Source organism: Legionella worsleiensis (genome assembly GCF_001467535.1).
GTDB lineage: Bacteria > Pseudomonadota > Gammaproteobacteria > Legionellales > Legionellaceae > Legionella > Legionella worsleiensis.
In genome coordinates this window covers 253,740-311,410 of sequence record NZ_LNZC01000002.1, presented here as the reverse complement: position 1 = coordinate 311,410, position 57,671 = coordinate 253,740, and the positions used below count along the sequence as shown (strand labels likewise).

The following is a 57,671-nucleotide window of genomic DNA, read 5'->3' as shown; positions in this document are numbered from 1 at the left end:
GAATCCTGTGGCATGCAATACCGTGAACTTCTTTTAGTGAGCTCAGATGTTTGATGATACTGAAATTAAGAGTGAGTCCGGCATAGTCACCTATACCCCAAAATTGAGTGGCAGGATCGCTTAATAACAGTTGAGCAAGGGAACTCTTTGTCGTTTCGTCAAGAGTTTTTAAATCTGTAATGTCTACCATTTATTTTGTTCCAGACTCAAATCATAGAACATTGATCATACTTTTTTATCAAGAAATTCTCAAATGGGAGTTTCAGAGCATATTGATAACTTTTAGTGGTTCAGCAAACAAATGATTATTACAGCTCATCTAAAGCACGACAGATCAATTCTTTGCAGTAGATGAGCCAAATGGTCAAAGTGCTTTTTTCAAGCCCATATTAATCAGCAATCTTGCGCCATGTGGTTCCTTTTTCACCATCTTCCAGCTCTATACCCTTAGCAAGAAGCTGGGCGCGAATCTGATCAGCTCTTGGCCAATTTCGTTCTGTTCTTGCTTGCAATCGTTCCGCAATCAATTGCTCAATCAATTCCTTGTCATCAGATTCAAGGCCTGACTGTAAAAATACAGCCGGTTCTTCTTGTACTATCCCAAGAATTCCTGCCAAATGCTTTAAAGTCGCAACAAGCTTCGATGATGGATTTTTATTGATTTCACGGCTTAGCTGAAACAAAACCGATAATGCCTCAGGAGTATTAAAATCATCATTCATGGCCTGATTAAATTGCGCTACCCAATGATTATCAAGCCCTGCCTCTTCTTCAGTCTTTGCAGAATCTTTGATGGCTTGATACATACGATTTAGCGCTTTTTTTGCATTAAGCAAATTATCTTCTGAATAATTTAAAGGACTACGGTAATGACTGCTTAGAAGAAAATAACGTATCACCTCGGGATGGTGGTGCTTTAAGACATCAGCAATGGTAAAAAAATTACCGGTTGATTTTGCCATTTTTTCACCATTAACCTGGAGCATTCCCACATGAAGCCAATAGTTGGCAAAAGGTTTACCCGAGACTGCCTCGCTTTGGGCTATCTCATTTTCATGATGAGGAAACTGCAAATCAGACCCACCACCATGAATATCAAACTGATCGCCAAGCTCATGCATGGCCATTGCTGAACATTCAATATGCCAGCCAGGTCGTCCATCCCCCCAGGGCGACTGCCAACTTGGTTCACCAGCTTTAGCTTTTTTCCACAAAACAAAGTCGAGAGGCGAACGCTTTTCTTTTACAATCTCTACCCGAGAGCCCGAAACCAGCCCCTCAATATCTTTATGAGATAATTTGCCATAGTCTGGAAAAGAATCCACTTGATAACAGACATCACCATTATCACTAAGGTAAGCATTACCTTTATCCAGCAAGCGTTGGATTAAGCGAATGATGGTATCTACATGACCTGTTGCTCTTGGTTCAATATCAGGTGGCAGTATGTTCAAAGACTTGGCGTCCTGGGACATTGCCTCTATATAATGATCGGTTAGTTCACCTATGCTTATGCCCCGCTCGTTTGCTCTGACTATAATTTTGTCATCTATATCAGTGATATTACGAACATAAGTTACCGCAAAACCTTGAGAGCGCAAAAAACGCACAATGACATCAAAAGAAACCATGGAACGGGCATGGCCAAGATGACAATGATCGTATACGGTATTTCCACACACGTAGATTCCAATTTTACCCGGTGTTAATGGAACAAAAACCTCTTTTGTTCGGGTTAAGGAATTGTATAAATGTAACATGTAAGTCCCCTAGCTTGTTTTGCCCCAAGTATCTTTTAAATCTACTACCCGATGAAATGCCTTAACTTCACCATCAGCAACCTGATTGACGCAGTAATAACCCAAGCGTTCAAATTGAAACACGTCGCCCTGAATCCCAGTAGCAAGCGCAGGCTCACAAAAGGCTTGTTGCGTTTTTAAAGAATCATGATTTAAAAACTGAAGGAAATCATCTTCACGGGCGGGATTGGCATCATGAAACAATCTGTCGTATTGATAAATAGTCACAGGATGAGCATGAGCGCAAGATACCCAATGGATAACCCCTTTAACTTTGCGATCTACTGGATTTTTTCCCAAAGTTTCAGGATCATAGGTACACCGTAATTCGACAATATTCCCCTTTTCATCTCGGATTACACGCTCACACTTGATGACATAAGCATGTCGCAAACGAACTTCTGCACCAGGAGAAAGACGGAAATACTTTTTCGGAGGATCTTCCATAAAATCAGAACGCTCTATGTATACTTCTCTTGCAAAAGGTAAATCCCTGCTCTTTGCATTGGGATCTTGTGGATTGTAACTGGACTGAATCAATTCAACCTTGTCTTGTGGGTAATTTTCAATCACTACTTTGACGGGATCCATAACGCATAATGCACGCTTGGCTGATTTATTAAATTCAGCACGTACACACTCTTCAAGTAAAGACATATCAATCACAGAGTCACTGCGTGAAATACCAATCATTTCACAAAATTGTCTGATTGCAGCGGGTGGATAACCTCGTTTACGCATGCCTCTTAAAGTAGGCAGACGTGGATCATCCCAACCGGTGACAATATTTTTCTCAACCAATTCGCGCAGCTTACGCTTTGAAGTAACCGTATGAGATAAATTTAAACGAGCAAACTCTGTTTGCACAGGTCGAGCAGGTAAAGGTAAATTATCGACCAACCAATCATAAAGTGGCCGGTGATCCTGAAATTCCAAAGTACACAGAGAGTGAGTGATTTTCTCAAGAGCATCGGATATTGGATGAGCGTAATCATACATTGGATAAATACACCATTCGTCACCAGTGCGCTGATGGGAAGCATGGCGAATACGATAAAGAACCGGATCACGCATGTTCACATTCCCTGATGTCATATCAATCTTGGCTCGAAGAACATGGGCGCCATCAGGAAATTCTCCTGCCTTCATACGGGCGAACAAATCAAGACTTTCAGCAATTGGCCTCGTTCTGTATGGGCTCTCTCGCCCCGGCTCTTGCAGCGTTCCTCGGTAGGCACGAATTTCTTCCATGCTGAGACTATCTACATAAGCCATGTCTTTTTTTATTAAATACACTGCAAAATCATACAGCTCTTGATAATAATCAGAAGAATGGGTCATATCACACCATTCAAACCCTAACCAGCGAACATCATCTATTATTGCGTTTACGTACTCCTCTTCCTCTTTCATTGGATTGGTGTCATCAAAACGCAAAAAACATCTTCCTTTAAATTCCTCTGCCAAACCAAAATTCAAACAGATCGATTTAGCATGACCTACGTGCAAGTAACCGTTTGGTTCTGGAGGAAATCGGGTAACTATTGCTTGATGCTTCCCACTGGCCAGATCATCGTTAATCAACTGGCGAATAAAATGAGTTCTTTTTTCTGGTAGTTCAGTCATACTTTTTTTCCATTATTGTCAATTGCCTGCCGCATGGAGCTGATGAGATAAGCTCCGGCCACGGCTGTATTATTATTTGATTCATGTGCATTCAAAATCGTAGTGATTAACGCTGCTCCAACGATTACACCATCAGAAAAACGTGAAACATCGGCTGCCATTTCAGGTGTTTTTATACCAAAGCCTACCATTAACGGAAGATGAGTTTGTGCTTTACGCTTTAGGTATTCTGCCTCTAAAGAATCAATATTCAGCGCATCTGAACCAGTTACACCTTTTAAAGAGACATAATAAAGATAACCCTTGGCGTATTGGTTAATCAGAGCCATACGTTGAGCGGAGGTCGTGGGAGAACATAAAAAAATACTATACAAACCTTGTTCTTCCCAAATACTGCAAATAATCCTGGCTTCTTCTGGCGGTAAATCTACAAGAATAGTACCGTCTACACCCGCTTCTACCGAATCCCGAGCAAAGGCATCATATCCGTATTGTTCTATGGGATTTAAATACCCCATAATAATGACCGGGGTAGTTTTATCCTCTTCCCTAAATGTCCTGACCATATCAAGGACATGTTTTGTATTTACGGATTGTGCCAAAGCACGTTCCATTGCCTGTTGAATTACTGTCCCTTCAGCCATAGGGTCTGAAAACGGAATACCCAATTCCAAAATATCAGCCCCTGCCTTAACTAATGCATGCATCAGTTCAACGGTACTTTCAGGATGAGGATCACCAGCTGTAAGATAAGGACTTAACATCTTTTTGCCTTTGGCTTGTAAATCAGCCAGAGTTTTTTCAATTCGGTTCATATTGTACCTAAAAAAGGATCTAACACATCAAACCCAATACTGCTGTTTCATCACTGATGAACAATAACAGGAAAGGGGATTTTTTTGTACCATCACACTGTAATTCCATCTATGGAGGCAATGGTGTGCATGTCTTTGTCGCCACGACCTGATAAATTGACTACAATAGTTTGATTTTTAGCCATATTTTTTGCAAGTTTCATGGCATAAGCAATAGCATGACTGGATTCTAAAGCAGGCATTATCCCTTCAATTCGGGTTAGTGTTCTGAATGCATCCAATGCTTCGTCATCGTTTATTGCAACATAGTTCACTCGTCCAATGTCTTTCAAATAGGCATGTTCAGGGCCAACTCCAGGATAATCAAGCCCTGCAGAAACTGAATGAGTGTCCTTAATTTGTCCGTGTTCATCACAGAGTAAATAAGTTCTGTTCCCGTGTAATACGCCCGGTTTTCCTGCAATTAAAGAGGCTGAATGCTCCCCAGTCTCCAGACCTTTACCCCCCGCTTCAACTCCATAAATTGCTACAGAATCGTCTTTTAAAAAAGGATAAAACAAGCCAATAGCATTAGAACCACCACCAACGCAAGCAACGATTGCATCAGGTAACTGTCCAGTTTTTTCAAGACATTGTTCCCGTGCTTCTCTACCGATGATGGTTTGAAAATCTCTAACCATCTGGGGATAAGGATGAGGTCCTGCAACGGTACCAATAATATAAAAGGTATCATCAACATGACTTACCCAGTCTCTCATGGCTTCGTTTAAAGCATCTTTGAGCGTTCGGGATCCGGAAGTTACTGGAACAACCTGGGCGCCTAATAATTTCATTCGGTACACATTACTTGATTGGCGCTTGATATCATCTGCGCCCATGTAGACCACGCATTCAAATCCCAATTTTGCAGCGACAGTTGCCGATGCCACTCCATGCTGACCAGCACCTGTCTCTGCGATAATTCGAGTTTTACCCATGCGCTTTGCCAGCAATGCCTGACCAACAGTGTTATTTATTTTATGAGCGCCCGTATGATTTAGATCTTCTCTTTTAAGATAAATCTGCGCTCCACCAACCAGATTACTCAAGCGCTCAGCATGATACAACGGGTTAGGGCGTCCAACAAAATCTTTTAATTCAGTGTGTAATTCAGCAAGAAACTCAGGATCATTACGGTATTGGGTGTATGCCGCATCAAGCTGTTTTAAAGCAAACATCAAAGTGTCTGCAACAAATACACCGCCATATGGGCCAAAGTGCCCCTGCTCATCTGGTAATTCTTTAATACTCATTGTTTGCCTCTAATGCCTTTATAAAAAGGCTCATTTTATGATGATCTTTAACTCCGGGCGATGACTCAATACCGCTGCAAACATCTACAGCATAGGGTTTATGTTGCCTGATTGCCTGCCCGATATTTGATTCATTAAGCCCGCCAGCTAAAATATAGGGTTTGGTTAATGTGTCAGGAATAATAGACCAGTCAAAAGTCAGTCCTGTCCCCCCTCTGTAAAGCGGTGATGCAGTATCTAAAAGTAACGCATTTGCACTGTCGAATTGCTCCGCTAAATCAACTATTTGACGAGTTGATGTTGCATGCGTTGCTTTGATAAAAGGAAAATCAAACTCCTGACAAAATTCTGGAGACTCATCGCCATGAAATTGTAATAAATTTACGGGCAACACTTCCAGTATACTGCGCACATAACTCTTTTCGGGGTTAACCAAAACAGCGACAACATCTATAAACGGCGGCAAATTTTTTAACACCAACTCTGCCTGTTGTATGCTTACATTTCTTGGGCTTGGAGAATAAAAAACCAAACCTATAGCATCAACGCCAAGACTTACAGCACGGGATACGTCCTCATTACGTGTCATACCACACATTTTGACTCGTACACGAGTTTGATTCAATTATTTCTCCCAAAGAAATAATGGGCCGGGATTATTCTGCATTACTCCAAACTCTGCCGGATAACCAACCTGCACCAGGTATAAGCCATAAGACGGAGCCGTTTCTGCTCCTAACTTTCGGTCTTTGGCAAGCAACACCTCTTCAACCCAGGAGACCGGGTGTTTGTTTGAACCGACAGAAATCAACACTCCTGCGATATTACGCACCATGTGATGCAAAAAAGCGTTTGCTGTAATATCAATAATGACGAGATCGCCTGACCGAGTCACGTTTATCTGATGAACATTACGCATTGGTGTTTTTGATTGACACTCCACAGAACGAAAGGAAGTAAAATCATTTTCACCAAGTAACTTTTGCGCACCTTCATGCATCAAGCGATGATCCAGCTGTCTGTATTGCCAGGTGACATTGCTACGCAATAAAGCCGGGCGAATAGAACCGTTATAAATGATGTAACGGTATCTCCTGCTGGTCGCAGAATAACGAGCGTGGAAACTATCGTTCATCTCCTTACCCCACTTGACACAAATATCCTTAGGTAAAAAAGAGTTAGCGCCATGAATCCAGGCACGAATAGTACGTTCCTTCTCACAATCAAAATGGATAACCTGGTTTGTTGCATGAACACCGGTGTCTGTTCTACCTGCGCACACAACAGAAATAGTACTGTCAGCGACTTTAGATAAAGCATGCTCCACAGACTGTTGAACAGTATGCAAGCCATTCTGAGCCTGCCAACCATGATATTGGCTACCATCGTATTCGACCACTAAGGCAATACGCATTCAAATTTCCTGATAAAAAGGGTCAATTTATAATACCCTATTTATTTTGTCCATACCTTGTTGTTGGTTTATCCCATATTATGAAAATACTGATTTTATTGTTTTTAAATTGCACAGAATTTGATGATGTTTAATACCCAAAAACTCAATTCTGCTAAAAGGGGGAAGCAATTATCAACACACCTGGTTATTTATGGCAGATTTGAAACACCAGACTCTGCACCGCCTATCTGCCCTTTATCTGCTCAATTAATGTTCTGGCTTCTGCTTTTTGTTCTTCATTACCAAACTCAAGAACCTCTTGAAGTGAATTTCTTGCAGATTCGAAGTCGTCCATTCCTATATAAGTTTTTGCGAGATCCAAAAGTGTAGAGAGTGCTTTTGTACTTTTTAGGGAATGTACCGATTCATCTGCTGTGGTATTGTCTGCTGTAATGGCAGAATTATCAGGCTCATCAGAGATTAATTTTTGTTGACCTGGCTCAACGAAAAAGTCTGTCAGGGATTTATCCAAATCCATTTCAGTTACCCCGCTTTGCGCCGTTTCATTCAAACCATCAACATGTTCTGTGGGTTTTGAGCTGTTCTCTAACGAAGTCTGATGGTCTGTATGATCCTCTTTAACATGTTCGTCCGAAGCAACCGATACTTCAGGTTCGGGGAGTTCTTCTGACGGTAAAACAAAATCAAGTGACATGTCATGATCTGCATCTTCAGGAGTATTTTTTGACGTGACTTGCTGCTTTGCTTGTTCTTTAAGTACTTCATGCAACCCAGGTTCAAACTCCAACACAGCACTATTTGATAATTCAGCTTCAGGAGAGGATGCAACAGGTAATTCCTGATCATTATCTTCAATTGTTTGAGCCTCTTGCGCAGATGAAACGCTTATTAGTGATTGCTCTGGTTGAACACTATTTTCTTTTTGTGGTTCAGAAGACTCATCCTCGACAATAAGTTCAACTGGCTCTTCTATTTCTTCCAGATTTCCAGACTCTGTCTGATTTTGCGAATTAGTGATTTCTTCTGACTTAGTTGGCCTATCCAGTTCAGTTAAACTGCCAAGTTCCGTAATCGTGGTGGATTTATCCTGAGCTACCTGATCAGGAGTTGCTTCATCAAAAGAAATGTCTTGCGATTTTGTTGCATCTTTTTTGATTTCTTTTTGCAAAGACTCTGCGCTTTCAGAGGGGTCTTCAACTGAAGGATGCACCTCACTGGCAGGTTGTTCCACTGACACAATCACAGGTTCAACCAAAGGTATTGAGGTTTTAGGCTCTAAAGGTGGTTCTGTAATGTATGGAGACTCCTTGCTCGTTGGCTTTCGGTGAACAAAGTACCAATAAGCAATACCGCCACAGCCAGCCGCCACCACCATTAGCAATACAAAAGGCCAGAAACTGTGAGTTGAGTTTTTTGCAGGTGATGAACTGGCCTGAGCAGCTACCGCTTGACGTTGTTTTATTAAAACTCGAACCTGAGCTTGTAAACGCTCCAATTCTTTAGTGCGTTTATTCAATTGCTGATGCAAGTTCTTATTTTGATCTTGCAATAAACGCAATTGTTCCATCAATAAAGCATTAGATTCTCTTACTGATTCTATAGCCGCTGTAGTAATGGATAACTCGGCTCTTCTTGTTGCATCCTGGTCTATGCTGTCTTGGTTATTTTTTGCCGGAACACCTTGTTGCTGGTTGTTATTGATCACAGGAAGCTGCGTATCGAGGAAAATAAGTTGATTTGCAGATCCTGATTTTGGTTCAGCCTGTTGCTTTATTTTCGGAATTATTGGAATTTGTGAAGGCTGAGCGGGTACATTGACTGCTGTTATTCCATTCATAAAGGGTGGAGATAAAACATGGTTTATGGGTGTCTTTTCATTCCATGCTTTATCGTGGGCCATGATTTCTTCTGTAGCCAAATCGGCAGGAATTTGTTTTATTTCATCAGTTCCGGGAATTACTAACCGTACACCCGTCTTTAATCCATTTAAATTACCCTTGATGAATGCATCAGGATTAGCACCAACTATTGCAAGAACAACCTGAGGTAAAATGACCTCGGAAGCCTTATACCTTAATGCTATTTGCCACACGTTTTCATGAGCAATCGTAGGACCATAAGTTGCTTTTTTCTTGCTGTCGTTTAAAGATAGCGTGTTGTGTTCGACAGCTGTAGTGATTGTTTTATTAATTACACCCGGTTCATGGCTGTGTTTTTGTACGGTTTTATAATAGGTTGAACCACTTTGTGCCGGGGTAGAAACCAGTTGATAGCCTGGCGGATCCAATAAAACTGTATATGCTTTGTACAACTGCCCTTGAGGCCAGGTTAAATCAACAACCAGTTCCATATAAGGTTCGGTCATACGTTCTTTGGATTGGACAAAAATGATGTATTTTCCCTTGCTGTTTTTTCCAATACTAAAGTTGAGTAACGACAATACCGCAGTGCGTTCTATGCCTATCTCATCAAAATTATGAGGATCTGCCAGACCTGTTTTTATTCCTGCCAAAGGAGTGGAACCAACATCAATTAACTCTATTTCTGCTACAAAAGGCTGATCTAAAGCCGACTTTACTGTCATATTGCCTAAACCAATCGCATCAACAGAAATAGGCATAGCCAGTGCGAATAAAGCCGTATATAGAACAGTTTTTTTCAATCAGAGCTCCATGCACACTGGGATAGAAGAATATTTTATTCATAAAAATTAACACTTTATACCTGTCTATTCAAGAAAATCACACCATATTCTGTTAGACAAAGTAGGATTTGAACCAAATATTACTCAGGCACCGAACGTTCTTCTTCAAAAAAACGTACCTGACCTGTTTTGATGTCATGTATTCCGGCAATGATCCCTACTTTTTTGCTCTTAACCAACTCGCCGATAATAGGACTTTTTTCCTGAATTTCTCTGACAACACGTAAGGCGTTCGCTTGAGCAATAGCATCCACTAGAGAAACATCACTGCAATTTTTTGTACCCAAGGAAAACATACTGGGTTTCACCACAGGTTCAATTTTATCCAGAACATCAGTTAAATGCCCTAATTCAACGCCATTACATGCACCAGCTACAGCACCACAGGAAGTATGTGCCAATACAACGATTAATCGTGAGCCAACTACTGCAGACGCAAACTCCATACTTCCCAGAATGTCATCGTTTAAGACGTTACCCGCTACTCGCAAAGTAAATAGATCGGCCAATCCCTGATCAAAAATCAATTCGGGTACGCTGCGAGAATCCATGCAGTTAAGTACGACCGCAAAAGGATACTGACCGTAAGAAGAAATCTTGGCTTGTTTTAAATAATCCCGAGTAATTTGTTTGTTTTCCAAAAATCGTTGATTTCCTTCTTTCAAGCGTAATAACGCTTGTTTCGGAGACATGTCTTGCTGTTTTTGCTGACTCATGGTCTTACCCAATAGCATTTCTTGCACGGGCGTCGCAAAAGAAATATTATTGGACAACAAGGCAATACCGCAAGCAAATACCACACTTTTTAATCCCATATGATACATTAATAAACTCCCTTTCATTGATTTATGTTTATCCAAGTTTATCATAACGCTAACGAGGCTTGATTTGCAAAAACACAAGATTCACCACGAGTACACCATGAAGATATTGCAATAACGTCTAGGCTACTTCATAATCTCAAGTCTATATATAAGTGGTATTATTATGACTGCGTCGTTACTTGATGGGCGTTTACTCGCCTCATTACGCCGAAATGAACTAAAACTCAAAGTACAAAAACACATCCAAAAAGGTCATCGAGCACCAGGCCTTGCCGTTGTTTTAGTTGGTCATGATCCTGCTTCAACTATCTATGTCAATAATAAAATTAAGGCCTGTCAAGAAGTTGGTATAATATCCCACTCGTACAACTTGCCTACTGAAACAAGCCAAAAAAATGTACTGCAACTGATTACTGAATTAAATGATTCCAGTGATATTGATGGGATTTTAATTCAATTGCCCCTACCCCCACATATCGATCAAGCTGTAATCATAGAACATATAAAACCCGAAAAAGACGTGGATGGATTTCACCCCTATAATCTGGGAAGACTTGCCCAAAAAAATCCTTTATTACGTCCATGTACTCCTATGGGTATTATGAATCTTTTAAATCACTATCATTTGGATGTCAAAGGCAAGCATGCTGTAGTTATTGGCGCTTCCAATATTGTTGGCAGACCTATGAGTCTGGAGTTACTGCTTGCAGGAGCAACGGTAACCATCTGCCATAAACTGACTCATAATTTGCAACAACTTGTCACTATAGCTGATTTGGTCGTTGTGGCAACGGGAAAAATAGATGTTATAGACGCCGCATGGCTTAATGAAAATCAAATCGTTGTAGATGTTGGTATGCACAGACTTGATGATGGCAGCATCAGAGGTGATGTTGACTTTAAAAAAGCAATTAACAAGCTAGCCTGGATAACGCCTGTTCCAGGAGGAGTAGGTCCAATGACTATAGTTTCATTGCTGGAAAATACATATTGGGCAGCTACACACTTGGTGGTGTAAGTGTATTATTTATCTAACTGATCCCAGTCAAATTCGCCACTTAACTCATCAAAATCATCCTTAAATTCATCTTTTAATCGTTTTTTCTCTAATCGGTCTTCCAACATTCTTTTTATTCTTTTTTTGTGAGTTAAATCATCCAGGTCATCATCGTAGTTAAAATCGGAAAACGATTGATCTTCAAATTCCTCATGTAACGCCATGTTAGCCTCCTTTGTATTGCTCTTAATTTGAGTATAGTGCACAATTATCAAATACTGTAATCTCTATCCCATAGATTTTGTATTCAATCCAGGTGATAAAAGACACGTTGCACAAGAGTTACGAGAACCCTTTGCTTTCTGGTATACTTGGCGAAACTCTTCAAACAACAGCTTTAAATATGCTCAGCTATCAACACGGATATCATGCAGGTAATTTTGCCGATGTAATCAAACACGTCACGTTAACCCGACTCCTGAATTATCTAATCCAAAAAGACAAACCATTACTTTATCTCGAAACACACTCAGGCAAGGGTCAATATGATCTGAGAGATAAACAGTCTGAAAAAACCGGGGAATACAAACAAGGGATCCAGTTAATCTGGCCTGATCGAAAAAAATTAGGGCCAGTATTCAAACCCTTTTTTGATACCATCAAAAATATGAATCAGGAAAACGGATTAAGAAACTATCCGGGTTCTCCCTACTTTGCAATTCATACATTACGAAACCAGGACAGGCTGTATCTTTGTGAACTTCATCCCGCAGAATTTGAAGCTCTGGAGCAAATGCCTCATTTAAACAAAAAAGTTCATACCAGTAATTCAGACGGTTTAGCTAGCATGAAGGCATTAGTACCTCCTCCAGAAAAAAGAGGCCTGATTTTCATAGATCCCTCATTTGAGCGTAAAGAAGAATACAAAGAAATACCTGTGGCCATTAAACAAGCCTATGCCAAATTTTCAACAGGAGTTTATTGCCTGTGGTATCCCGTGGTTAATAAAAAATTCATTGAACAGCTGACCAGAGGAATGAAGGACGTTGGGGCAAAAAAAGCATTAAGAATTGAATTTAATCTCACTCTGGCACCCAAAGAAGGAATGACTGGATGTGGTTTATGGATCATCAATCCGCCCTTTACTTTAGCCGATGAAATTAAAATCGCACTCGATTCATTGAGATCCTACTTTAACCCAGGCGTATCATCCTATATTATCGAACAACACGATAACTAGTATGAGAAATAAATGATTCAAGTTACTCCTATACCAGCATTTACTGACAATTATATTTGGGCTATCACGGAAGATAATTCCCATGTTTTTGATTGTGTAGATCCAGGTGAAGCTGAGCCAGTGCTTCATTTTGCCCAAAAAAATCAACTCGAACTGCGTACCATTTTACTGACCCATCATCATAATGACCATATTGGTGGCGTAAGCGACTTAATTCAAGCCTATCCAGATTGCCAGGTGTATGGACCCAATGACTCAAGAATTCCGCATATCACTAAAACAGTTTGCGAACATCAAAAAATACAAATAGGAACATTAAGCTTTCAGGTTTTATTTAATCCAGGACATACTTCTACTCACATCAGCTATTTTGAAACCGAAAAAAAATGGCTTTTTTGCGGTGATACATTATTTTCCGCAGGATGTGGTCGAGTATTTGATGGCACCATAGAACAACTACACGAGTCGCTTAATCTATTTAAAACGTTACCCCCAAATACCCTGGTATTTTGTGCTCACGAATACACGCAACAAAACCTTAAATTCGCCTTAAGTGTAGAACCGCAAAACAAAAGCATAAAAGACAACTTAGACCAGTTTTCATCAAACCCGCCACATTGCTCACTGCCGTCCCCACTAGAACGTGAACTGGCTGTTAATCCGTTTCTGCGTACTGATAAAAAAGAAGTCATTGAGTATGCCCTACAACACGGTGCAGGCTCTGCTGATTCTCTTGAAGTATTTAAAATACTCAGAATGAAAAAAAATTCATTTCAGTAGAAAACCAATAAGAATTAAATAAATACGTAATGGAATCTTAAGAAGCAAAAGGATTTAACCACGCAATTTTTTTTAGTAAACTGACCAACCACTGATATTTATAGGTTAGTTGATTGAAAGGGAAATCAATAATTACTGTCGGTTTATTGTTCTGCGTCTTGCTAGTACCAGGGATTATAAATGGATCCATAACGCAAAAAACGCCTAATGTTTGGGAGGTGCTGCGCCAGGAGTTTACTCTTAGCCATGAACTCAACCGGCCCGAAGTTCAAGAACAAATTCGCTGGTTGGTCAGGCATCCAGGTTACATCAAAAAAGTAAGCAAACAATCAGCCCCCTATATTTATCATGTTCTTCAAGAAATAAAAAAACGTCAATTGCCTGGTGAATTAGCTCTAATCCCAATGGTTGAAAGTGCCTACGATCCCTTTGTTCATTCAGGCGCTGGAGCAGCTGGATTATGGCAGTTGATGCCCAATACGGGCAGTGAATTAGGTTTGAAACAGGACTGGTGGTTTGATGGGCGGCGCAGCATTAGACCCTCAACTGAGGCTGCTCTTGGTTATCTGAGCTATTTAAATAAATTTTTTAAAGGGCACTGGATATTGGCTCTTGCTGCTTATGACTCAGGAGAGGGAACTATTGCTCGAGCGGTAAAAGCCGCTGCGCTACCTAAAGATAAAGCAATAGACTTCTGGAATTTGCCTTTATCCAAAGAAACCAAACTTTATGTACCTCGTTTGCTTGCACTAGCCGAGATTATCAAAAATCCAAACCGCTACAAAGTGACATTACCCAATATTCCTTATGCTCCTTACTTTGCTGAAGTAAACATTGGCAGTCAGATCGATTTAAATCATGCCGCCAAACTCGCAGGCATTAGTTATAAAGAATTAAAAAAACTAAATCCTGGGTATACCCGTTGGACAACAGCACCTTATAAACCCTTTAAATTACTGGTACCCAAAGAATGTGTCGCACGATTTAATCTTAATTTATCCAACATTCCTGTTGATAAACGGGTCAGCTGGCCAAAGCACAAAGTCCAAAAAGGCGATAGCCTGGCTTCTATTGCCGACCGATACAACACTACTGTCACGTTGATAAAACAATTAAATCAGTTAACCAGCAATAAAGTAACCGTTAATCAAGCCATAGCCATTCCAACTAATGCCTCTTTAGCCGGATTTGTTCAAAAAGAAATCGCCTTGTCACCTGATGCCAAAAAACTCTCCAGCACTACGAAAAATCAACGAGCTCATTCTGTACGACCTAAAGATGTCCATCAGCTTGTTGTCTTGAAAAAGAGAAAACAACGCTATTTATATGAGGTTAAGTCAGGGGATTGTTTAAGTATAATCGCTCGTAAACACCATACAAAAGTAACCAGGCTCTTGAAAATCAATCCGAATCTGCACAAAAATAAAACACTTAAACTGGGGCAAAAAATACGTATTGGGTAGCCGTATTGATAAAAATGAGCTACTTTAATATTTTTTTCCGAACTGATTGATTTATTTTCTTTTTCCATTAATTGGTGTGCAGGAGTGAAACAAAATTTGTGTTATACTATTAAGATAACCTTAACAAATAAAAAAATATGAAATTATTGTTTGATTTTTTTCCCATAGTCTTGTTTTTCATAGTCTATAAATTATTTGGCATCTATAACGCAACGGCTGTTGCTATGGTTGCGTCAATTAGCCAGGTTTTTATTTACAGAATAAAATTTCAGCGCTATGAAAAAATGCATGTAATCAGTCTCGCTATTATCATGGTACTTGGCGGCGCTACCTTATTTTTTCATAATCCCTGGTTTATTAAATGGAAACCAACGGGGATTTATTGGCTTTCTGCGCTGGTGTTTTTTAGTTCCAGCTTTATTGGCTCCAAACCTATTATCCAAAAGATGATGGAAGCCAACGTTAAGCTAGCCCCTAAAATCTGGCATAGACTCAATTTCGCCTGGACACTTTTTTTCATTTTGATGGGTGCTTTAAACCTGTACGTTGCTTATTACTATGATACCGATGCCTGGGTTAATTTTAAGTTATTCGGTGGTGTTGGCTTTACTTTACTGTTTGTCTTGATACAAGCTTTTTATCTAACCAAACATATGGACGAAAACGTGCTGGAAAAACAATAATACATAACCAGATTTCATTAAACGTGATGAAACAAAAGTAGGAGCTGCGATGAGATTATTACTTGTTGAAGATGATGAACTACTTGGCGATGCAGTGAAAACTGGACTGACACAATTCGGATATATTGTTGACTGGTTGAAAGATGGTGAAGCGGCACGTGCAGCTTTAAAGTCAGAGTCATTTGAATTAATCATACTTGATTTAGGCTTGCCCAAACTCTCGGGGCTTTCTCTTTTGCAACACACCCGGCACGAGGGAAACACCACACCCATCATTATTTTGACTGCTCGTGAGTCAGTTGAAGATCGTGTCAAGGGTCTTGATAGTGGCGCAGATGATTACTTAATCAAGCCTTTTGATCTCAACGAGTTGAGTGCCCGAATTCGTGCTTTAGTCAGACGCTCCCAAGGTAGAGCTGATTCAGTTCTGCAATACCGTAATATCACTCTTGATCCTGCCGCACACTCCGTCTTTGTTGATGAAGTTCTCATTAACGTACCTCGCAGAGAATTTGCCTTGTTACAAAAGCTGCTGGAAAACAGTGGTCAGGTTTTATCACGAGAACAATTAATGCAAAGCATTTATGGCTGGGATGAGGATGTCGACAGCAACGCTCTTGAAGTTCACATACATAATTTGCGCAAAAAGCTCAATGCAAATTTTATCAGAACAATTAGAGGCGTGGGCTATATGGCTGAAAAAAATGATGGTGCTGTCTTGTCGTGAAATCTTCTATACGAAAGTTTCTCTTAATTAACCTGCTACTGGCCATAACGATCACCACTACGCTTACGGCAATTGGTAACTATTATCTCGATCAAAAGGACATCCAGGATCATCTTTATACATTAATGGCCATTTCTGCTTTATCTTACCAAGCGTTATTAGGGGATGATTTGCATCAACGTCCTTTGATTAAAATTCAGGATGCTCTCGAAACCATACCGCAAAAAATAGACGCCTACTATCAGAAACGATTTTTAAATGAAGAGTCTCCCGAAAACTACATTGATAAATTTAATTTTCAGGTTTGGACTAATGGAGGAAAATTATTGCTTCACTCGTCTACAGCCCCCAAGGTTCCATTAACATCGGAATTAGACGGTTTTAGCGATAAAAAAATTGACAATCAAAATTGGCGAGTATTCACAACCTATAACGACAAAGCAGGTATTCGTACTGTTTTAGCAGAACGCTACGATACACGTAATGAACTTGGCCACAGAATTGCTCAAGATGATCTTTACATTATGCTGCTCACTTTTCCTTTATCTGGATTGTTAATCTGGATTATTATTGGTCGAGGATTAGACAGCCTGGATAAAGTAGCCGAAGAAGTCGCCAACCGTGCTCCTACTCATTTAGAGCCAGTGGATTTACAAGAAGTCCCTGAAGAAATAAAACCAGTTATTGATGAGCTTAATAAATTATTTTATAGACTAAAAGAAGGTTTCGAAAGAGAAAAACGATTTGCAGCTGACGCAGCTCACGAACTAAGAACGCCCCTTGCAGCACTCAAGGCACAAGCTCAGGTTGCTCTCAACTCAAATGATATTGAAGAAAAAAATTTAGCCCTACAAAAATTAATTGGTAGCGTTAATCGCAGCACTCATATCGTGCAACAGTTGTTAACTATGAGTAGACTTGTTCCAGAGGCCACCAGTTTTCATGATGAAGATGATGTCAATTTAAGCAAACTGACTCGTGAAATTTTGGCCATGCTAGCACCATCAGCCGTAGAAAAACAAATTGAATTAGAATTTGAAAGTGACAGGAATTTACCCAAAATTCAAGGCAATCCTACAGCATTGGGCATTCTCATTCGTAATTTAGTAGATAATGCCATTCGTTATTGCGGAGAAAATGGACGGGTTATAGTCCGACTGAGCAAACAAAATAATGAATTAATTCTTGAGGTTGCTGATAATGGCCCTGGAATTCCACCTGAATTACAAGCACGTGTTTTTGAGCGGTTTTTTAGAGTGCTTGGAAATAAAAGCCCAGGAAGTGGTCTTGGTCTTGCTATAGTGCAGCAAATTTGTGAGCTTCATGGAGGACGAGTCATTCTTGATTCGCCACCAACAGGCTCAGGTCTCATTGTTAAAGTATTTTTGCCGTTAAAAGCGAAAACTCAATAGAGCAATGGTAGAGACTCATCCTCCCTTTTAAACGGCTACCAGATGAGCCAAAATGGTTTCGTGAGAAACTAAAAAGAGAAGAAGAGTCCATATCATTACCCTGGTCTATAACTGATTGAGCTCATAGCCATTTGGGAAGGAAAGTTAAGCTCTTGATGAGAGAATTTGTAAGGATTCTCGAATTAACTGCTCACTCGATTTACTTCCATCATCAATTTTATTGACCACTTTTAATGCTTCCTGAGGTTTATAACCCAGGGCTTCCAAAGCACTAATTGCTTCGTCCTGGCTGCTCATCTGATACTTGCGTTGCGGAGTAGTGTCTGTTTGAACTTCACCAAATTGTTTAATGCTGTCTCTCATCTCAACAACGAGACGTTCGGCTGTTTTTTTTCCTATACCGGGTAATTTGGTTAAAAGAGCGGCGTTTTCCTGATAAATGCATTGAATGAACTCATTCGGAGTAATACTGGATAAAATAGCGATTGCCATTTTTGGGCCAACGCCATTTACTTTGATCAATGCTCGAAACAAGGAACGTTCCTGCTTATCAAGAAATCCATAAAGCAACAAAGCATCTTCACGAACGACCGTATGAATATGAAGACCAATAGCAGTAGACGAGCCTTCAAGCTGAAAAAAAGTATTCAATGAGGTTTCAACGTCATACCCTACTCCGTTCACATCCAACACTATTTTACCAGGGTGATATTTATCTAAAATCTGTCCGTGCAACCAACCTATCATCGTGTACGCCTCCTTCGTGAGTACCCTTTATAACCTGATGCAGCAGCCAGACCATTGCGCATGTGACTGTGACAGATGGCGATTGCCAGGGCATCAGCCGCATCATTTTGCGGCGAACTGTTCAACATTAACAGGTGCACCACCATATGATTTACCTGATCTTTCTCCGCAGCACCATAACCAACAACAGTTTGCTTTACTTCCCTTGCTGAATATTCGCTCACTTTAACACGATGAGAGGCTGCAGCAACCATGGCAACACCTCTAGCCTGACCTAATTTTAAGGCTGAATTAGGATTTTGATGCATAAAAACCTGTTCTATGGCCACTTCTGTTGGCGAATATTCATCCATTAATTGACAGATACCGTCGTAAATCTGCAACAACTTTTGGCTTAAAGCAGCATCTGGAGATGTGCGAATACAGCCGCTGTCTATGTACTGAATGCTGCGGTTTGTTTCTCTGATTAAACCATATCCAGTAATCCGTGAGCCTGGATCTATCCCTAATATGACGGTCATTAATTCATAGATTCTAATAAATTTTCAGAAAATTCAGCATTGCTGTATACCTCTTGAACATCATCAAGATCTTCAAGCATGTCTATCAATTTTATTAAGGATTGTGCTGTTTCATCATCAACTGCGATCATGGTTTGTGCTCGCATAGTCAAATGCGACTGCTCTATTTCCAAATCTGCATTTTGTAACACGTTTAATACGCTGTGATAGGCCTCAACCGGAGTTATCACTTCAATTTGGCCATCATCAACGCTGACATCTGAGGCACCCGCTTCAATTGCCAGCTCCATAACCAAATCCTCAGATTGACCAGGAGCCATTAGGATTTCACCCTGATTAGAGAAAAGGTAAGATACAGAGCCATCGGTTCCGAGATTTCCACCGTTCTTGGTAAAAGCATGGCGTACTTCAGAAACGGTTCTGTTTTTATTATCTGACAAACAATCAACCAAAACTGCTATACCGCCCGGACCATATCCTTCGTATCGCATGGCAACCATAGCCTCACCATCCAAGCCCCCTACGCCACGCTTTATTGCGTTATCAATAGTATCACGCTTCATGTTTGCGCTGAGCGCTTTTTTAACAGCATCACGCAAGCGAGGATTTGTTGACTCATCCCCACCGCCCATCCTGGCTGCTACGGTAATTTCACGAATTAATTTGGTAAATATTTTTCCTCTTTTCGCATCCTGAACCCCTTTGCGAAACTTAATATTTGCCCACTTACTATGACCTGCCATTACTTCACCTCTAACCAAAAATATAATGTTACAGATTATACATTGCTCCAAGATTAAAAAGAACGTCTAAAGCATCATTCGCTCTCGACATTTTCAACTTTTTTAGATTATGCTGTTCGTTAAAAACAAAGGAGCGTTTCTGTGTCTATGCAAGGATTTGGCAATTATCATCAAACTGAAGCGGTGAATGGCGCATTACCATTAAATCAAAACTCGCCACAGCAAGCTAATTTGGGACTGTATGCCGAGCAATTAAGTGGCACCGCCTTTACTCGTCCCAGACACGTCAATCTTCGCAGCTGGCTTTATAGGATACTCCCCTCTGTAACGCAGGGTATCTATTACCCATATGAAAAAAATATAACTCAAGCTTTTTCGCAGGAACAATCTCCAAATCCTTTACGCTGGTCGCCTTTGTATACCAGTTCGCAAATTAATTGCAATTTTATTGACGGTTTATTTCACATTGCCGGTTCAGATAAAGTTAATGCCTTCATATACCACTGCAACCAATCCATGACGGACACTTATTTTTCCGATAATGACGGTGAACTGTTATTTGTTCCCTATCATGGTGAAATTAATTTGCATACCGAGTTTGGTATCATAAACCTGCACCCTGAACATATTGCAGTCATTCCTCGAGGCATTAAATTTAAAGTAGAAGTGATTGGCAAGGAAACAAGAGGGTATCTTTGTGAAAATCAGGGGAGTCCTTTAACGCTACCTCAACTTGGGCCAATTGGAGCCAATGGATTAGCAAATCCAAGACACTTCAACTATCCAACCGCTTCTTTTGAACAAAATGATAAGGAACATACGATAATTTGTAAACATCATAATAAATTATGGTTTACAGTCAGCGATCACTCCCCTCTTGACGTTGTTGCCTGGCATGGAAATTATGCCCCATACAGTTATAACTTAAATTTGTTTAACACCATAAACACAGTAAGCTTTGACCATCCTGACCCATCCATCTTTACCGTACTTACCTCCGAGAGTGATACTCTCGGTGTAGCTAATTTCGATTTCGTTATTTTTCCGCCACGCTGGATGGTAGCAGAACACACCTTTAGACCGCCTTATTTTCATCGAAATTACATGAGCGAACTGATGGGTTTATTACGTGGTGAATACGATGCCAAAAAAGAAGGTTTTTCTCCAGGTGGCGTTAGCATTCACAACAGAATGACCCCTCATGGCCCAGATCATGTATCCTATGAAAAAGCCTCGTCGCAAACTTTAAAGCCTGATTATTATGATTCTTTAGCCTTTATGTTTGAAACAAGAGAGCCATGGCTTGTTACTGAACAAGCTCTTCATAATCCGGCTTTACAAACCCAGTACGCTAAATGCTGGCAAGGATTCAAAACACTTTTTAATAAGGATAAACCCGTTGTAACTCCCCCAGATGCTTCATCCTGAGAAGCTGGGAAATGACCGTCTTTTAAAATTCAATAAACGAAAAAATTAAAGGCAGGGGTAATTGAAAAGAACTCGACAGCGCATCCAGGAAATGAATGCGCCATGTCATAGGCAGAACAACTTGAAAAAATGCGTAATTCTCGCCATTCTTAATGGCAACTAAAAAAGATCTTCCTGAGTCAATCCCACTCGTTCCAGCAAAGATCTTAAAGTTTTTAATGCTTCAACCTGAATTTGCCGCACACGCTCTCTAGTTAAATCAATTTCTTTGCCTACATCCTCAAGTGTCGCCTTTTCAAAACCTCTTAAACCAAAGCGTCGTGCGATGACCTGCTGCTGATTGTCCGTTAATTTATCTAACAAAGATTCTATGTGTAATCGAAGATTCTCGTTAGTAAGTAATTCGGCGGGGTTGACGCTGTTTTCATCTGCAATGGTATCAAGCAAGGATTTGTTTTCATCAAAGCCTATAGGTGTGTCAACTGAAGTTACCTTATCGTTTAAACCCAGTAATTTTTGAACATCTTCCAGGGGTTTATCAACCATTTCAGCAATTTCTTCAGGTGATGGCTCATGATCAAGCTTCTGAGTTAACTGTCTTGCCGCTCGCAGATAGACATTCAATTCCTTGACCACATGAATGGGTAAACGAATAGTTCTCGTTTGATTCATAATAGCCCGCTCAATCGTTTGACGTATCCACCAGGTAGCATAAGTAGAAAATCGAAACCCCCTATTGGGATCAAATTTTTCTACTGATTTCATAAGTCCTAAATTGCCTTCTTCAATTAAATCAAGTAAAGGCAATCCTCTATTGAGGTAACGACGAGATATTTTGACAACCAAACGCAAGTTAGACTCTATCATTTTCTTGCGTGCAGCTACATCGCCCTTCAAGGCAAGAGTTGCGTAGTGAACCTCTTCTTCAGCGCTAAGCAAAGGTGAAAATCCAATTTCGCTCAGGTACAACTGGGTTGCATCCATAGCCTTGGCTATATTTTTACCACGACTATAAGAAGGAAAAACAGCATCATCATTCAAATCAGGAAGTTCAAGAAGCTCGTCCTCTTCTGCCTTTTCCATAACCAAATCAAGATCATCTTCTACTAAAAGGGATTCATCATCAGGCTCAGACCACTCTTCGTCCTTGATTTCAGTCCCTTTTATTTGCTCTTCTTCCTCGCTCATTGTTTCACCTATAATGTTTGGCCCTGTTTCGAACTGTTTCTTGATTCTCAACAAGTCTATTGTTGCTATAACTGCACGTTATATGTCAACCTTTTTGTAGATAATTCAATGGATTGACAGGTACACCCGCCTTTCTTATTTCAAAATGAACGCCCCAATATTTACGCTCAACCATTCCCGCCTCTGCTATCACTTGCCCCGCATTAACTCGTTGTCCTTCAGAAACGAGGTTTCTTGAGTTGTTTCCGTATGCCGTCAAGAATTCATTATTATGCTTGATAATAATTAAATTACCGTAACCCGCTAATCCACTGCCAGCATAAGCAACGATTCCACCAGAAGAAGCACGAACCTTGCTTCCTTTAGTACATGCAATATTTATGCCCTTTTTACCTTGCGCAGGAACAAAAGAGGTCACAACATGGCCATTAACTGGCCACAGCCATCCTGATCGGGAACCAAATCGAGAAAAAACATGCGGCAAGTGAGTCACTTTTTGGGACGTGCGAGTAACCGGCTTGGAGTATTTGGGACTATAGGCTTTTCTGACTGGATGCCTGACTCGGTGCACCCCATTAACATTAAGAACCTGTCCTACCCTCAATGCATAAGGAGGACGTAAATGATTTAACCGAGCCAGATTTCTAAAATCGGTATCATAACGAAATGCTATTGCATAAAGAGTCTCACCTCGCCGCACAATGTGTGTGTTTGGGTAACGGGACGTGGGTTGCCATTTTGACTCGGTTACCGGGGCGAGGTTATTATTTGCCCCACATCCGGCAAGAATTATCACAAAGACAAGGCAAGACAAACTTTTGCATAAATTCAGCATTATAAAAATCCCAAATTAAAATATATTCAAGCAAGTAAATGCACTTCAGACAGTAAACCAGACAGTTGATCAAAAATTTTATAATTGGTCATATCCAGATGAAGCGGTGTTATGGAAACATAGCCTGAGTTAATTGCATGAAAATCTGTTCCAGGGCCTGCATCAGCTTCCAGGCCGGGAGGTCCTACCCAATAAATTGGTCTACCCCTTGGATCGTATTCCTTAACCACAGGTTCGGCGCTATGACGGGTTCCCAAGCGTGTCACTTGCAATCCTTTAATTTGTTCCAAGGGTAAATTTGGAACATTTACATTAAGTATTGTTTGCGAAGGAAGAATTTGGGTACTTAACTTCATAACCAACTGTCGAGCAATAATTGCCGCTGCCTGATAGTGTAAATTCGAATCCCCAACCAAAGACATTGCAATAGCGGGTAACCCAAGGTAGCGGCCTTCCATTGCAGCAGCAACAGTTCCCGAATATAAAACATCATCACCCAAATTGGCGCCTTCATTAATGCCGGAAACTACAATATCAACAGATTGCTCCAGAAAGCCAGTTAAAGCGAGATGAACACAATCAGTAGGAGTCCCTTCTACACTATAATATCCATTATCCAGTTTCTTTACTCGTAAAGGATCTCTCAAGGTTAATGAATTACTGGCGCCACTTCTGTTGCGGTCAGGGGCTATCACTTCAACTTCGGCGATACTGGTAAGTTCTGTTGCTAATGCACTGATTCCAGCTGCAAATACTCCATCATCGTTACTTACTAAGATTCTCATCATTAACTCTCGGGTGATTCCAACCATTTTACAACAGCTAAACAGTCGGCTAAATCGTGTTCGTTTTGGGCAAGGGCGGCTTTTAGTTCACTATCCCCTTCCGAATGGTTCAGCTTTGATTTTTGCTCGGCAATGGTTTGTTGGATGGCCAAAATTTTATTCCCAAAACCCTGAGGACTCAGCTGCAATTGATAGGCAAGACTGTTTAAACGCCTTCCTAATTGAGCAAGTTGCTCACAGCTTATTCCTGAAGGCTTTTGGCCAGGACAAGACTCAAGTGCCATCTGTAATTCCTTGGGATTGGCACGGTAATAGTGTTCGCCACGCTCACTACAGGCCGTTAACCCCAGTGTAATGAAAATCATTACCAGGTACTTATTCATGCACAACCTCTTGATGTAGACTACAAAAAGCCGATATTATCACCAGTCAGCAAGTAACGCTATCATAAGAGAATACCTCATGCTTGATTTTAAATTGAATCGTGACGAACAAACTGGCGAACTGTATATAGAAACTGCTTTAAGCGGTAAGCCGTTACTCACTACACCACAACTAAATAAAGGCACTGCCTTTACTTATGAAGAGAGAAGAGCATTCGGTTTACTGGGAAAACTTCCCCATCGTGTAGAAACTCTGGACGAACAGGTAAAGCGTGCTTATTTACAATACTCAACCTATACAAGCCGATTGAAACAGAATATTTATTTAAATAATCTGCATGACAAAAATCAGATTGTTTTTTATAGACTGTTAAGTCGACATTTAGCTGAAATGCTGCCAACCATTTATACGCCTATTGTGGGCACTGCAGTAAAACGTTTTAGCCATGAATACAGACAACCCAGAGGGCTTTACATCGCTCATTCTGACAAAAACCAAATTGAGGAAATTATAAGCAATCGTTCCAATCCGGAAATTGACTTAATAGTGGTCACAGACGGTGAAGGTGTGCTGGGCATAGGCGATCAGGGTATAGGCGGAATGGATATTCCGGTAGCCAAACTCATGGTCTATAGCCTTTGCGGAGGTATAGATCCTACTCGTACCCTACCCGTATTTCTTGATGTTGGAACAAACAATCAGGATTTACTTGATGATCCCATGTATTTAGGATGCAGACATCAACGCATTGACAGTGCTGAATACGATAATTTTATTCTTACCTTTGTCACCGAAGTGCATAAACAATTTCCTAACGCCTTTTTGCACTGGGAAGATTTTGGCCGCGGCAATGCAAGACGTATATTGGATAAATATCAGGATGAATTATGTACATTTAACGATGACATCCAGGGAACCGGAGCGGTAACGCTTGCTGCATTACTTGCTGCCTGTGAGGTCACCGGAACGAAACTCAGTGAACAACGTATCGTCGTGTTTGGTGCGGGTTCAGCAGGAACGGGTATTAGTGATCAGATTATCGATGCCATGGTCAGAGAAGGACTTTCCATTGATGAGGCGTATCAAAGATTTTGGTTAATTGACCGACAAGGTTTATTACTTGACACTGATTTGGATCTTACTGACGCCCAAAAACCCTATGCACGAAGTGCAGCAGAGATAGACTCATGGGCAATCAATGAAAAGCAACATCCTTCGCTCACAGATACAGTTCGTCATGTAAAACCGACCATTTTAATTGGCTGCTCAGCGCAAACGGGTGCTTTTTCTCAGGATATCATTGAGAATATGGCCGCACATTGTGAGCGCCCGATTATTTTTCCATTATCTAATCCAGATGAAAAATGTGAAGCACAGCCAGCAAATATTCTAGCCTGGAGCCAAGGCCGAGCGTTGATAGCCACGGGAACGGCGTTTCCTCCAATTGAGTTTCATAACCGTATGGTACAGGTCGCACAGTGTAATAATGCTTTGGTATTCCCAGGCATAGGACTTGGAGTTCTCGCCGTGAATGCGAGGCGCTTAACTAAAGAAATGATTCTGGCTGCAGCAAAAGTACTTTGTGACTTTGCACCCAGCAAAAAAGACAGTTTCTTACCTTTATTACCTTCCCTGGATAACGCTCAAACCGTAGCAAAAGCAATTGCTATTGCTGTTGCTCGTTGTGCTATTGACTCAGGATATGCACAAAAAAATCATGATGCTGATTTGGAACAATTAATCAACGACATTTTTTGGGAACCTCGTTATTTACCCTTCAGAAAAGCGATGTCCTGATACTCTTTATATTTAAATTGCTGCATACGTGGTGACAAAACATTACTGGTTTATAAAACAGAATGTCATGTCATCACGTGTGCAGTGTTTGCCTTAATTAAATCATGTTGTGCCAATCCAGTCATTTGTCTTCAGACTGCTTGGGTCCGTATTTGTTCAACTTAGCAATAACGCTCTAAAAATTCGGGCAGCGGCCAGGGAGCATCATGTTAATTGCTTGTTATTTTTAATAACTTTTTTATGGTAATAATTCACTCCATTAACTACCTAACCCTTGGATTATGTAACTCACTGAGGGTTTATAAAATTAACATTTACGGTTTGTATTTTGCCGGGTTCTTTTTCCCAGGCTCGTGCATATTGGAACACTAGTTTTGTTGATTTAGGATAAGATTTTCCTTTGTTCAATGTAAAGGTAAAGAGCATTTGTCCACCAGCACCGATCAGATTTGACTTTGGTCTTTGAAATTGGCTGCTCGTTAACTTAAATAACGTTTTATCATACTGCTCAACAGTCCACTGATATCCAGTCGTTGGATTTGCCGCCAGGCTCACCTTAAAACTGGGTTGATTATTAGGTACCTGTAACATGATGTCATCAACAGCATACACCATCATTGAAAAAACCATCAACATCCCGCCTAAAAATAATTTCATTGAGATCTCCACTACAGTTTATAATATGTTGGTTTAGAATTTCTATTAGCCTTAAAAAAACAGGCACCGATAATCACTTTTTTGTCATCCCAAAACCATGAGCGTTTTAAACGTAAAAGATTGCCAGCACCCCCAGGTGAGAATCAACTATGAATTGCTCCTATGAGACTGTACAAAGGCCAGGTGATTTCCCGTTCCTTTGTCACATTTCCCCAACTGGAAAGCAATTCATTCATGATTAAATTAATGGGATTAAGTCCTTGACGGTCTTGAAACTCTTTAACAGCAGACCATGTCGATAAATATCCAATTAATTGCTCAAAATTCATTCTTTTTTTAATGCTCAGTTCAGGTGTATCTATTAAACGAAACGGGAAAGGGATGGTCTTATAGTTCTCATCAATAAACAATCGCTCCTTGGGCCAATAGTCAGATCCCAAAATATCGTTATAGAGTTTTTTAATGAAACCGTTAATGACATCATCGTCGAACAAACCCAAGCCATAACACCAGACGGCAATGACGCCCTCAGGAGTACTGACTCGCCTTACCTCATCATAAAACAAAGAAAAATTAAACCAGTGTAGGGCCTGTGCAACCGTAACCAAACCAATGGAGCCTGAGGGTATGGGCGTTTTTTCAGCAGGTGTGCAAAGGTACTGAATGTTGGGGCTTAGCATAGCCACATCAAGCTGAGCCTGATTAATATCCGTTGCGATAACTTTTGCAAAATGTTCAGCCAAAGCCTTAGCCGCCTGTCCATTTCCAGTCCCACAATCCCATACGGTTACCTCATGCTTGACTAACTGCGCTAAATAATTAAACAGCTCAGGAGGATAACTCGGACGGCACAGCAGATAATGTTCCGTTGCCTGATTAAAATGGCGGATATACTCCCTATTTACCTCATCCATCCAACTCCCCTTTTAGTATTAAACTTAAAGCGTCAGTTACCCGAAGCGAATTTTTTAAATAGACTCGTATCGTTTATTTTAGCAGCATATGGCACTTAAGTGTTTTTAATCAGATTTGCATCTTAAATAATATTTAATTATCCATATCCAATAACGTTCAAATTGATTATTTTACTAAATTAAACTATTTTAACTCTTCATCGTCTTTAACCTTGACCAGTATTACTGATATTGTTTAATTTAATCTTGATCTTAGGTCGCATAACAGCGATGATTTTATCTTTTTAAAGCAGGAGATCGTGTGGAACACGAAACGATGGAGTTTGATGTTATTATAGTTGGAGCGGGGCCTGCGGGACTATCTGCCGCTATAAAATTAAAGCAATTAGCCAAAGCCGAAAACAAGGAACTCTCGGTATGTATTTTAGAGAAAGGATCACAGGTTGGTGCTCATATTCTTTCAGGAGCAGTACTCGATCCAGTCAGCTTAAAAGAGTTACTTCCTGATTCATGGCAAACGGCTCCTTTGGATACAGCCGTAACTCAGGATCAGTTTTACTTCCTCACTGAAAACAAATCATACAAACTACCAACACCCAAACCCATGCACAATCACGGCAATTACATTATCAGCCTTGGTGAACTGTGCCTGTTTCTTGCCGAACAAGCCGAAGCCATGGGCTGTGAAATTTATCCCGGATTTGCCGCAACAGAAGTATTGTTTAACGCTAAAAATCAGGTCACTGGCGTTGCAACAGGTAATGTCGGAATTGATAAAGAAGGTAAAAAAACCAATAATTTTCAGCCTGGAATGCATTTGTTGGCAAAGCAAACATTATTTGCTGAAGGATGCCGTGGCCAATTGAGCCAGTATTTGATGGGAAGATATCATCTTAGAGACAATGTTCAACCGCAAACCTACGGCATAGGGTTAAAAGAAGTCTGGCAAGTAGATGCGGCATATCATGAGCCTGGCAAAGTAATACACACGGTGGGTTGGCCTATGGATCACGCCACCTATGGTGGTTCTTTTATTTATCATTTATCCAATCAACGGGTTGCCCTGGGTTTTGTTGTTGGATTGGATTATAAAAATCCATGGTTAAATCCTTTTGCAGAATTACAACGATTTAAAACACACCCTATTATCAAATCAGTATTAACAGGAGGGGAAAGACTAAGCTATGGCGCACGAGCCTTAAACGAAGGCGGATGGCAATCCATGCCCAAGCTGGTATTTCCAGGTGGTGCTTTGATTGGAGACTCAGCTGGTTTTCTCAACGTCCCTAAAATTAAAGGGATACATACTGCAATGCAATCAGGCATGCTTGCTGCCCAAGCCTGTTTTGACGCACTGATTCAAAACCCCATTTATCCCTTGGAGTTAACTGCTTATCCTGAAAAAATAAAAAATTCATGGTTAGCAAAAGAACTGTATTCCGTGCGCAACATCAGGCCCGGCTTTAAATTCGGATTAATTCCCGGTTTAATGAACGCAGCTTTTGAAACCTACATAACCAAAGGCCATTCTCCATGGACTTTATCCAATCACGCAGATCATAAATCCCTGATTCCCGCTGAAAAAGCTAAAAAAATAAACTACCCCAAACCCGATGGCAAATTAACCTTTGACAGGCTTTCTTCTGTATATCTCTCCAACACCTACCACGAAGAAAACCAACCCTGCCATCTCAAACTAAAACAACCCAAATTGGCACTGGATGTGAATTTAAAAATCTATGCCTCCCCAGAAACTCGCTATTGCCCGGCTGCAGTCTATGAGATAGTAGAGGAAGAGCAAGGCCCCCGATTACAAATCAACGCACAAAACTGCATTCATTGCAAAACATGCGACATAAAAGATCCCCGCCAAAACATCATCTGGCACGCCCCGGAAGGCAGCGGCGGCCCCAACTATACCGGAATGTAAATTGATCCTTCCCGTCATCAAATAACTGATGACGGGAAGGATAGAATTAACTATAAAAAACCCAGTCCTCTAATCCCTCCCCCTGCCGACCATAAAAAACAATTTTTCAAAACAACTGCATCTATCCCGTTGTCATTTCTCATCGATAAAGGTAGACTTGCCAATTCTAGTCCCGGTGGCGCAGCTGGATAGCGCGGCCCCCTCCTAAGGGGCAGGTCACAGGTTCGAATCCTGTTCGGGACGCCAATGGAATCAATAAGTTAGCTACATTCAATGGAAATTGAAGTACTCATTCATAAATTGGGCATAACCGCAGGGATAACAAAGCTATTTGCTATTCACTTTAACAAGTTACACTCTCTCCAAAATTAATAAAAGCGGCTATAACCTAATTCAAGCAGTTAAAGGATAAATAAACAAAAAGTTTATTTATTGATCATTTTTAACTTTTTAACTATACTCGATGGGTAGATTTCTAATAAGGAAGTTAAAAATGGGAATAAAAGATGATTTAAAAAGCGCTATAGATGCGAGAAACATTATTTCTTTCGATTATAAAGGACATACAAGAATAGTCGAACCTTATCATTTTGGACAACTTTATATGACACCTCAGTATAAATTAATTAAAAAATCTCAAGAGGATTTTCTCCTTTGTTACCAAATAGGAGGAACATCTAATTCAAAACTAAAAAAAGGGAAGCCAATTGAATTTAAAACAATATTATTGAGTGGCATCGAGAATTTAAAAATAAATGAAAATAGAAATTTTGATGTTAGAACTGACTATAATGCTAATGATAGAAAGTGGAAAATTGAATATGGAATAACGCACTCCCCAAATTATAAGCCATAACGCATATTTTCGGTAAGCGTTAGATGTTTCACTTCTATGCATTCAGGAAATAAAGACAAAATTATTACAGATACCTTATTTACAGTCTCACCTAAATTGACATCAAAACTTTGGGAGCATATTGAAGCTCTTTTAACATCCATTGCAATTGTCGTCTCGCCGTTGAAATCAAGTCACTAAATACAATGATATTAACACTCGACTCTCTGTCATATAAAGGCAAATCATTTCCTTTTTTCCCACCAATTAAATAAATATTAATATTGGCTTTTCCTGTATAAGGTCGATAATCATTACGATAACCGGTAACTTGTTGATAATCTTGATAAGTTAGGCAATGTGCTGGCTTTTTAAATTCTATAAGGAGATAGTCTCCATTAAGATTTTCACTTAGCATTAAATCCGGACGCTTATTATCATTTAGACCAGAATATTTTTGATTCAACATTTTTTCAACTTGCTTTTTCAATGTTTTATTTGAACTAAAAAGACTGTAACTTGGCCCAAATATCCATAAATTATGTTCAATAGCTTTGTGCACGTCTTGTTCAAGAGTTTCAGGAGTATTGCAAAGCATTTCTAAGTGGTCTAAAAATTCCAAGCGATTTTTAGCCTGCTCCCTCATCCTTACCATATCTAATAATCCAAATTCATCGAGAGCTTCTGCAAATATTTTTACATCTGAATCTTTTGCATTATTAATATGTTCTAACACAACTCTATAATCAGAGAACTCTATAGCATCTAATAAAACATTCACTATAGGCTCAATTTTACTTTCAGGTTCTTGATAATAGCGTTCCAAAACTTTAAAAATAGCCTTTTCTGCGTACTGCCTTTTGAATTCGGGAAATGAAGCTAAGCGCTGATCCATTTTCTTTTTTATACGAGCCAGAGCTAAATGTATTTCTTGACCATAGACCTCTTTAAATTTCTCTTTTAAAATCGGTTGCACAGTTTCCTCAACCATACGATATTTTTCACTGTTTTCAAAAATTGCGCCCCAATCAGCGGTCACATCATCAAGTAATCCATCAGCTTCTATCTCTCCAAAACACTTTTTTAGAAGTTTCGGTGGGAAATCTTCTGCCTTCTCTAAACCCAAAAAAGATGGTTCTCCAACAACCTTTCCTCCAATTCGCATTATAATTCCGGGTTTTCTAAGAGAGCCTTTTTGATCGGATATAGTAAAACGTAGCCTAATTTTACCCACTTCAGGAATATCAATCTCTTGTTCGAAGAAAACCCCTTGAATATCATCAACATCGAGTTTTTTTCCGTTAATTGTTAAAGAAAAATCGGCTTCTCGGCCATATTCTTGAATTAATAATTGCCGAAGACTTTCTGGACTAGGAAAGCCAATATGGCGACAGAGATCAGTCAAAGTAATCCTGGTACCACTTTTTTTACTATTATCTTCTATTGATAAAACATTAATTGGTATCTCATGCAGATCAGGGTAAAGATCTAAGGATGATGTGCTAAACTGTAACTCATAACGAATCCCCATCACCCACGTCTCTATTTTCATTGTAGTAGCAAGCATAAAACCAGCGAACTTCCCAATACCTTTAGAACCTTTAACTTTCCGCATCTTGGCTAAGCTAAAATCACCGTGTCGCATTCTTCGGTTACTTGCAATATTCAAATATTCACTTTCAAGCTCCTCTCTGCTCATACCTCTGCCATCATCTTCAATAATGATTGGTTCATTAGTCATAGGCATTGGCAAAGAAATCGATACTAAGTTAGCATCAGCATCCCATGCGTTATCAATAAGCTCTTTTATAGCTTTTTCCGTTGAGCGATAATTTTGACTTAAAAGTTTTAATAAATGAACATCAATTTTAAATGTTACTTTATCCATAATTCTCTCTTTACAATCTCAGCCATAATAAAAAATTACCTACCCATACGGGCATAAACTTTATCCAGTTTTGTCTTTATTCCACAAGAAATACATTATTAACCACACTGGTTTGATAGGTATCCTTCTGAAATGAGTTTTGATAAATTGATCTCTGAAATGCCTCTCCACGTGCCTGTATAAGCCAATATTTCGACCTTTTCTGCGTATTCCGGAGGACTTGATCACTGATTCCGTTAGGCATTTGATCACCGATTCCGGAGTATTTGATCACTTCAATGCCTCACGTAGTGGATTATCTTTTAAAGGGGTTTAGTCTGTAAAGATTTTTTTGTTTTTCGCATGGATTCACCATTGAGTTCTATTCTGATTGAGTTATGCACGAGTCTGTCAAGGACGGCGTCTGCAAGTGTTGCATCCCCAAGGTGTTCATGCCATAGAGCCACAGCAAGTTGACTGGTAATGATGGTTGAACGTTTTTGATACCTGTCTTCAAGGATTTCCAGTAAGTCTTTGGCTGAGTATGAAATTAGAACCCATTATCGGACAACCTTAGTGCTTTCCATACTTATCAAGCCAACGAGATACTTCCTCTTTGGTTTGCTGATTCACTGCAATAATCTGGGTGTAGAGCGGATTGAGTAATGAGCGATGACCGGCTTTGTAATAGCGCTCTAGATATTGACAGGCAAGAAACAATCGCTTGGTCCCAATGCAGGCAACTCCTCCTTTAATTTTATGAGCCAGCTTTTCCACCTCATCCCAATTCTCGCCCTGATAAGCATCTTGCAGGAGGATTATGTCATTTTGAATTTCTGGTGAAAGGAATTGCTTTAATATCTGGAACAATAAGGACTCCTCACCCATGTATTTCATTGCGTCTTGCGGATCAAACAATGCAAAAGAGTCCAAGACAAATAATGCGTCTTCCGTTGCGGGTAAATCGTGCCCCAGAAGACTTGGAGGAGGTGACATGGATACGGGTTCCACTTTGAGCTCTTTCTGATCTTGACGTACCCACTTCTTAATGATTTCTTGCAACATGGTTTGTGATATCGGTTTTTGATACACCGCATTCATACCTGCCTCAAGGCATTCAGATTGTGCCGATTCCAAAGTATGTCCGGTCAAGCCCACAATAGGGGTGTAAGACCGTTGAAGCTCTTTTTCCCAAGAACGAATGTCCCTGGTCAATTGAATTCCCGACACATCAGGAAGACCAATATCGGTAATAATCAAGTCAAAAGAAGTGGTCTTTACGTAATTTAAGGCTTGCGCTGCATGCTCAGCTGAAGAATAGCGAGCGCCTTGCTTCCTCACGAATGCTTGTAAAACGTTCAGGGCAATCTTATTGTCTTCCACTAATAAAAAATGAGGCGCAGCTTCATCGACTTCCGGCACACCAGAGAGTGGTGTACTGGGTTTTAGTTCCTGGCGTTCGAGTAAAGAGATACGCTGATTTTCATCTGTTTGCTTTTGAGTCACCCCTTCACGGCAGGTGATATCAAAGGAGATAGTCGTCCCCACCCCTTCTTTACTTTCTAAATGAAGTTGTCCTTTTAAAAGAGACACATACGATTGAACGATATGAAGGCCTAAACCATAGCCTACATATTTTCCTTCATAAGAGGGAGAAACCCGGAAAAAACGCTCAAACACTTTTTCCTTTTTGTCTTCAGGGATGCCAATACCTGTATCAGTCACACTAAAGTGCAGTACCACCTCATCGTTGGAGCGCGATAACAGCGTGACAGCAAGAGTGATTCCGCCCTGCTCCGTAAACTTCACCGCATTACCCAAAAGATTTAACAAAATGTGTTGGATTTTTTTTCTGTCACTGACTATCCATTCAGGAACATCAGGGGCTATTGTATAGCCCAATGACAAGTTTTTAGCAGCAACCGTTGGCGCTTCTAATTTAACTAAATCCTCAAAACATTCCCTTAGAAGAAAGGACTGCTCATCCACGCCAGATTCAAGAGCGCTTCCTGCACGCACATCATCCAATATGCCATTAAGCATACTTAAGAGTTGATTTCCACTTTCATATAGTAAATGAGCTTCTTCTTTATGTATCGGATTGGTTAAATCGTTTTCCAATAGTTCCGATAAACCAATGACTCCTGTTAGGGGTGTACGAATATCATGACTCATGTTGGCAATAAATTCAGTTTTTGCGATTTCTGCCTGCTTTTCCTTGGTCACATCAATCGTAATCCCCAAGATACCCACTATAGTGCCATCTTCACTGGTAATCGGTACTTTACTAACGAGCGTGTGAAAAGTTTCACCATTATGGTGCACTAAAATTTGCGGTAATTTTAATATCGATTTTCCCTCTTCTAAAATTTGTTTGTCCACTTCACGATAACTTTCTGCAAGTAGCGGATCGGAAAATAAATCATGATCGGTTTTTCCAATAATATCATCCGGTGAGGCGAGACTAAAAAAACCAGCGGCCAATTCATTACAGCCAATGTACTCCAATTCTTTATTTTTCCAATACATATAACAAGGAATACGATTAATCATATTCGTTAGAAAATGGCGTATTTCATCCACGTACTGATTGACTGGAAGATGATGTTGAAAAACATGCCCGGTGATTTTTGCGATTTCATTCTCTAATATGGTGTAGGTTTCATCCATCTCGGAAATGTCTTTATCCAATAAAAGCCAATGTGTTTTTTTATCCAGAGTCACCCGAATTTTTTGCCACGCACGATAAGAGTTGTGTATCACCATAATTTTGGGGCAAATAAGATTGGCATGTGCGTCTATAAGAGGAGGAAGGTTTAATGAGTCCCAGAGCTGATGAAAAGGGATTCCTTTCCAAGAAAAATCGTTGTTAAGACCTATCAGTTTTTGAACCGAATGATTCATCCATACAATACGTAACGACCGGTCAATCAAAATAAAGGAATGAGAGACCAGATCGTACGCTTTGGCCATTATAGGTAATTCTTCTTGAGTAATCTTCATCAGTTAGGTATCCGTATCCTTCTCTTTTCTTAACACTGAGTTCACTGTTTGCAGGTACTCAGCAATCACCCTACTGTTCTGAGCGTTCAAGATGGAATCATGATCTGCATCCATTAACTTACAAATAATAGTTCCTTTATTAAATTTAGACCATCCATTATAGGGATCATCAATGGATTGATAGCCTTCGTTTAATTTTTTTGCTTTAAAAAGAACCATATCCTGATGCGTGTGGGAGGGGCTATGATTTAATAAGAGTTTCATACGTTCTGCCGCCAGACGTGCCAGGTCTTTCGTGCTTTTCTCCCCAAAAGAAGGCAACACGTGTTCTATCGCATAGCCTGATTGGCGCTGTGTTTCTGAAAATACAGACCAACTTTCAATTAAAGCCAACAGGCCAATCTCTTGCCCTGCCTCTCGTAACAGATGGGCGACCTCATAGAGTACAGTACCACCAAAGGAATAACCCACCAAGTAATAAGGACCATTAGGTTGTAATTTTTGAATGGCTTTTGCATAAGATTTAGCCATAGAGTCTAAACTGTCATAAAGCAAAGTACCGTGAGAAATACTCGGGTCTTGCAAACCATAAATGGAGGCAGAAGACCATTGGGAGGCAAGCTCATTAAAACAATACACCACACCACTTACTGGATGACAAAAAAACAGGTTAACTCCCGAAGGTACTGCTTTGGCAAGAGGAACAAGAATATCAATGGAGTCTTCGGGATGTTCTATAAGTCTTGCTAACTGACCAAGAACTGGCGCTTTGTACAGATGTTGGATTGACAAAGAGCACCCAAACCGTTTATTAATTTTCTCAATAAGTGTTAAGGCATTGAGTGAATGGCCACCTAAGGCAAAAAAGTCATCCTCTCGACCAATCTCATCGATGTGCAAGCTGTCTTGCCACAGTATGGCCAGCTGTTTTTCTAACTCAGTTTGAGGCGCATCATACTTATTTTTAATATTTAAATGAGATCGGGATGCTTTATGTTCTACTGAACTGTGATCAAGCTCTGCATGGAGCAATGCCTCTTCATATTCTTTGAGATCGTAATTGGAGATAACGATATGGTTCTCATGGCAGTTCAAGGCATTCAAAAACAGCCTCTTCCCCTCCTCACTGCTTATGTCATTACCCACATCGAGTAAATCCACGCCTTTAGGAGTTCCTGATGACACGCTCATACCTACGGTTCGCCAGGCATTCCAATTGATACTGATGGTGCGTTGCGCATGAAACAAATTAGATGAAGCAAAAGCATCCAGGCAGGCATTAGCACCGCTGTAATCGACCTGACCTTTTAACCCAACATGGGCCGCCAGTGACGACATTAACACGACAAAATCCAGTTTTGGGATATTTTGAGACGCTTCCGCCAAATAATAGGTCCCAAAAAGTTTGGGGGCTAACACATCCAATGCTTTTTCTTTGTTTTTAAGCTGAATCAAGCCCTCTCCAGGAACTCCAGCGGCATGAATCATGCCATGCAGTAGACCATATTGGCTAATACACTGCTGGATGAGTTCGATTACGTCGTGCTTGTTCGTCACATCGCAACACACAACATGCACTCGAGCGCCTAATTCCTTGAGCTGTAGTAATGATTCAAGCACGTGGCGATGTTCGTAAACAGGATCCTTTAATAAGCTTTCCCAGCGACTTTCTTCTGGGTATTGGGTGCGTGAGCTCAAAATAAGGGTGGGTCGTTCAACTTCAGAGGCTATTGCATGCGCTAAGCTTAACCCAATTCCTCCAAGCCCTCCGGTAATTAAATAAATTCCCTGGTTTCTAAGCGGTGTTGCATGAGATGACCTGCTTTGCAATATATAAGAAGGAGACCAACGAAATGTATTTCGGTACGCAACAAGTGGTTGTTGATCCTGACCCTCAGCCATGGCTAAAATATCTTCCACAATATCGGCTTTGGGACTTAATAGAATGTCTTCAGAGAGGTCTGCTAAACGACACGTTAAAGAGGGATGTTCTAAGTGAGCCACGCGACAAAAACCGACAAGACTCGCCAAAGCAGGATTCATGGTTTCATGCCCCAAAACACTTTGCGTACCTGATGTGATGATGGAACAATCAACACGTTCAGAGTTCTTCATAACACTCAATAGAGCTTGCAGTGCATACATCACACTGAAAAAGCCCCTTTCCAAAGAGGCATCAAGTTCTTTATCCTCATTATCTGCATTACCATCCAGTGACCAACAATGAATGAGTTTAGGATGAATAAGTGTGGTCTTCATGGCATTAAAACAGGCCGTGTAGTGCTCTTTTACGTCAGGATTAATTAAAAGGTGCTGAGGTGACACAATTGCGAAATCAGCCGCTGCCTCTATGACATAAATATCTGCGTTACAATCCTCCAACCGCTGAATTAAATGCTCACCAATCCCTTTATTGTCTTTAAAGACTATCCATTGATGGTCTTTGATGAGATTCAGTTCAAATCCACTTAATGGCTGGCGCGCCCAAACAGGACTGTAACATTGCGGTTGTCCAGTAGAAAGACGCACATTGCTGTCAGGAGCAATCCAATAGCGTTGTTTTTGAAAGGGATAGGTAGGCAAAGCGACACGGTATTTGTTTTGATGTTTAGTCAACGCCTCTAAGTGAATGGGGACACCCTTACCCCATAAAAAGCCTAAAGCACGCAACAAATGTTCTTTGTCTGTTCCTGAATGGCTGCGACCAGGTAAGGTATGCGTCATTATTTCTTTATTTTTGGCTAAAGGGCGAATCAACGCAGACAAGGATTGGCCAAGTCCCACCTCAACAAAAAGTGGATGCTCGTCTTTTAAAAGCAATTCAATCCCTTGAGCAAAGCGTACGGTATGGCGCATATGACGATACCAATAATCTACAGATACGGCATCCTGAGTTGAAAGCCAGTCTCCAGTAACATTGGATACGATAGGAATGGTTGGGGCAGACAAAGTGATGTTTGCCAAAATATCCCTAAAGGGTCGTTCTATAACAGCCATTAACTCGGAGTGAAAGGCATGGTTTACCTGAAGTTTATGATAACGTTTGTGCTCCGTGATAAGGTGCTGTTCTAAAACACGCATCCTGTCAACGCTTCCTGCGACAACATACTGGTCGAGGCCATTGTGCAGTGCAAGCTCTATGCCTGGAAACGAAAGGTATAAATTAAGTTCCTCTTGGGTACAGGTCAAGGCGAACATGTTCCCTGCCGGTGCCTGAGCCATTAAAAGCCCCCGCTCACACACAAGCGCTATCCCTTCTTCAAAAGAAAAAACACCGGCAAGGCATGCAGCGACATACTCACCAAGACTATGTCCTATCAATGCATCGGGCTTAATGCCACAATCCATTAAAAGGCGAGCCAGAGCGTACTCGATAATAAATAATGCGGGCTGTGCCAACTGGGTTTGCGCTAATAACGCCTCATCAGATGACCGTATCACATCAAGCAGGTCACAATGAAGGTAGCGTTGGGCAAGAGTTGCCCCATACACCATGTACTCTTGAAATGCAGGTACTGTTTCGAATAATCCCATGGCCATCTTGGCATAAGAAGAACCCTGCCCACCTAAAACAAACACTATACTGTGCTGCACTTCATCATCGTGCAAAAGTACGGGGTAGTGCTCCAGATTTTGTTGAATCTCGGCATGGTCTTTACCCACCATAAAGGTGCGCCAGGCAAAGTCTTCCCGTCCAACATGAAGTGTATGGGCTATGTCAGACAACCTGTCTGAAGTGGTATGCAAATAATTGGCAAATCGTTCTACCTGGTCGCTCAAAGCTTCTTGTGTTTTTCCTGACAGAAGAATCAGCTCCTCAGTCTTATCAGTGAGCACCTCACAGCGAGGTGTTGGTTCATAGTCTCTTAAAATCATATGAACATTCGTACCGCCTACTCCAAAAGAACTCACTCCTGCATAACGTGCATCAGATTTTTTTTGCCAGTCTTGTACTTGAGTCGTTACAAAGAAGGGACTTTTATCTAGCTCTAAATCAGGATTGGGTTGGGTGAAATGGGCGAGAGGAGGAATTTTTTGATGATATAAGCACAATGCGGTTTTAATGAGGCCTGCTATTCCTGCTGCCGCATCGGTATGACCAATATTGGCTTTGACTGAGCCTAAGGCACAATAATGAGTACGTTCGGTTTCTTCCCGATACACGGTGGATAGGGCATGAACTTCAATCACATCTCCTAACGCAGTCGCCGAACCATGAGCTTCTACATAATCTATTTTGTCTGCGCTGATTTGCGCTTGATGCAAAGCATCTTTAATACACGACATTTGCCCGCTAATACTTGGGGCGGTAAATCCTAACTTATCGACACCATCATTGTTGACGCCACGAGATTGAATCACAGCATAGATGGTATTGTTGTCGCGTAGTGCATCGTCCAGGCGTTTGAGCACAACAACCCCTACCCCGTTTGAAAAGACAGTACCATTGGCATTGATTGAAAAAGGCCTGCAATAGCCATCCGGGGAAACGATGCTTCCCGGCTGGTAGGTGTATCCTGAGTGCTGAGGAACTACAATGCTGCTAGCTCCGGCAATTGCCACATCACTTTGCCCTAAGATTAAATCCTGGCAGGCATGATCAACCGCAATCAGGCCAGTGGAGCAGCCGGTATTGACGTTCACACTGCGGCCTTTTAAATTCAAACGATACGATGTTTGGGTGCTGAGCATGCTCATACTGGTTGCAATGCGTTGATGAAAGACATCATTCTCACGACAAAATTTCTGATTCTTTAATAGATTTTCATGAAGATAAGAGCTATCCGTCATGCCAGCAAATACACTAATGGTGGTGTTAAGGCATTTTTCTGGTGCAATAGCGGCGTTTTCTAGCGCCTCCCATACACATTCTAAAAAGATACGATGCTGAGGATCGGTACTTTTTGCATCAGCCGGATTAAAATTAAAAAAGGCAGCATCAAATTGATCAATATCAGCAATAACACCCTTCACCCGTATTAAAGGCGAAGCTGTTCGATAGGATGGCTCCATCTCGTGAGGTTCAAAGCGTGACAAGCAATCGGCTCCCTTACATAAATTATTCCAAAACTCATCAAGGGTATTTGCCTGGGGAAACCGACAACTCATTCCGACAATTGCAATGTCACATGAAGTTGTTGCATGAATTTTCCGCACCAACGGGACATCCATATCACCATCAATATACTTGCTTAACTTATGGATGGTGGGATGCTCCATCAATTCTGCTACGTGTAATTGGGTATGCAAAGCGTTATTGATTTGAGTACAGGCATCCGTCACCAGCAAAGATGTAGCACCTAAATCAAATAAATTTTTATTAACCGCAATATGGTCACGATTGAGCAGATTCTGCCAGATTTTTTTTATTGTTTCTTCAGTACTGTTGGTTGCTGATTTATCGACATGAAACTCTAAATCCGTATACGGTAACTCACTAAGTCCTCTTTTATCAATTTTACCAATAGGCGTTAAAGGAAGTGCGTCTACCATGACCCATTTGGCAGGAATCATATAAGGGGGTAGCTGCTGATTTAAAAAGATGCGTAATTCACTTGCATGTACGGGTTTATCCTTAAAAACAAGGTAAGCCGTGAGCATTTTATGGTGGCCGCCACCTAGTTCAACAATCACTGCAGCAAGGCTTATTTCCTCATGCTTCATCAGTTGGCGTTCAATTTCACTCAAATGGATTCGATAGCCCCCTACTTTCACCTGGTCATCCACCCGTCCTGTGTAGACAAGTTCTCCTGAGGGAAGTTTTTTGACCAAATCTCCCGTTTTATACATTTTTTCAAAAGGTGCTTTAGTATCAAATGGGTTGGGAATGAATTGTTTCGCATTAAGTTCTTCACTAAGATGGTAACCTAAGGCCAAATGAATGCCGCTTATGTAGAGTTCTCCCTCCCCTACTTCATTGAGATGCTCATCTAAAACATAAACCTTCGTGTTTTCGAAAGGGATTCCAATCGCTGATAAATGTTCATCATCATCCAACATCTCTTCATTTACGATATGACGGCAGGCAAAAGTAGTTCCCTCAGATGGTCCGTAGCCATTGATTAATCGCACCGGTTTTTGCAGGTGCGTTCGATGCTTTATAAATTGTCTAAGCAATACAGGGTTAATTTGTTCCCCGCCATAGAGGATGGTTTGAGGTTGGTTTAACGTGTGTGGTGATGATTTAATCAACTGGTGAAATAAGGCTGTGGGGAGCAACAAATGATTTACCCCATACTCTTCCAATGTTTTTTTCAATTCAAGGGGTTGAGTGCGATCTTCTTCTGGAATGACGCTTAAAGTACATCCGTTAAGTAATGCACTCCATATTTCAAAAGTGCTGGCATCAAAGGCAAGATTATTAAATTGTGCAATAACCTCCCCTTCTTGAACCGAAGCATAATTTACTACAACCGCTAAATTGGCAACCGCCTGATGAGGAATCAATACGCCCTTAGGTTTTCCTGTGGAACCTGACGTATAAATCATATAAAGCACATCTTCGGGAACGATAGTAACGCCAGGGTTGTCTTTGGATTTAGTGATTGATTCAATATGTAATTGTTTGATAAGAGAATAAGTTACATTTAAAGACTCAATATTTTGTTTGAGTCTCTCATCAGTGATAATCAACCGAGGTTTTGTGTCTTCAATGATGGTTTCAAGACGGGACTTGGGCGCAAGCTTATCAAGAGGCACATATACGGCACCAAGTTTTATAATAGCTAAAATACAAAGAATAAAATCAGCGCCAGGTTCTAACAATATGGCAACAAAATCCCCTCGAACAACACCACCATCGTGTAATGTATGGGCAAATTGATTGGCTTTATTATTTAATTCTTCATAACTGTATTCGTAACGTTTATCGAGTAAAGCCTTATTTTGGGGTGTCTTTTTTACTTGTAACTCAAATAATTGAGGAACAGAGATTTTGTAAGGCTCCAATTTTTTTTTCATTAGCGAAACCTCTTTCCTACTTATTCAAGATTTGCTCATTCCTTCACAAGGCTCTGTGAACAAATTTGATTAATTACTTGAAAAATAGGCGATTATTATAGTGAGATTCGATTACGAATCATAAAAAAACACTAATTAAACTGCCTACATGAACAATAACATACCAGAACGAGTATAAAAGACAATTCATTCTTTTCTTCAAAAGACAAGATTATTGTACATTAAAATCAAAAAAAAGACAAGGTGCTTTTTGCAAGGGGTTTGGTATGTCATGCACCGTTTAAAATTTAATTTGTGCAACACTACGTTGGATTAATTGTGCGGATGACGTCTGAACAACTTAATGCTTAACTCTTAGGATCCAATTCGGCAATAGCCTGTTGTAAGAAAGCTTCTATTTCTTCTCGCGGTGGTAATTGCAGCTGATAGTGCTACACAAACAAACTATTGTTCATACCGGCTTTAGATTTAGGGTTGCAAATTGCTCATTTTTTTCTGTAATCAAAAATAGTACAACCACAACTACCAAGCGATGCTACCGCCATCGAAACGATGTAACACTTCTGCTTGACTTGTCGACATTTTTTTATCAACCTGCTCTAGCATACCCGATACACTTGCTTGTACATCGATTAAACTATTAGGACCGCCCATATCCGTTTTAACCCATCCCGGGTGAATTAACATCACATGCACTCCAGTAGATGCAACATCAATCGCAAAGCTGCGCATGGCACAATTTAAAGCGGCCTTACTGGAACGATAAGCATAAGAACGTCCTTGCTGATTATCAGAGATACTACCCATTCTTGAACTGATTGCTAGAATATTTTTGTGTTGACTGGCCTGAATATTGGGTAACAATGCATCACAAATTTTCATTACACTAATGCAATTGACATTCATAACATGAATGAAGTTCTCTCTGCTAACATTCCCAACAGTGACTCCTTGCTCGCCACTAGTTCCTGCGTTATTGATAAGTAAATCAATGGGACGATTATTCAATGTTTTTACCATAGAGCTGATATCATGGTCATTAGTTACATCGAGCTTGATTACTTCATCAGCTGTCTGTTTTAACTTATCTGCCTGAGATGGGTTACGACAAGAGCCAATAACATAATACCCCCTTGCCTTAAGCTGGCGACAAAATTCCAGACCTATTCCTTTATTAGCGCCAGTAACAAGTGCGGTTTTCATAGTGTTCAACCCAGTCTTCAAGTGATATAAGTCATAGATTAATCTGAATTGTATTTTTTTTCCAGAAGACCGATAGTACACACAAACAAGGCACTACCAATGGAAGGCGTAAACTCTAAATCTTAGCCATCTGAAACAAATTGCCATCAACACATTGTTCGTTCTCGTTTAATTTTTTTGAGGAATCGGTTTTATTAAAAAAAGTCGTTTTGTTTACCAGAATTGCAATTAAATAGATAATCCCTAAACCTAAAATTGCAAACCCGATATTTCCTAGTACATGTTTCCACCCTCTATGATTGCCTAGTTCAATATGAATTTTTTTATTTCGATTTTTGCTTGTTTTTTAAAAATTTCATATGCTTTTTCGGTGGGGTATTTGAAGTAGGTTTGAGATAATTTGTCCAGATTATCATTTTGTATTAATTACGGGGATGAACGTATATTTCGTCAAATTTGGATTTTTTTAGCGGTTTTTAACTGATCCAGACAATGGTAATAATCACCTTCACCATCCAGATAGATGTTGTTTTCTAAAATAATTACATTCATTTACAAGGTTTATCCAACTCAAAATCGCACTTGTTATACTTATAGGCATCAATTAAGTCAATTTACTTTTCTGCAAACTATCATTACCTCTCTGGAATTACCGCCACGTCTTCTTAATCATCCATCTATCAAGTTTCATGACTTTTGATTGCTGTTTACTTCTCTACCTAATGAAAATAAAATAGACACTAAATTTAATTTAAGTGCAGTTATTAGCAAGCGCCATCTTAAGGGTATCCAAATGACACGATTAGTAAGAATTGACCACTATTATACTGTGGACATGCTCAGTAAAATTCCGTCGGGTTCGAGGGAAGTTATTATTTGTCCCGGTGCATCTGGGGATGTCATTAAAGCGCTGCCTGAACAGATTTACAAGGTAACTATTTTAGCCGGTGTCTCTGTTGAGACCATTCAAGCACTGCCACTGAGCGTGATAAACGTCCATATCCCATCCAATCTGCCCCGAGAGATTATTGCAGCATTACCGGCTAGCATAATCAACTTGAAGCTACCTGCTGATGCAACCCCTGAGTCCATGAGCGCACTTCCTGACACAATAAAAACAGTTTTGATTCCTGCCGACATATCAAGGGAGGCTCTTAGTGCCCTACCTGTAAGTGTTAAAAGAGCGTCTATTGACCCCAAACTGCCGGCATCAACGATTATTGCTTTACCTAAGTCCATATATGAAGTTTTTATCAATGCAAATATCTCTGCAGCAACAGTTCAATCATTACCGAGTAGCGTTGTTGGTGTACACATAAGAGAAGGAGTCTCTGCTGCGGCTGTCCAAGCACTACCTAAGAGCGTTAGAATAGTTGTTCCTGATTCTGAATTATCTGCCGAAGCCATCTCTGTATTACCCAAAACAGTAACCTCCGTTACTCTATTTCAAAGTATGCCGACAGAGACCGTTAGAGCCTTACCAACAAGCATTCAACACATCACTCTTTATCCTGAGGTATCCCCAGAAACAATAAACGCTCTGCCTGATAGCGTGCAGCGAGTTAGCATTTCTACCGGTGTCACAACTGATGCTATTCGTGCTCTTCCTCACAGTGTGAAACGCCTGATTATCAACTTTGGCGTTAGAATACAAACACTATCTCAACTGCCTCCTCACATTAAAGTTGTGGTCATTTGTAGCGAATTGTCGCCAGAGACTGTAAGCTCTTTATCTGAAAGTGTTTCATGCGTCATTATTGGGTCACGCCTATCACGAGATGCGATTTTAGCACTACCAAGAAGTGTAGCTACTGTAGGTATTCTTTCAGATGTACCTGCTGAATCTGTTTCCGCTTTTCCTGCTACTGTAACGTCAGTCAAAATTTATCCCGGCGTATCGACCGACACAATTCGTGCTCTTCCCGCAAGTGTGAGTCAAGTGACTCTTTACCCGGAGGCATCAATAGAGACTATTCGAGCGCTACCTGAAAGCGTGACATGCATTCGTATTAAAAAAGGCGTGTCTCCAGCGATTATTTCAAGGTTACCTGAAACGGTAGTTCATGTTCAAATAACCTCTGGCTTAACTGCAGAAGCTACTCGGTCTTTACCTAAACATGTGACGACAGTTAAAATAGCCTCCGAAGTCTCGGCAGCCGCAATTAAAGCCATACCTGCGAGTGTAAAAAAAATATCCATTGACGCCACAACAACTTCAGCGATTCTTGCAGCATTACCTGCAACAATAACTACAGCGATTATTGCTGCAGATACACCTGCTTCACATCTTAATGCATTACCTAAAAGCATCATTTGCTATGATATTGCCCCAAATGTACCTATTGAGACGATTCAAGCATTACCCAATCGGTTTTGCATAGTTAATATTTGTCATGGCGTATCTCTGGAGACGATTAGGAAACTTCCCTATAATATAGAACGAGTTCGGATGACAGCTGACCTTTCTCCAGCAGCGATTAGGTTATTACCCAATAGTGTGAAAATGGTGTATATCGATAATACGGTATCAGCAGAAGCTGTTGCTGCTCTTCCTGATAGTGTGAAATGGGCTAACTTAAGTTTTAGTATATCTCCTAAAGTAGTAAAGTCTTTACCCCAAAGCATAGTATCAGTTGATCTTCCTGCAAAGATATCCCCGGAAGCTGTTTGCGCTCTCCCTGTTAGTGTCACTATGGTATCTCTTCATCCTGGCGTAGCAAAAGAAATTGTGAGTATATTACCGAAAAAGGTAAATACTGTATGTGTTTTACCTGGCCTCTCACCAGAAGCAATCAGGGCTTTGCCGGAAAATGTAACGATAGTTTCCCTGTTTCCTGGTATATCTAAAGAGATCGTTTGCGCACTCCCTGCAAGCGTACAAAGTGCTGTCATTCAACCGGGTTTGTCAACAGCAATCATTAGCATCCTGCCCCGTAATCTGCAGACCATTAATATACAAAATAATGTATCACCGGAACTGATCAAAGCCTTCCCAACCTCGGTGACTTCAGTGAATATTGCACCCGGTGTATCGCCAGAGGTCATCCGTTCTCTTCCTTCGTCTGTGGTCATGGTGGGCTTAGTAGGCAACGTATCGCTGGATGTTGTTAACGCACTGCCTAAATACATTACTAAAGTTAATATTTATAAAAACTCATCCGTAGAAACGACCAGAGCACTACCCTCTACTGTAAAAACGGCTATTATTAATCCTGGAGCCAATTTAAGTGCTATTCGTGTACTCCCATCTCAGATCTCACGAATTATAATCAATCCGGGTTTATCTGTTGATGCTGTTCGTGAAGTACTGGCTCGTAATATCAGAATTGAGTTGTCCTCTCCAAAAGAGCACTATTCTTTTGCGCTTTGGGATGCTGTACGCCGACATAATACAAAGTGTGAAACCTTAAAAACCAAAAGATATCCCAGACCTTCGTCAACGATGATAATTAAAGCCAAATTAACAAAAACAGCCAGTGCTTTAGAAACTCAAATCAAAACGCAACGCAGCAGAGTCTGTGTATCATCTCTGGAGGATATCAATGATTTACCCCCGCAGGTGTCATTCGTTACAATCCAACCCGATATATCCAGGGAAGCTCTTATTGCCTTGCCTTCCACAGTAGATAGCGTCAGTTTTGCACCGGGCGTATCGGCAGCAACTGTTAGTGCGCTCCCCGAGCACGTCACCACGGTAAGCATTAATCATGGTGTTTCGGAGGCGCTTGTAAAAGCGTTGCCTGATAGTATTCGGTGGATTTGCATTCAACCCTGCGCCTCACCAGAAGCAGTAAAAGGTATTCCTCTTGGTGTCGAATCGGTTTTAATCAATCAATACGTAGCCAATGATATTATTCGTGCAATACCCATAAGAATTACCAGCATTATTAAATTAGGCTCCACTCATTCTTATTCTTCCGAGGTATTAAGTACAATACAGGAGCGTGAATCCAGACCGGCTTCTTCAGTAGCAGAGCCATCCCCTCTTCCATCTTCTGTAACGTCATCTGCCAATACTAAACCTGAAACACATCAAATCCATGATTTGGATGATGAAACAGGAATAGATTTTATCTTTGCAAGTCCCTGATATGGTTTTTTTCGCATATCCGTCCAAACAGCCATATTTGGGCGGTAAGCCACAAATCTCTTCTTCCTTGCCCTTGGTTTTGTATAGAGAAGATCAAATGAGGATTCGATTGGCGAAGATGTAATTTAACCCATGCTTGCGTAGAAATTTGCATGAAAAACACACTAAAATGATGATTTAGTTAAACTATACTATAACTAAATTGAAACAATAGTGTGTTTTTAAGAAATTTAAGAGGTTTTATCTACAAGATTCTATTTTGTTTGTTTTTATCTTTATCATGTAACTCACTTGAGTGATGATAATGATATTAGGAATAAGATGGTAATCCCCCCGAAAAATAACTGGTATCAAAAGTAGAATTTTCTCATAATCTATGTCACGTTAATTGCAGTGCAGGAATCTCTATTGAAGTGGTTAGCAATTTACCAATCCTTAGATTTTGTTCAGGAGTAAAAAAACCAGGAGGAGACTCAATTGTTTTCAACTGTGGAGAGCGCTCCAGAGTGGCAACGATTGCTTCTCGTGCTTCTTCTGGTATATCTCCTTGCAAAATTTTAAACGAATGAGCATATGGGGTAATATGTCCGCTAACCCAGCTATTGAAATGATCTATCCCTCTAAAATCGATAGTATAAAATGCGTGGCTATATCCCTTCTTTCCAGGGGCAATTTCCCTCTCGAACTCTTCTGAAACAGAATACTTTATCTCGTTTTTCATGCATCTACTGTGCTTGAAAAAATTACAATAGCGTAACATCTGAAAATCATTGCAACTTGCTTTTGTTGGGTCATATGATTTTCCACAGAGTTCTTCATATAATTCATAGGCGGTCTTAACCATCTCCTTTCCTGAAGATGACGTCTGTTCGGACAAAGGAAGGTTTAAAAAATGATAAGCTTGTGAAATTTTTTTAAAATGCTTCGTAATTTCTTCTTTTTCACTTTCTGAAACGCCAGGATGCTTATCGGGATGATATTTTATAGCAAGCCTCTTATAGGCCTCTTTTATTTCATGCTTTTCAGGATGTGATTGAGTATCAAATTCCAATGTTTCAAGTGCTTCTGTTCGTTGCATCACGTTCTAGCTGATAATCTTAATGATGGATAAATAATAATTGCAAACTATATGAAATTTGTCATCTGCGCAATAAGGCTTGCTCTGTTTTTCCAAGTGCACCGAGAACATGGACCTGGTAATAAAATGACAACCAATCAGTCAGAGAGTTAGTATCATAAACATCCAGCGGATGAAAAATTTTATCTACCTCAAACTATCGATTTTTGTCATTTTGCGCATCCAGTAAATTCAAGGCCTTCTCCGTGAGCGCTTTCCTAATAATACCCTGTTTGAGACAGATGAAGTACGTTATCTAGCCCAAATGAATTTCGTCTAAAAAATGTTCGTTTTTTTGAGACTCAGGGCTATTGAAAAAATTAATCCTGTAAATGATAAAAAATTTAGACGATTCAACGTTGTTTCAATACATAACATGCAGGAACTTGCCTCTGGTTTGACGCTATTGATTCATGTATAATCATTTAAACCATATTTAAATCATCGTGAGCAATAGTCATTATGCCAAGAGCTGCATCCTCTTCAAAACCTGCCGACATTCGTGTTACCAGGCGAGTGTACCATCCCCGCTGTGAATTCCGAACGCGCTTTACCTCTGAAATCAGTATGAACGTTATAGGAACACAACCCTCCGGTTTCTTTGCCATGGACGATAGGAAACGTTGGGTTACTTATCACCGCAGTGTTTCAAAGAAACTGGAAGGCGTAACAAGTAACCTGTTAGCTTTTGCCGGAAATAATAAGAAAACAACACGTGGTCAGAATCCTAAAACAGGAAATTTTTTCAATCCGTTTAAATTTAGCGCTTATCAATCTGCCATCAAAGGAAGTCACAAGCCCGATTTTGATCCATATTATCAGGGCTGGTTATATGACAAACTGCTGAAATGGCAAAAAAGTATGGCAAAAGACATTGTTCGTCAGGTGCATGCACGCAATCCCGACATACAAATCAATGCAGATCACGGCTATCCGTGCGTGTTGCTGGCCATACCGAAACCACCTGCCGAGAAAAATGAAAAAATTTGGAGCAGACTAGTAGGCATGTATCTTCTTGCTATCAGCAATAGACTCGCACGCGAATGCGGCATCAATATTGAAATGGTTCGCCGTTCGAGTTTTGGAGCACTACGTCCATCCATTACAGACTGTGGCAAAAGTACTCGTATTAGCCTTGGTCTCGTACCAAGCGTATATGCGAACAATATCCTGATAGATGCCATTGTGTTTACACACAGTTTGCTGACACAGCCCGACAAGTATTTTAATATGCCTCTAAGATTAAAGCGTCTTGAAAATACGCTCGAAACCTACAACCAGGGATTGCCTTCAAAAAAATCGGTTTCACTCAAAGAAACACTATGGGATACACTCTGGGCTAGGGGAGACTCGAAAGGCCTGTCTTTCGCAAGTCAATTTTTTCGCAAAGAAATCGTGCCGGAATACCTTATTGATCAAATGCTGTTGATGCACCCCGAAAAAACCCTCGAAATGATTTTCAGAAACGAGCGGTGGTGTCGAGAAACATTTGCACATCCATTAGCACGGATATTCGGTGCGTTCCACTTAAATAAAAAAAGGCAGCTTGCCATCGATGAAAAAAAACTCAACCTTCAAACCTTCGACTGGTACCATGAACGACCTGTTTATGATCCCGCATTCCAGACTCTTCTCATCGATTTTGCGCTGCAAACCGGTATGTCGACCCAAAATCTTGCGTCTCTGCGTGGACCAGGGCTTCTTCTCCATCATCTTCACAATTATTTTGAAAACTATCTGATGAATTTTTTCTTCCATCTGCCGATTGCCCTGGCTGCCAAAGATGGCTCCGGATCTGACTCAGACTGTGAAGCGTCTATTGATATCTCTGACGATCAGGAAACATTAGCTGTTTTCAGTAAAAAATTCATTACAGCCACAGGAATGCGCGCTATCCAGATGGCATATGCGATAGCCCGTATGTATCTTATTGAGAAACATCAGATGGATACACTTGAAATCAGTTTCAATGCGCAGAACATGTACTACGAGACCGATGAAGCGCTCACAGAAAAACATGCCATTCCCATTTCGGTCACAGAGAAGCGCACGGTTCGAGGTAAGCAGCAGTGTATTGGCTTTTTCGATCAAAATCATTGCAACGCCAGTCAGAGTGAAGCTCCAAAGTATAAGTTTGGGAGAAACGATAAAGTATTCGTTCTGGATATTACGTCGTCCACCACAAAGGAAATCGGTAAGCAACTGCTATCCAGCTGGAAAACCCGACCCGGACTTGAAGTCATTCTTACGGTCAGTAGTGGTCTCAAAAACGAACAGGGCATGTCTGACTACAATCCATATGGTACCGTTCGGATTTTTGCACGTAGCCGGGAAGTATGTGACTGGCTTTATCTGCAACTTGTCCAATGTGAAAGTGCAGCCGATTATAAGCACCCTGCTGCAAGCCACTGGATGCGGCGTACGGCAAAAGCGGCAGGAATGACACCGACCAATGCAAAGATTCTTGATGTCTATGATGAATATCGTGATGAGTATATAGCTCGTCTTCTCATGCATGAAAAGGACAGGCAAATTGACAGTCTGGTTACGCCACCTGCACCCGGCTTATAACGGCTCGGGGCAGGTTTCAAATAGGGGTCGGAAATTAAAGCGTCCTAAGCCGGCTTCAAAAGTCGTAATGGCCAGAATTTTTCGAACCCATCTTTATCTTGCTGCGTCAAAGATAATCTTCTATGAGGTGGAGTATCAATTGATTAATGAGTTTCTTTTCACAAAACCAGAGTGTCTCCATAAAACCTTATAGCGATTCATTTTTTAATCCGTTATTTCGCACCTACCTCATTAAATAAAAAATCTTGACAGAGGATCAGGATTTTGATCTATTACTCCCTTTTGGGAGTAGTAAACGTGTCAGCGCCGAGTTATGGGATTAAAAATCTGGATCATCATGGACTGGTAGCAGGATTTTGTCAGGAGCTGGGGATTGCAGCGATTATAGATAAAGCACTAGCAGCTCAGTCAGACCAGAAACACATCAGCTATGGGCAGCTGTTGGAGGCTATGATACTCAATGGCCTTGGTTTTACGAGTCGAACGCTTCATATGTATTCTCAATATTTTGAGGATAAGCCTCTTGAGCGACTATGAGGGGGCAGACTTCATTGAAAATGACTTCCAGCTATTTTCAATGAAGTCTAAACGTGACACTTAAGGTAACAAAAAATCTCTCTAAAATAAAATGAGCCGAATCTTAGAATACATTTGACTAAATAAAATACATCACTATGATGGATTAATTTTTTAAATTCAAATAAAAATTTTTAACTCGGATCAGAATATGAATCATTCCATAATTGAACTATTTGGAAAAACGATAACAGTAACCTTGATGCAGCCCACTGATTTTAATGAAATTAATCAATGGTGTATTGATGAAGGATGGAATATAGGCATCCACGACAGTGAGATCTATTATAAAATAGACCCTATTCACCACTATATTGCAAAAACAAACGAGAGTATAGCTTCACTTTCTTTAATCAAACATAGCCCCGCTTTTTTTACTTTGGGACCATTTATTGTACATAAGTCATGTCGCAGACAAGGAGTTGGAGAAGCCCTATGGAATGTGGGTATGACCCAAATAATTAAAGAATATCCTGACGCACACATTGCATTATATGCCGTCTCGGAACAAGTTGAGCGCTATAAAAAAGCAGATTTTATACCTGTTCTTAGTATTCAACGCTGGTATATTGACTCTAGCCAATTAATTTCCCCCTCTATGAGCGACCAGTGCACCTCAATATCGAATAAGCTAATTCCTTCCATATGCCAATATTACCAAAATCATTATGTTACTAACCGAGAGTTATTACTTAAAGAATTGATACTAAAACCAAAAACTAATGGTTTTGTCTTTATGGACGATAAGGTCATCAAAGGGTTTGGTTTTATACGCCCTTGTGTTAGTGGATTTCGCATTGGCGCATTGATTGCAGACACACCAGAAATTGCCCAAACTTTAATTGCAGAGCTGCTTATATTGGCACAAAGTGCTCCTGTATTTATTGATGTACCTGGATCGAATCTACATGGAATTCATTGCATGAATGCGTTTCATGCGGTTAGAGCGCCACAAGAGGATACCATCATGATGATTAAAGGAACAGGATATTCCAGTTATCTGAAACAATGGAAGCAGCATTACGGTTTATTTTCCCTGGAAATCGGATAATAATCCATGACCACCTTAAACTTTGTCAAACAGAATGGCCAATACATAGGTCATGGTGATAGCTCATGGTTTAATCACCAGGATACCCTATGTACCTTTATTGAAAAACAAACCCAAAAAACACCCGATGCCACAGCGCTTCATTTTAAAGAATCCCAAATAACCTTTAAAGAGGTTAACGAACAAAGCAATCGATTGGCACACTACCTTTTAGGATGTGGTGTTCACCCTAAAGATAAAATTGCGGTGTATTTAGAACCTGGGATTCATACCTTCATTGCCATTATTGCCATCATTAAAACGGGCTGTTGCTATGTACCTCTTGATGTGCATTACCCTATAGAACGAATCGCATTTATGGTGAAAGACAGTGAAGCAACGCTACTCATTACCGAGACTCTTTTGAAAGACCAGGTTGATTCTTTAGATTTAGCCCTGATTGTGTTGGATACAATAACCCATGAACTGGCAGGTTTATCTCCTTTGTTTACTGCTTGCGCCAAATCATCAAATCTGGTTTATATGATGTACACCTCTGGCAGTACGGGTGTGCCTAAAGGAGTTGAAATAACGCATCTCGCTCTGTTGAATCATATGTTATGGATAAGCCAACGGTTTGATTTGACGCAAAAAGACATAATTCTTCAAAAAACGCCACTGTCGTTTGATCCGTCAGTCTGGGAACTATTTTTACCTTTTTTTACAGGTGCACAAATAGTCATAGCGCAACAAGGTACTCATGTAGATCCCGAATTGCTTATTGACTTAATTAATCACTACCAAGTCACCACCCTGCAACTGGTTCCCTCCATTTTGAAAAAAATGCTGCAAAACAAACGGATACGCACCTGTTCCTCATTACGTTATGTTTTTGTTGGTGGTGAATCACTACGTCCTGAAATTAAAACGTTATTCTTTGAGCAATTGAGATGCCAACTCATTAATTTATACGGACCCACAGAAGCCACCATTGATATTACTGCCTACGAGGTTTCCACCTCCGATAAAGATTTGCACACGAACATTATCGGCCGCCCTATTCACAATACCAGTTTGTATGTCGTAAATAGCCACGGAAACCTCGCCACATTAGGTGAAGAAGGTGAACTCTACATTGGCAGTTTGAGTTTGGCTGTAGGATATCATCACCGAGCACTCTTGACTCAAGAACATTTCATTCCAAATCCTTTTGAACCCTATCGTTTTAAACTTATTTATAAAACAGGGGATTGGGTACGATGGCTCGCACCAGGAATTCTGGAGTATTTAGGCAGAAACAACGACCAGGTCAAAATAAATGGGGTTCGCATTGAACCTAAAGAATTGATATTAACCGTACTTCAGCACTCAGACGTTTCAGATTGTCTTGTGGTAAAAAAAATAGACACGCATGGACACGATTACCTGGCATGCTACTTAAAGCCTAAGCAAGTTCACATTAATCTGGCGACTATAAAAAAAGATTTAAAAGCAAAGTTTCCTGCATTTATGCTGCCTCGGGTGTTTATCATTATTGACACCATTCCTCTAACCGTGAATGGGAAGGTCGATGTCAATGCCCTACCAGAACCTGATTTCACTCAAACAGTACTAGAAACACCGAATACTAGCGAAGAAACACATGAGCTGATGCTGTTATGGCAAAAAGTATTGGAAACCAATCAAATCAGTATTAACGATAATTTTTTTGATGCAGGTGGCGCATCCCTTTTAGCGCTTAAACTTATTTCTCTGATTCAAGACCAGTTCAAGGTAACGCTTCGAATTCGTGATTTGTATACTCATGCTACACTAAAAGAACAAATGAATTTAATCAAACAAAGACAAAAAATCACCGCCAAACCGATTAAAACTCAAAGCGATATTCCAAACCCAGTTATTTGTTTACAACCTAATGGGCATAAAACTCCTTTATTTTTGATTCATCCAATCGGTGGTACTGTTTTTTGGTTTACCAAACTGGCTCGCGCCTTAGAAAAACAAAGACCCATATACGGAATTCAAGACCCAGGTATTGATATGGAACAACCTATTTTAAATTCTATAGAAGAAATGGCTTCTTTTTATTTAAAACACATCAAAGCAATTCAACCCAATGGTCCCTATTTGATTGGAGGTGCTTCTTTCGGTGCCAGTGTTGCAGCGCACATAGCACATGAGTTAAAACTTCAAAATGAAGAGGTAGCATCACTTATTGTGCTCGATGGATGGGGCGTTTATCCCAATACGTTACTTGATGATCACTATTTTAAAACCTCAATGGCACGACAACACGCAGAACTTATTAGTGATTTTAAAAAATATGGTTTACCAAAACCTGAAATCTTATTAGATATTCAATGGTTTCGTCTTAATCTATTGTGGAAATTTAAAATGCAGCTCATCGAGTCCCCTATCGCTTTATTTAAATCACAAGATCTACTACCCGCTTTTGCAGAAATTGATGCACCACTTAATCATTGGGAACAATTTTCCAATAATGAAATTAGTCGGTTTATTGCACCAGGTAATCATGAAACCATGTTTCAAGAACCTCATGTAGACACGTTATCCCGCATGTTGCATGAGCATCTCACGAAAATTAATATATAATTTTAAATGAATGACTTAAAAAGGATATTTTAGTGAGCAAGAAAACCAAGGACAACGTGCCAGACACGACAACCGATCACATTTCGCTTCCCTCGGCTATTGCTCAAATGAAAACCATTAAAGAAGTACATGACTATTACCAAAAAATCATCAGTTGCATGCCTAATAATGTCTTTTGGCTTGATAAGAATTGCATCACTCAAGGATGCAATGCCAACGTTCTTAAGTTTGTAGGATTGGAAAAACCAGAAGAGTTTATAGGAATCACTTATGAACAGATGGGTAAAATTGCTGGATGGACTCAAGGACATGCCCAGTTATACAAGCATGATGACCAAGAGGTTATGGCTTCCAAAAAACCGAAACTCAATAGCGAAGATCCGCCTATTATCAATCCAGATGGAACACTAACCTACTATTCATCAAGTCGTGTACCACTATTTGATGACGAGCGCAAAGAAGTTATAGGAGTAGTGGGTATATCCGTTGATATCACAGAACAAAAAAAATTACTCATAGATTTAAAACAGGCCAAAGAGCGTGCGGAATTAGCCAACCAGGCAAAAACAGAATTTCTTGCCAACATGCGTCATGACATTCGAACCCCATTATCGGGTATAGTAGGCTTTAGTGAAATTTTAAAATCCGAAGCAACCGACCCTCGAATTAAAGAATATGCGGACAATTTAATTGCATCAAGTCATACTTTGCTGGATTTAATGGATGAGGTGTTAGATGCCGTCAAAGTTAGTTCTGGTGAAATTCCTCTGTTAAAAAAGAAATTTAATTTAGCCGAAACATTGGAACACGTGATCAAACTCTATTCTTCAAAAGCTGCGGAAAAAAAATTGGCCTTATCTTTTAGTTGTGATCCAGAACTTCCTCATTTTGTAATAGGAGATCGAGTCCGCATTCACCGGATTGTTCTTGACTTGGTGGGGAATGCGCTCAATTTTACTGATTCAGGCCACGTTACCATTCATGCAAGTCAGGCTAAAAAAGAACAGCAATCTCTGATTCTTCAACTGACTGTGACTGATACGGGTATGGGAATACCTAAAGACAAACAACAAGATATTTACGTGCAGTTCAAAAGGCTCACTCCATCCTATCAAGGAATTTACAAAGGGGCTGGATTAGGACTTTATGTTATAAAGCAATTTATTAATGAGTTAGGTGGTGAAATTTATGTCGATAGTGAACCTCATAAAGGAACGGTATTTACTTGTCTTATTCCCCTTCAAATCCCCTTACTTGATAATGATGTAGGTGTTGATACGCTGGATAAACTAAAAAGTCCAACTACCTTGATGATTCCATTAAATCAACAAAAACATGCACCACAATCGAACACCAAAGCATCAAGCAAAATCTTGGTTGTCGAGGATAATTTTATTGCCCAAACTGTAGCCAAAGCACTTTTATCAAAAATGGATTGTGACGTGGATGTCGCATCCAGTGGAATTGATGCGCTGGCTCTTTATGACAAAACAGATTATGACTTAATCTTTATGGATATTGGCTTAGGCGAAGGTATGGATGGCTATGAAGTCACGCATTTTATTCGCTCTAAAACCAATGTAACCAAACACATCCCTATCATTGCGCTTACTGCGCACGGTGGTGATGAAAGCAAACAACGGTGCATTGAAGCTGGGATGGATGCGGTATTAACCAAGCCACTGACCCAGGCACATGCTGTAGATATTCTTAAGTCGTTCATTCCACAGAAGGATGAAACACCACCGGTTAAATCATCCCAAGCAAGGTGCGACTTACCTGACAATGATGATGAAATGTTTCAACTCAATCAGTTCCCCATCTTAAACAGCGAAGAAGCATTGAAAAACTGCGGTACTATTGAGATGTTAAACGAATTATTGACCTTAATGACTCAGGAACTCCCTTCTGATTTGGACGATATGAAAAAAGCCTTCACAGCTCATGATTATCCTTTGGTTGAAAAAACAGCTCATAAAATCAAGGGGGGTGCGGTTTATGTAGGAACCATCCGCATGAAATACGCCTGTCAGTATGTTGAACGCTATTGGAAGTCTGGGCAACGTGAATTATTTGAACCCCTCTATCATCAGGCAAT

At 40.3% G+C, this 57,671-nt stretch carries 40 protein-coding genes, 1 tRNA gene and 2 pseudogenes (1 of these 43 only partly in view); 18 read left to right on the top strand and 25 right to left on the bottom strand.

The window, feature by feature from the left end; all coding sequences use genetic code 11:
- The 9 genes from Lwor_RS01630 to Lwor_RS01590 form a co-directional block, all read right to left on the bottom strand.
- Nucleotides 1–190, bottom strand: partial view of a protein kinase family protein gene (locus Lwor_RS01630; RefSeq protein WP_058492140.1) — the beginning only. It extends 848 nt beyond the left edge of the window; the window shows 190 of its 1,038 coding nt (coding positions 1–190); the start codon lies at nucleotides 188–190; its stop codon lies off the left edge, out of view.
- 199 nt (nucleotides 191–389) lie between these two features.
- A complete protein-coding gene (gene cysS / locus Lwor_RS01625) occupies nucleotides 390–1,760 on the bottom strand; it encodes a cysteine--tRNA ligase (protein WP_058492139.1) in 1,371 nt (456 codons plus the stop codon).
- 9 nt (nucleotides 1,761–1,769) lie between these two features.
- Nucleotides 1,770–3,425, bottom strand: coding sequence for a glutamine--tRNA ligase/YqeY domain fusion protein (locus Lwor_RS01620; RefSeq protein ID WP_058492138.1), 1,656 nt, complete (start codon nucleotides 3,423–3,425; stop codon nucleotides 1,770–1,772).
- Nucleotides 3,422–4,240, bottom strand: coding sequence for a tryptophan synthase subunit alpha (trpA, locus tag Lwor_RS01615; protein ID WP_058492137.1), 819 nt, complete (start codon nucleotides 4,238–4,240; stop codon nucleotides 3,422–3,424). Before trpA ends, Lwor_RS01620 begins: the two co-directional genes overlap by 4 nt.
- Nucleotides 4,241–4,332: 92 nt before the next feature.
- Nucleotides 4,333–5,532 (bottom strand): tryptophan synthase subunit beta, encoded by a 1,200-nt coding sequence (gene trpB / locus Lwor_RS01610; RefSeq protein WP_058492136.1) that lies wholly within the window; start codon nucleotides 5,530–5,532, stop codon nucleotides 4,333–4,335.
- A complete protein-coding gene (locus tag Lwor_RS01605) occupies nucleotides 5,522–6,157 on the bottom strand; it encodes a phosphoribosylanthranilate isomerase (RefSeq protein WP_058492135.1) in 636 nt (211 codons plus the stop codon). Before Lwor_RS01605 ends, trpB begins: the two co-directional genes overlap by 11 nt.
- Nucleotides 6,158–6,946 (bottom strand): tRNA pseudouridine(38-40) synthase TruA, encoded by a 789-nt coding sequence (truA, locus tag Lwor_RS01600; RefSeq protein WP_058492134.1) that lies wholly within the window; start codon nucleotides 6,944–6,946, stop codon nucleotides 6,158–6,160.
- A 226-nt stretch (nucleotides 6,947–7,172) separates the two neighbouring features.
- Complete coding sequence (locus Lwor_RS01595; RefSeq protein ID WP_058492133.1) at nucleotides 7,173–9,611, bottom strand: FimV/HubP family polar landmark protein; 2,439 nt, start codon at nucleotides 9,609–9,611, stop codon at nucleotides 7,173–7,175.
- A 122-nt stretch (nucleotides 9,612–9,733) separates the two neighbouring features.
- On the bottom strand, nucleotides 9,734–10,477 hold the full coding sequence (locus tag Lwor_RS01590) for a carbonic anhydrase family protein (RefSeq protein WP_115090892.1): 744 nt from the start codon (nucleotides 10,475–10,477) through the stop codon (nucleotides 9,734–9,736).
- A 163-nt stretch (nucleotides 10,478–10,640) separates the two neighbouring features.
- Between Lwor_RS01590 and folD the strand changes: the two genes are divergently transcribed.
- Nucleotides 10,641–11,495, top strand: coding sequence for a bifunctional methylenetetrahydrofolate dehydrogenase/methenyltetrahydrofolate cyclohydrolase FolD (folD, locus tag Lwor_RS01585; RefSeq protein WP_058492132.1), 855 nt, complete (start codon nucleotides 10,641–10,643; stop codon nucleotides 11,493–11,495).
- Nucleotides 11,496–11,500: 5 nt separating this feature from the next.
- On the opposite strand, the gene Lwor_RS01580 is transcribed toward folD, so the two are convergent.
- Nucleotides 11,501–11,698, bottom strand: a complete 198-nt coding sequence (locus Lwor_RS01580) for a hypothetical protein (protein WP_058492131.1) — start codon at nucleotides 11,696–11,698, stop codon at nucleotides 11,501–11,503.
- Between the two features lie 179 nt (nucleotides 11,699–11,877).
- On the opposite strand from Lwor_RS01580, the gene Lwor_RS01575 reads away from it, so the two are divergent.
- The 6 genes from Lwor_RS01575 (at nucleotide 11,878) to Lwor_RS01550 (ending at nucleotide 17,779) form a co-directional block, all read left to right on the top strand.
- Nucleotides 11,878–12,714, top strand: a complete 837-nt coding sequence (locus Lwor_RS01575) for a 23S rRNA (adenine(2030)-N(6))-methyltransferase RlmJ (protein ID WP_058492213.1) — start codon at nucleotides 11,878–11,880, stop codon at nucleotides 12,712–12,714.
- A 15-nt stretch (nucleotides 12,715–12,729) separates the two neighbouring features.
- On the top strand, nucleotides 12,730–13,494 hold the full coding sequence (gene gloB / locus Lwor_RS01570; RefSeq protein ID WP_058492212.1) for a hydroxyacylglutathione hydrolase: 765 nt from the start codon (nucleotides 12,730–12,732) through the stop codon (nucleotides 13,492–13,494).
- A 113-nt stretch (nucleotides 13,495–13,607) separates the two neighbouring features.
- Nucleotides 13,608–14,957: a LysM peptidoglycan-binding domain-containing protein gene (locus Lwor_RS01565; protein WP_058492130.1), complete on the top strand. Its 1,350-nt coding sequence runs from the start codon at nucleotides 13,608–13,610 to the stop codon at nucleotides 14,955–14,957.
- Between the two features lie 137 nt (nucleotides 14,958–15,094).
- Nucleotides 15,095–15,640 carry a septation protein A gene (locus Lwor_RS01560; RefSeq protein WP_058492129.1) on the top strand — a complete coding sequence of 182 codons (546 nt, stop codon included), beginning with the start codon at nucleotides 15,095–15,097 and terminating at the stop codon, nucleotides 15,638–15,640.
- Between the two features lie 49 nt (nucleotides 15,641–15,689).
- Complete coding sequence (locus tag Lwor_RS01555; RefSeq protein WP_058492127.1) at nucleotides 15,690–16,367, top strand: response regulator; 678 nt, start codon at nucleotides 15,690–15,692, stop codon at nucleotides 16,365–16,367.
- Nucleotides 16,364–17,779 carry an ATP-binding protein gene (locus Lwor_RS01550; RefSeq protein ID WP_058492125.1) on the top strand — a complete coding sequence of 472 codons (1,416 nt, stop codon included), beginning with the start codon at nucleotides 16,364–16,366 and terminating at the stop codon, nucleotides 17,777–17,779. The genes Lwor_RS01555 and Lwor_RS01550 overlap by 4 nt, the downstream gene beginning before the upstream one ends.
- Nucleotides 17,780–17,923: 144 nt before the next feature.
- Here the strand turns inward: Lwor_RS01550 and ruvA are convergent, their stop codons facing one another.
- The 3 genes from ruvA to Lwor_RS01535 are packed head-to-tail and all read right to left on the bottom strand — an operon-like array spanning nucleotide 17,924 to nucleotide 19,790.
- Nucleotides 17,924–18,526: a Holliday junction branch migration protein RuvA gene (ruvA, locus tag Lwor_RS01545; RefSeq protein WP_058492123.1), complete on the bottom strand. Its 603-nt coding sequence runs from the start codon at nucleotides 18,524–18,526 to the stop codon at nucleotides 17,924–17,926.
- Complete coding sequence (gene ruvC / locus Lwor_RS01540; RefSeq protein WP_058492120.1) at nucleotides 18,523–19,047, bottom strand: crossover junction endodeoxyribonuclease RuvC; 525 nt, start codon at nucleotides 19,045–19,047, stop codon at nucleotides 18,523–18,525. The genes ruvA and ruvC overlap by 4 nt, the downstream gene beginning before the upstream one ends.
- Nucleotides 19,047–19,790 (bottom strand): YebC/PmpR family DNA-binding transcriptional regulator, encoded by a 744-nt coding sequence (locus tag Lwor_RS01535; protein ID WP_058492118.1) that lies wholly within the window; start codon nucleotides 19,788–19,790, stop codon nucleotides 19,047–19,049. The genes ruvC and Lwor_RS01535 overlap by 1 nt, the downstream gene beginning before the upstream one ends.
- Before the next feature lie 141 nt (nucleotides 19,791–19,931).
- Between Lwor_RS01535 and hmgA the strand changes: the two genes are divergently transcribed.
- Entirely contained in the window at nucleotides 19,932–21,218 is a 1,287-nt protein-coding gene (gene hmgA, locus Lwor_RS01530) for a homogentisate 1,2-dioxygenase (protein ID WP_058492116.1), read from the top strand.
- 159 nt (nucleotides 21,219–21,377) lie between these two features.
- Here the strand turns inward: hmgA and rpoS are convergent, their stop codons facing one another.
- The 4 genes from rpoS to Lwor_RS01510 form a co-directional block, all read right to left on the bottom strand.
- Nucleotides 21,378–22,406 carry an RNA polymerase sigma factor RpoS gene (gene rpoS / locus Lwor_RS01525; RefSeq protein ID WP_058492114.1) on the bottom strand — a complete coding sequence of 343 codons (1,029 nt, stop codon included), beginning with the start codon at nucleotides 22,404–22,406 and terminating at the stop codon, nucleotides 21,378–21,380.
- Nucleotides 22,407–22,491: 85 nt separating this feature from the next.
- On the bottom strand, nucleotides 22,492–23,241 hold the full coding sequence (locus Lwor_RS01520; protein ID WP_058492112.1) for a peptidoglycan DD-metalloendopeptidase family protein: 750 nt from the start codon (nucleotides 23,239–23,241) through the stop codon (nucleotides 22,492–22,494).
- Between the two features lie 26 nt (nucleotides 23,242–23,267).
- Nucleotides 23,268–24,026, bottom strand: coding sequence for a 5'/3'-nucleotidase SurE (gene surE, locus Lwor_RS01515; protein WP_058492110.1), 759 nt, complete (start codon nucleotides 24,024–24,026; stop codon nucleotides 23,268–23,270).
- A 2-nt stretch (nucleotides 24,027–24,028) separates the two neighbouring features.
- Nucleotides 24,029–24,409 (bottom strand): hypothetical protein, encoded by a 381-nt coding sequence (locus Lwor_RS01510; protein ID WP_058492108.1) that lies wholly within the window; start codon nucleotides 24,407–24,409, stop codon nucleotides 24,029–24,031.
- Between the two features lie 79 nt (nucleotides 24,410–24,488).
- Between Lwor_RS01510 and Lwor_RS01505 the strand changes: the two genes are divergently transcribed.
- Nucleotides 24,489–26,207 carry an NAD-dependent malic enzyme gene (locus tag Lwor_RS01505; protein ID WP_058492106.1) on the top strand — a complete coding sequence of 573 codons (1,719 nt, stop codon included), beginning with the start codon at nucleotides 24,489–24,491 and terminating at the stop codon, nucleotides 26,205–26,207.
- 288 nt (nucleotides 26,208–26,495) lie between these two features.
- Here the strand turns inward: Lwor_RS01505 and Lwor_RS01500 are convergent, their stop codons facing one another.
- Both Lwor_RS01500 and Lwor_RS01495 read right to left on the bottom strand, forming a co-directional pair.
- The gene (locus tag Lwor_RS01500) at nucleotides 26,496–26,864 is read right to left on the bottom strand and encodes a protease inhibitor I42 family protein (RefSeq protein ID WP_058492104.1); all 369 of its coding nucleotides are present in this window, start codon (nucleotides 26,862–26,864) and stop codon (nucleotides 26,496–26,498) included.
- A gap of 143 nt (nucleotides 26,865–27,007) precedes the next feature.
- Nucleotides 27,008–27,778: a class I SAM-dependent methyltransferase gene (locus Lwor_RS01495; RefSeq protein ID WP_058492102.1), complete on the bottom strand. Its 771-nt coding sequence runs from the start codon at nucleotides 27,776–27,778 to the stop codon at nucleotides 27,008–27,010.
- Between the two features lie 301 nt (nucleotides 27,779–28,079).
- On the opposite strand from Lwor_RS01495, the gene Lwor_RS01490 reads away from it, so the two are divergent.
- The 3 genes from Lwor_RS01490 (at nucleotide 28,080) to Lwor_RS01480 (ending at nucleotide 30,564) form a co-directional block, all read left to right on the top strand.
- Nucleotides 28,080–29,708, top strand: a complete 1,629-nt coding sequence (locus Lwor_RS01490; protein ID WP_058492100.1) for an electron transfer flavoprotein-ubiquinone oxidoreductase — start codon at nucleotides 28,080–28,082, stop codon at nucleotides 29,706–29,708.
- Between the two features lie 169 nt (nucleotides 29,709–29,877).
- Nucleotides 29,878–29,954 (top strand) — tRNA-Arg (locus tag Lwor_RS01485).
- A 247-nt stretch (nucleotides 29,955–30,201) separates the two neighbouring features.
- Nucleotides 30,202–30,564 (top strand): hypothetical protein, encoded by a 363-nt coding sequence (locus tag Lwor_RS01480; protein ID WP_058492097.1) that lies wholly within the window; start codon nucleotides 30,202–30,204, stop codon nucleotides 30,562–30,564.
- Between the two features lie 91 nt (nucleotides 30,565–30,655).
- On the opposite strand, the gene Lwor_RS01475 is transcribed toward Lwor_RS01480, so the two are convergent.
- From Lwor_RS01475 to Lwor_RS01460, 5 genes and pseudogenes are all read right to left on the bottom strand, one after another.
- Nucleotides 30,656–32,431 carry an ATP-binding protein gene (locus Lwor_RS01475; protein WP_058492095.1) on the bottom strand — a complete coding sequence of 592 codons (1,776 nt, stop codon included), beginning with the start codon at nucleotides 32,429–32,431 and terminating at the stop codon, nucleotides 30,656–30,658.
- Between the two features lie 302 nt (nucleotides 32,432–32,733).
- Nucleotides 32,734–32,943 (bottom strand): annotated as a pseudogene (locus Lwor_RS13395) (ATP-binding protein); the annotation flags it as partial.
- Nucleotides 32,944–32,983: 40 nt separating this feature from the next.
- On the bottom strand, nucleotides 32,984–35,413 hold the full coding sequence (locus Lwor_RS01470) for an ATP-binding protein (protein ID WP_058492092.1): 2,430 nt from the start codon (nucleotides 35,411–35,413) through the stop codon (nucleotides 32,984–32,986).
- Nucleotides 35,414–35,416: 3 nt separating this feature from the next.
- Nucleotides 35,417–42,373, bottom strand: a complete 6,957-nt coding sequence (locus tag Lwor_RS01465) for a type I polyketide synthase (RefSeq protein WP_058492090.1) — start codon at nucleotides 42,371–42,373, stop codon at nucleotides 35,417–35,419.
- A gap of 522 nt (nucleotides 42,374–42,895) precedes the next feature.
- Nucleotides 42,896–43,576, bottom strand: coding sequence for an SDR family oxidoreductase (locus tag Lwor_RS01460; RefSeq protein WP_058492088.1), 681 nt, complete (start codon nucleotides 43,574–43,576; stop codon nucleotides 42,896–42,898).
- 793 nt (nucleotides 43,577–44,369) lie between these two features.
- Between Lwor_RS01460 and Lwor_RS01455 the strand changes: the two genes are divergently transcribed.
- Entirely contained in the window at nucleotides 44,370–47,666 is a 3,297-nt protein-coding gene (locus Lwor_RS01455) for a leucine-rich repeat domain-containing protein (RefSeq protein WP_058492086.1), read from the top strand.
- 379 nt (nucleotides 47,667–48,045) lie between these two features.
- On the opposite strand, the gene Lwor_RS01450 is transcribed toward Lwor_RS01455, so the two are convergent.
- Entirely contained in the window at nucleotides 48,046–48,717 is a 672-nt protein-coding gene (locus Lwor_RS01450; RefSeq protein WP_218563600.1) for a J domain-containing protein, read from the bottom strand.
- Between the two features lie 633 nt (nucleotides 48,718–49,350).
- Between Lwor_RS01450 and Lwor_RS01445 the strand changes: the two genes are divergently transcribed.
- The 5 genes and pseudogenes from Lwor_RS01445 to Lwor_RS01425 form a co-directional block, all read left to right on the top strand.
- Nucleotides 49,351–51,354 (top strand): hypothetical protein, encoded by a 2,004-nt coding sequence (locus Lwor_RS01445; protein ID WP_147279842.1) that lies wholly within the window; start codon nucleotides 49,351–49,353, stop codon nucleotides 51,352–51,354.
- A gap of 297 nt (nucleotides 51,355–51,651) precedes the next feature.
- Nucleotides 51,652–51,888: pseudogene (locus Lwor_RS01440) on the top strand (DUF4277 domain-containing protein); the annotation flags it as partial.
- Nucleotides 51,889–52,081: 193 nt separating this feature from the next.
- Nucleotides 52,082–52,981 (top strand): GNAT family N-acetyltransferase, encoded by a 900-nt coding sequence (locus Lwor_RS01435; RefSeq protein WP_058492078.1) that lies wholly within the window; start codon nucleotides 52,082–52,084, stop codon nucleotides 52,979–52,981.
- Between the two features lie 6 nt (nucleotides 52,982–52,987).
- Nucleotides 52,988–55,573 carry a non-ribosomal peptide synthetase gene (locus Lwor_RS01430; protein ID WP_058492076.1) on the top strand — a complete coding sequence of 862 codons (2,586 nt, stop codon included), beginning with the start codon at nucleotides 52,988–52,990 and terminating at the stop codon, nucleotides 55,571–55,573.
- Nucleotides 55,574–55,605: 32 nt separating this feature from the next.
- A partial coding sequence (locus tag Lwor_RS01425) for a response regulator (protein ID WP_238584596.1) occupies nucleotides 55,606–57,671 on the top strand: 2,066 nt, incomplete at its 3' end.

Excerpts from the sequence above, each read along its gene's own strand:
- cysS (WP_058492139.1), bottom strand. The coding sequence starts at position 1,760 with ATGTTACATTTATACAATTCCTTAACCCGAACAAAAGAGGTTTTTGTT.
- Lwor_RS01620 (WP_058492138.1), bottom strand. The coding sequence starts at position 3,425 with ATGACTGAACTACCAGAAAAAAGAACTCATTTTATTCGCCAGTTGATT.
- trpA (WP_058492137.1), bottom strand. The coding sequence starts at position 4,240 with ATGAACCGAATTGAAAAAACTCTGGCTGATTTACAAGCCAAAGGCAAA.
- trpB (WP_058492136.1), bottom strand. The coding sequence starts at position 5,532 with ATGAGTATTAAAGAATTACCAGATGAGCAGGGGCACTTTGGCCCATAT.
- truA (WP_058492134.1), bottom strand. The coding sequence starts at position 6,946 with ATGCGTATTGCCTTAGTGGTCGAATACGATGGTAGCCAATATCATGGT.
- Lwor_RS01590 (WP_115090892.1), bottom strand. The coding sequence starts at position 10,477 with ATGTATCATATGGGATTAAAAAGTGTGGTATTTGCTTGCGGTATTGCC.
- folD (WP_058492132.1), top strand. The coding sequence starts at position 10,641 with ATGACTGCGTCGTTACTTGATGGGCGTTTACTCGCCTCATTACGCCGA.
- Lwor_RS01580 (WP_058492131.1), bottom strand. The coding sequence starts at position 11,698 with ATGGCGTTACATGAGGAATTTGAAGATCAATCGTTTTCCGATTTTAAC.
- Lwor_RS01575 (WP_058492213.1), top strand. The coding sequence starts at position 11,878 with ATGCTCAGCTATCAACACGGATATCATGCAGGTAATTTTGCCGATGTA.
- Lwor_RS01560 (WP_058492129.1), top strand. The coding sequence starts at position 15,095 with ATGAAATTATTGTTTGATTTTTTTCCCATAGTCTTGTTTTTCATAGTC.
- Lwor_RS01555 (WP_058492127.1), top strand. The coding sequence starts at position 15,690 with ATGAGATTATTACTTGTTGAAGATGATGAACTACTTGGCGATGCAGTG.
- ruvA (WP_058492123.1), bottom strand. The coding sequence starts at position 18,526 with ATGATAGGTTGGTTGCACGGACAGATTTTAGATAAATATCACCCTGGT.
- ruvC (WP_058492120.1), bottom strand. The coding sequence starts at position 19,047 with ATGACCGTCATATTAGGGATAGATCCAGGCTCACGGATTACTGGATAT.
- Lwor_RS01535 (WP_058492118.1), bottom strand. The coding sequence starts at position 19,790 with ATGGCAGGTCATAGTAAGTGGGCAAATATTAAGTTTCGCAAAGGGGTT.
- rpoS (WP_058492114.1), bottom strand. The coding sequence starts at position 22,406 with ATGAGCGAGGAAGAAGAGCAAATAAAAGGGACTGAAATCAAGGACGAA.
- Lwor_RS01520 (WP_058492112.1), bottom strand. The coding sequence starts at position 23,241 with ATGCTGAATTTATGCAAAAGTTTGTCTTGCCTTGTCTTTGTGATAATT.
- surE (WP_058492110.1), bottom strand. The coding sequence starts at position 24,026 with ATGAGAATCTTAGTAAGTAACGATGATGGAGTATTTGCAGCTGGAATC.
- Lwor_RS01510 (WP_058492108.1), bottom strand. The coding sequence starts at position 24,409 with ATGAATAAGTACCTGGTAATGATTTTCATTACACTGGGGTTAACGGCC.
- Lwor_RS01505 (WP_058492106.1), top strand. The coding sequence starts at position 24,489 with ATGCTTGATTTTAAATTGAATCGTGACGAACAAACTGGCGAACTGTAT.
- Lwor_RS01500 (WP_058492104.1), bottom strand. The coding sequence starts at position 26,864 with ATGAAATTATTTTTAGGCGGGATGTTGATGGTTTTTTCAATGATGGTG.
- Lwor_RS01495 (WP_058492102.1), bottom strand. The coding sequence starts at position 27,778 with ATGGATGAGGTAAATAGGGAGTATATCCGCCATTTTAATCAGGCAACG.
- Lwor_RS01480 (WP_058492097.1), top strand. The coding sequence starts at position 30,202 with ATGGGAATAAAAGATGATTTAAAAAGCGCTATAGATGCGAGAAACATT.
- Lwor_RS01475 (WP_058492095.1), bottom strand. The coding sequence starts at position 32,431 with ATGGATAAAGTAACATTTAAAATTGATGTTCATTTATTAAAACTTTTA.
- Lwor_RS01470 (WP_058492092.1), bottom strand. The coding sequence starts at position 35,413 with ATGAAGATTACTCAAGAAGAATTACCTATAATGGCCAAAGCGTACGAT.
- Lwor_RS01465 (WP_058492090.1), bottom strand. The coding sequence starts at position 42,373 with ATGAAAAAAAAATTGGAGCCTTACAAAATCTCTGTTCCTCAATTATTT.
- Lwor_RS01460 (WP_058492088.1), bottom strand. The coding sequence starts at position 43,576 with ATGAAAACCGCACTTGTTACTGGCGCTAATAAAGGAATAGGTCTGGAA.
- Lwor_RS01455 (WP_058492086.1), top strand. The coding sequence starts at position 44,370 with ATGACACGATTAGTAAGAATTGACCACTATTATACTGTGGACATGCTC.
- Lwor_RS01445 (WP_147279842.1), top strand. The coding sequence starts at position 49,351 with ATGAACGTTATAGGAACACAACCCTCCGGTTTCTTTGCCATGGACGAT.
- Lwor_RS01435 (WP_058492078.1), top strand. The coding sequence starts at position 52,082 with ATGAATCATTCCATAATTGAACTATTTGGAAAAACGATAACAGTAACC.
- Lwor_RS01430 (WP_058492076.1), top strand. The coding sequence starts at position 52,988 with ATGACCACCTTAAACTTTGTCAAACAGAATGGCCAATACATAGGTCAT.